Raw genomic sequence first — 57,671 nt, 5'->3', positions numbered from 1 at the left:
CAGGCGCGGTTCACCGGGTTCGAGGCCACCTATGACGAATGGTCGAGGGCCCGATTGACGGATGTGGGTGTGACCGAGGGGTGGAAGTGCCTGGAGGTGGGCGGCGGCAGCGGTTCGATCGCTCGCTGGCTCGCCCAGCGTGTGGGGACGGGCGGGCAGGTGGTGGTCACCGACCTCGACACCCGCTTCCTGAAAGGCGTCGAGAGCCACAATCTGCACGTTCGCCGGCACGACGTCGTCCGCGACGAGCTGGAAACCGATGCCTTCGATCTGGTCCATGCGCGGCTGGTGCTGATGCACCTGCGCGAGAGGGAGCAGGTGATCGCCCGACTGGTACGGGCGCTGCGCCCGGGCGGCTGGCTGGTACTTGAGGACTACGACATGGAGTACACAGCGGTCCTGGACAGCGCCACCCCGGATGCCTTCACGCTGATCGACAAGGTGTTGCGGGCCGGGACCGAGGCACTGCGCAAAGGCGGGTTCGACCCCGACTGGGGCAGACGACAGTACGCGGCGTTCCGTCGCGCCGGACTGGTCGACGTCGCGGCCGCGGGCCACGTGGGCGCCTGCGGCGCCGACTCGCCCGGTACGGAGGTGTTCCGGGCCTCCTACCGGCTCCTCAGGGACCGGATGATCGACACGGGCGTGATCACGGGTGAGGACCTCGACGCCTGGTTCGCCGCGACGGCCGACCCCTCCTACGCGGTGTTCTCCCCGCTGCTGATCACCACCCGAGGCATGCGCCCCTCCGCTCCCACCTGATCGGCCATGGACGTCGGACGAGCCACTCGCCCGCCCATGGTCCGCCTCTGCCGTGCCGCTCTGCGGCACGGAGGGATGACATATGAATGTTCCAGATCATCTCCTGGCGAACAGTCGGGACCGGCCCGCTCTCCCGCGCCTACACCGTCACACGGGCTCTCGACCGGGTCGGCGCGCCGGAAGAACGCCCCATCCGGCCGGAGCGGCCCTGGCCCGTTCCCACACCACCGGACCAGGACAAAACGCTGAGCGCAGGAAGAGGTTGAGCGAGAAGTCGTGCGCCCCATGGTGATGCCGCGGCTGTCGACGCTCGTCGGCTCCGGCGCTGTTCCCGCCGCGGCCGAGTCAGTGTGAGGAGCCCTCTCATGACCACATCGAGAGAAGAGGCAGGCATGTCCGCGACACACCGTGCCGATCTGATCCGCCCCCTGCCCGAACTGCTGCGTAGGCACGCGGAGTCGCGCGGGACCAAGGTCGCGTACTCCGACGAGCGGCGGGCCGTGACCTACACGGAACTGGAACGTCGTACGGCCCGGCTCGGCGGCCACCTGGTCGCACTCGGCCTGCCCCGGGGCGCGCGGGTGGTGCTTCTGCTGGGCAACCGCGTGGAGATGGTGGAGAGTTACCTCGGCGTCAACCGCGCCGGCTGCGTCGGCGTACCGGTCAACCCGCACTCCTCCGACGCGGAGCTGCGGCACATGCTCGAAGACAGCGACGCCCAGGCGGTGATCACCGACACCGCGCACGTCGACCAGGTGCGTGCGGTGCTGCCGCCCGGCCAACGGCACCTCGTCGTGGTCGGCGGCCACCCGGACGCGGTGTCGTACGAGGACCTGGTCACCCGCGAACCGGCCGTCCCGGCCCGCGACGACCTCGGTCTGGACGAACCGGCCTACCTGCTCTACACCTCGGGCACCACAGGCCGCCCCAAAGGCGTACTCGTCAAGCTGCGCGCCGTGTTGTGGAATGCCGCCACCTGCTACGCCCCGATCATCGGGCTGTCCGAGGCGGACACGGTGCTGTGGCCGCTGCCGCTGTTCCACGCCTTCGGCTACAACCTGGGCGTGATGGCCGTGACCGCGGTCGGCGCCACGGCACATCTGATCACGGGCTTCTCCCCGGCCGAAGTGATCCACGAACTGCGCGCCCGGCCCTACACCTTCCTGGTCGGCGTGCCGACCGTGTACCACAACCTGCTCCAGGCCGCCGAGACGGAAGAACTCACCCTGCCCGCGCTGCGCGTGTGCGTCATCGCCGGCGCGGTCACCTCGGCCACGTTCGCCGAGTCGTTCGAGGCCGCCTTCGGTCTCCAACTCACCGACAACTACGGCTGCTCCGAGATGAGCGGGCCGGTCGCCACCATGCGGCCGGGCGGTGAGAAGGTGCCCGGTTCATGCGGTCTGCCGCTGCCCGGACTTGACCTGCGCGTGGTCGACCCCGACACCGGAGAAGACGTGCCGACCGGCGAGGTCGGCGAGATCTGGGTCAACGGCCCCAACGTGATGCTGGGTTACCACAACCAGCCCGAGGCCACCGCGGAGGTGCTCCGCGACGGCTGGTACCGCACCGGCGACCTCGCCCGCCGGAACGACGCCGGCTACCTCTGGATCACCGGCCGGCGCAACGACGTGATCATCCGCGGCGGGGAGAACGTGCACCCCAGCGAGATCGAGGCCGTACTCGCCCGAGTACCCGGTGTACGCGACGCCGCGGTGACGGGACGAGCGGACGAGGAGTTCGGCCAGGTCCCCGTGGCGGTGGTGGTGCCCGGCCGCGACGGTCCGAACGGGCTCGACTGCGCGGAGCTGTTCGCGCGGTGCCGCCGCGAACTCGCCTATTTCAAGGTCCCGGTGGAGGTCCGCACCGTGTCCGCGCTGCCGAGGACGGCCACGGGCAAGGTCGCGCGCGAGCCGCTGGCCCGGCTGCCCGGCCGACTGCTCGCGGTCGCCGGCACCCACGACGGACTGCACCTCATGGGAGCCGATGGTGAGCCGGCCCCGCTCCCGGGCGGCGAACTGCCCGCGGCCAGTCCGCTCACCGGCCGCGACGTGGCCCTGAAGGGAGACACCGGGGACCTCGCGGACCTGATCGCCCACCACCTCGTGGCCGGTCACGAGGCCCGGTGCGTGGAGCGGAACGGCACGGAGCACGGCGTCACGGTCACCGTCACCGGCTCCACCGTGACGATCGCCGTCGACGATTCCGCTCCCACCACCCTGCTGGTGGCGGAAGGACTGACCGACCACCGGATTCGCTACGCCGTGGACGTCGCGCTCAGCCTCCCGGGCGGCACCCTGGTCGCGGACGCGCGAACGGCGCGGCCCGCCGCGTCGGAGCACCTGCCGGACAGGGCGGACCTGTCCGGGCTCACCGGGGCGGACCTCGGCAGAAGGCTCCTCGACCTCGTCTCGGGCCAGGTGGCTGAGGTGATGGGCGACACCGGTGGCATCGAGCCGGACCGGGCCCTGCGCGAGTACGGGCTCACCTCGGTGGGCGCGGTCCTGCTGCGGGACCGGATCGCCGCCGCCACGGGACTGCGCCTGCCCACGACGCTCGCGTTCGACCATCCCTCGGTGCGGGCGATCGCCGGGTATCTGCGAGGCGAACTCACCGGTTCGCCCCAGCCGACCGCTTCACCCGAGGCCACCGGCTCACCCCAGCCCACCCGTTCACCCCAGCCCCACGCCACGACCCCCGCACCGACCGACGACGATCCCGTGGTGCTGGTGGGCATCGGCTGCCGCTACCCCGGCGGGGTCACGTCTCCCGACGAACTGTGGCGGCTGGTGGCCGACGGGGTCGACGCCATGTCCGAGTTCCCCGACGACCGGGGCTGGGACCTCGACCGGTTGTCCGACCCCGACCCCGACCGCAGCGGCACCTCCCACGCCCGGTGGGGCGGGTTCCTCCGCGAGGTGGCCGACTTCGACCCCGAGTTCTTCGGGATCTCGCCGCGCGAGGCGCTGGCGATGGACCCGCAGCACCGGCTGCTCCTGGAGACCTCCTGGGAAGCGCTGGAGCATGCCGGCATCGACCCGACGTCCCTGCGCGAAGCGCGCGTGGGGGTGTACGCGGGGATGACGAACCAGGACTACGTCACCGACATGGACCGGGCGCCCCGCGAACTGGAGGGCTACGTCGGCACGGCCACCGCCGGCAGCGTCGCCTCCGGGCGGATCGCCTATGTGCTGGGGCTGCGCGCTCCGGCGATCACCATCGACACCGGATGCTCCTCGTCACTGGTGGCCATCAATCTCGCGGTGCAGTCGATCCGCCGGGGCGAGTGCGATCTCGCGCTGGCCGGTGGTGTCACCGTCATGGCGACACCGCAGCGGTTCGTGGAGTTCAGCAGGCAGCGCGGGCTGGCCCAGGACGGGCGGTGCAAGGCGTTCGCCGCGGCGGCGGACGGCACCGGCTGGGGAGAGGGCGCCGGGATGGTCGTACTGGAACGACTGTCCAGCGCCCGCCGCGCCGGGCACCCGGTGCTGGCCGTGATCCGGGGTGCCGCGATGAACCAGGACGGCGCGTCCAACGGCATGACGGCGCCGAGCGGGACGGCACAGCAGCAGGTGATCCGGCTCGCCCTGCGGGACGCCGGCCTGACACCGTCCGAGGTCGACGCGGTCGAGGCGCACGGCACCGGAACCCGGCTCGGCGACCCGATCGAGGCCGGTGCGCTGCTCGCCGCCTACGGGCAGGACCGCGACGCCCCGCTCTGGCTGGGCTCGCTGAAGTCCAACATCGGGCACACCCAGGCCGCGGCCGGTGTCGGCGGCGTGATCAAGATCGTGCAGGCCCTGCGGCACCGCACCCTGCCGAAGACCCTGCACGTGGACGAGCCGTCGCCCCACGTCGACTGGGCGTCCGGAGACGTCCGGCTGCTCACCGAGAGCATGCCGTGGCCCGAGCGGCACCGGCCGCCGCGCGCGGCCGTCTCCTCCTTCGGGATCAGCGGCACCAACGCGCACCTGATCCTGGAGGCACCACCGGAGGAACTCGCACCGTCGCCCACCGCCGAGCCGTCCGCCGTCGCGTGCACGCTGTCCGGCAAGAGCCCCGAGCGGCTGCGGGACTGGGCGGCCCGGCTGCTCCCGGTGGCCGGAGACGTCGCACCGGTGGACCTCGCGCACGCGCTCGCGGTGTCCCGCGGCCACTTCACCCATCGCGCCGTCGTAGTCGGCGGCGACCGCGACGAGTTGTTGTCCGGGATGCGGGCCCTCGCCGAGGGGAAGCCGGCGCGGAACATCGTCTCCGGAGTGTCCGATGTGGATGGAAAGGTGGTGTTCGTCTTCCCGGGGCAGGGCACGCAGTGGGCGGGCATGGCGGCCGGACTGATGGGCGAACGGGTATTCGCCGAATCCATCGAGGCCTGTGAGCGCGCGCTCAAGCCCCACGTGGACTGGTCGCTCACCGAGGTGCTGGCCGGCGGCACCGACCGGCTGGAGCGGGTGGACATCGTGCAGCCCGCGCTGTTCGCGGTGATGGTGTCGCTGGCCGCCCTGTGGCGCTCCCGTGGCGTCGAACCGGACGCGGTGCTCGGCCACTCCCAGGGCGAGCTGGCCGCCGCGTGCGTCGCGGGCGCGTTGACGGTGGAGGAGGCCGCCCGCGTCGTCGCGGTGCGCAGCAAGGTCATCGCCGAGCTCGGCATCGGTGCCGGCATGGCGTCGGTGACCGCGTCGCGCGCACAGCTGGACTGGCTGCTGGAACGCTGGCCGGACCAGCTCTGGATCGCCGCGCTCAACGGCCCCTCCACCACCGTGGTCGCCGGTGACGACCTGGCGATCAACGGGCTCCTCGCCGAATGCGCGCTGGACGGCGTGCACGCCCGCCGCATCCGCGTCGGCTACGCCTCCCACTGCCCGAAGGTGGAGGCACTGCGGGACGAACTGCTGGCCCGCCTGGGGGAGGTGCACACCAGCGGGCCGTCGGTGCCGATGTACTCCACCGTGGACCTGGACTGGGTCGGCGACTCCACGCTGACCGGCGCGTACTGGTATCGCAACCTCCGTCGGCCCGTGCGGTTCCAGCCGGCCGTCGAACATCTCGTCGACCAGGGTTTCCGGGTCTTCGTGGAGTCCAGCTCGCACCCGGTGCTGACCTCCTCGGTCGAGCAGACGCTGGAGGACAGCGGCACGACCGGGGTCGTCACCGAAACCCTGCGCCGCGACGACGGTGGCCCCACACGGTTCCTGATGTCCGCCGCGCGGCTGTACACGCGAGGGATGGACGGCGTGAACCTCGCCACCGGCGCCGGGCGGCCGGTACCGCTGCCGACCACCCCGTTCCGGCGCCGGCGGTTCTGGCTCACGACAGCCTCCTCGCCCAGGACGAGCACGGGCCACCCGCTGCTCGGCACATGGGTCGAATCCGCCCGCAGCGGCGCCTTCGTGGCCTCCAGCCGTATCTCGCCGGCCGAACAGCCGTGGCTGGCCGACCACGCGGTGAACGGAACCTGCGTCCTGCCCGGCACCGCGCTGCTGGACCTCGCCCTGCGCGCCGCGCGCGGCTCCGGAGGCACCGGACTCGGCGAACTGGTCATCGAGGCGCCCCTGATGCTGTCCCAGCAGGGCACGGCGGAGCTTCAGGTCGTGGCGGACCCGAAGCGGCGTACGGTCGAGGTGTTCAGCAGGCCGGAACAGCCCGGCAGCCAGTGGCGACGTCATGCGCAGGGCACGATCGACGACACCCGCGACGAGCCGTTCGCCGGGGAACTGCCCCCCGCCGACGCCGAGGAGATCGACTTCGACTACGCCTCGCTGGCCGAGCGCGGCTACGAGTTCGGTCCGGCGTTCAGGGCCGTACGCAGGCTGTGGCGGCGAGGCGAGGACCTGTTCGCCGAGCTGCGGCTGCCCGAGGAGGCACCCGGCGGATTCGCCGGCACCGGACTGCACCCCGTGCTCGGCGACGCCGCCCTGCACGGCCGCGCCCTGACCCAACCGCTACCGGACGGCCACGTCGCACTGCCGTTCGTGTGGCACGACGTATGGGCCGGCGACGCACACACTACCCACGCGTACGCCCATGTGACACCCAGCGGCCGGGACGAGTCCACCGTGACCCTCACCACCGGCGAGCGCGAACCGCTCTTCAGGGCAACCCTCGGCACACGTACGGTGGCCCTGCGCGAGCTGACGGGCGCGTTGCCGACGGATTCGGTGTACCGGACCCGGTGGACCGAACTCGCCCGCCCGGTGGCCGCACCCGCACCGAAATGGGCGCTGCTGGGGACCGACCACCTCGGTGTGACCGCCGACCCGGTCGATCCGGCCGATGCCGAGGCGGTCGTCTGCACTCCGGTGCCCGTGGACGTCAGGGGAGCGACGCTGGACACGCTGTCCCACGTCCAGCACTGGCTGGCGGCCGACCGCCCGGCCGGCGTCCCGCTCGTCGTGCTGACCCGCAGCGACGACCTGGCCCACGCCGCGGCGCGTGGCCTGGTGCGGTCGGCGCAGTCCGAGCACCCCGGACGGTTCCTGCTCGTCGAGACGGACGACGACCCACGCTCCTCGGCACGGCTGGCCGACGCGGTGGCCGCCGGACAGCCGCACATACGGATCAGCTCGGGACAGCTCCAGACGCCGCGACTGGCGCGTGCCACGCCGGCGCGGAACCCCCGACCGGACCTCGGCGACGGCACCGTGCTGATCACCGGCGGCACCGGCACGCTCGGATCGCTGCTGGCGAAGCACCTGGTGACCGCGTACGGGGTCCGCAGCCTCCTGCTCACCAGTCGCAGCGGGGCGCGGAACGCCGACCCGGTCATCACGGCGCTGAAAGAGCTGGGCGCCGAGGTCGCCGTCGCCGCCTGCGACGTCGCCGACCGGGACGGCCTCGCCGCCGCCCTCGACCTCGTGCCCGCCCGGTATCCGCTGGTCGCGGTCGTGCACGCGGCCGGGGTACTCGCGGACGGTGTGGTGACCGGGCTGACCGCCGCCCAGGTGGAGCGGGTGATGCGCCCCAAGGTCGACGGCGTGCTGAACCTCCACGAACTGACCAAGGACAACAAGCTGGCGGCCTTCGTGATGTTCTCCTCGGTCGCCGGGGTGTTCGGCAGCGCGGGGCAGGGCAACTACGCCGCCGCGAACGCGTTCCTGGACGCCTTCGCCGAACGCCGCAGGGCCGACGGGCTGCCCGCGCACTCCCTGGCGTGGAGCATGTGGGAGGAGATCTCCGGTATGACCGAGGTGCTGCGGGAGACCGTCCGGGACGGCAGCTCTCCCGACGGCACCCTGCCCATGCCCACCGACTTCGCGCTGGCCCTGTTCGACGAGGCGCTGCGGCAGGACGACACGGCACTCACCCTCGCCAGGTTCGACCTCGCCGGGCTGCGTACCCGTGGGGCGCCCCCGCTGCTGCGCGGTCTGGTGCCCGCCGCACCGGCCGCCTCCGCACCCGCCGTCCGACTGAGCGACCTGGCCCCGGCCGAGCGGGCCGCGCGCCTCCTGGCCGAGGTGCGTGCCGCCGCCGCCGAACTGCTCGGCCACCAGGACGCCGACGCACTGCCCCCGGACCGCACTCTGAACGAGTTCGGGCTGGACTCCCTGACCGCGGTCGAACTCCGCAACCGGCTGAGCACCCTCACCGGGCTGCGGCTGCCCGCCACGTTCGTGTTCGACCACCCCACACCCCGGGACCTGGCCGACCACCTCCACCGGGCACTGGACACCCCGGCGGAGACGAGCGCCTGACGCGGCCGTGGCCCGACCGCCCGGGCCGCCCCGTCACCGGCGCACCGCCGGCGAACCCCCCGGCAGAACCCGGCAATTCCCTGAAACTCCCGGTAATTCCCTTGAACACGGTGGAGGTTGCGATGTCCCCACACACGACGGGCCTGGCCGGACTACGGGTCATGGTGACCGGCGCGGCCGGCGGCCTCGGCCGGGCCATGGCCAAGGCCCTGCACACGGCGGGCGCGCACCTGGTGCTGACCACCCGGGACGCCGACTCGCTGCCCAGGGCCGCCGCCGGTCTCGACCGGGGCCCCGAGGTCGTCACGGCCGCCGCCGACGTCACCAACGACGCCGAGCTGATCAAAGCCGTCCGGCTGGCCGACGAACGGCTCGGCGGTATCGACGTCCTGGTCAACAACGCCGGGGTGCCCGGACCGGTGGGACCCGCCTGGGAGAACGACTCGGCCGAGTGGTGGCGCGCCGTGGAGGTCAACCTCGGTGGCGCGCTGGCGGCGTGCAGGGCGGTGGTGCCGGGCATGATCGAGCGCGGCCGGGGGAGGGTCGTCACCATCTCCAGCCACGCGGGCCACACCCGCTGGCCCTACGTCAGCGCGTACTCGGTGTCCAAGGCGGCCGCGAACAAGCTGACCGAGAACCTGGCCATCGAACTGCTGCCGCACGGGATCACCGCGTTCAGCTACCACCCGGGGATCGTGGACGTCGGCCTCGGCGCGCTCACGACCGGCGAGCGGGAGACCGAGGACCCGTGGCAGCGCCGTATCGACTCCTGGCTCGACTCACAGCGCCGGGACGGCAAATACACGCCGGTCGACGAGGCGCTCGCCAACCTCCTGCGGCTGATCGGCGGCGAGGCCGACATCCTCACCGGCCGCTACCTCACCTTCGAGGACGACTTCGCGGCCCTCACCGCGGCCACCGGCCGCACCTGACCCACACCCGGACCCACATCGGAAGCGAGCCGCTCCATGTCCGAGACCGTCAGAAACACCGAACTCCTGACTGCCGCCCCGAGTACGGCAGCCCCCGCCCGGAAATCCACCGCGTCGCGGGTCGCCGTGGCGAGCCTCGTCGGCACGGTGATCGAGTACTACGACTTCGCCGTGTACGGTACGGCCGCGGCGCTGGTCCTGGGCCCGGCGTTCTTCCCTTCCGGCAACGCCACGGTGTCCACGCTGGCCGCCTTCCTCACCGTTGCCGCGGCTTTCGTGGCCCGTCCGGTGGGTGTGGTGGTGTTCGGCGGCATCGGCGACCGGCTGGGCCGCAAGCGCGCACTCTTCCTCGCCCTGGTCCTGATGGGTGTCTCGACGGTCGGTGTCGGTCTGCTGCCCACCTACGAGACCGCCGGTCTCGTCGCTCCCGTGCTCCTGGTCGTTCTGCGCCTGCTGCAGGGCGTCAGCATGGGCGGTGAGTGGGGCGGAGCCGTACTGCTGGCCGCCGAACACGCGCCCCCCGGTCGCCGCGCCCTGTACGCGTCGATCCCGCAGGTCGGCGCCCCGCTCGGTTTCCTGCTGTCCAGCGCGGTGATCCTGCCGACGCTCGCGATTGTGGGCAGGGACGGCTTCGCCGAATGGGCCTGGCGTATCCCGTTCCTGCTGAGTACGGGGCTGATCGTCGTAGGGCTCTGGGTCCGTGCGCGGATCGCGGAGTCGCCGATCTTCGAGGAGCGGTCCGAGAGTGACACCGCCGAGGCCGCTCCCCGTTTTCCGTTGGGTGCGCTGGTGAAGGCGTACCCCGGCAGGCTGCTGCTGGGCATGGGCGCGGCGATCGGCGGGGCTTCGGTCTACTACCTGGCGACCGTCTACAGCCTTTCGTACGGGCCTACGGCGCTCGGTATCCCGCAGCCGACGATGCTGACGGCGGCGAGTATCGCCGCGGCGGCGGATGTGCTGGTCACGGTGCCGGTTGCGCTGATGGCCGACCGGATCGGCAGACGGCCGGTGATGATCGCCGGAGCGGTGGGGTGTGCCCTGTGGGCGCTGCCGATGTTCGGCTCCCTGCAGACCCGTGACGCCGTGCTGATCACCGGGGCGTTCACCATCGGGCTCGTGCTGTTCGCCATGGTGTTCGCGCCGATGGCGGCGTTCCTGCCGGAGCTGTTCCCGGCGCGGATGCGCTATACCGGGGCCTCGGCGACCTTCATCCTCGCCCTCACCTTCGGCGGTGGCTTCGCCCCGCTGGTGGCCACCTGGCTGACCTCGCACTGGCAGTCGCCGCTCGTCCTCGGTCTCTACTCCGGGCTGTTGTGCCTGGTCAGCCTGGGCTGTCTGCTGGCCCTGCCCGAGACCCGCGACAAGGACTTCAGCGCCTGACGCCCCTCACCCCGAAAGACTTCGTCACGTGGGCGCCGGCGGTCACCTCGTGGGGCGGTCGCCGGTGTCCGACGGGTCCAGCTGGGAGGCGAGGACCGCGGCCTGGACCCGGCGTTGGACACCGAGCTTGGCCAGCAGCCGGGAGATGTGGTTCTTGACGGTCTTCTCCGACAGATAGAGCTTGTCACCGATCTCGCGGTTGGTCAGCCCGTCGCCGATCAGGGCCAGGATGTCCCGCTCACGGGGCGACAGACTCGCCAGCTCGGGTGCGACACGGGGGGTGTCGGCGGGGTCGGCGCGCAGCGAGCGCATCAGCCGGGCCGTGGTCGCCGGGTCCAGCATCGACTGGCCCGAGGCGACCGTCCGCACCGCCGAGACCAGGTCGGAGCCCCTGATCTGCTTGAGGACATAGCCCGAGGCCCCGGCCATGATGGCGTCCAGCAGCGCGTCCTCGTCGTCGAACGACGTCAGCATCAGACAGGCCAGCTCCGGCATCCGGCTGCGCAGCTCCCGGCAGACCGAGATGCCGTCGCCGTCCGGGAGGCGTACGTCGAGCACCGCCACATGGGGGCGCAGCGCCGGGGCGCGGACGAGGGCGTGCTCCACGCTGTCGGCGTCGCCGACCACCGAGATGTCCGGTTCGGAGTCGAGGAGGTCGGTGATGCCACGCCGTACGACCTCGTGGTCGTCCAGCAGGAACACGCGGATCGGGTCCCGCTCCGTGAAGCTGCGTGTCTCGGTCATGACGACCCCTCGGTCCCGGTGGCGTACGGAGCGCGGACCGCCCCTGGTGACGATCCTCGCTCGCCGCGCCGGGACGCACCAGGGCCGATCGGCCCTACTCGGCCACGCGACGGCGACGCGACAGCCACGCGGCACCACACGATGCCTTCCGGCCCGCTCGGTCTCACGGTCTCGGTCAGTGGCCGCCGGCGCCGTAGGGGGCGTACAGGTCCAGCAGCCGGGTCCGGGCGCAACGCAGACGATGGGCGAGGACGTCACCCACCCACCGGGTGACGGCGTGGCCCAGGGCCGGGTCCTCCTGGCACATCAGGAGGACGGCGGTGGCGTCGAACTCGTACGCCCGCACCGGTGTCGCCGCCTCGGCGCCCAGATGCCAGACGTGCGGGGAGAACAGCCAGGACCAGCCGATGAGTTCATTGGGCCGGAGCGCCTCGATGACGGCGGCGCGACGGCCGGGTACGTGCATGTCCAGCTCGACCGTGCCCGTACGGATGATCCAGAACCGATCGGCCCGGCCGCCCTCCTCGAACAGGCGCGTCCCCTGCGGGAACGCCACCTCGCGGGCGACGCGCATCAGCCGCTGCCGGTGTTCGGCGGGTAGTGCGCGCGGCATGCTGGGAGCGGGCGTGGTGATCATGGCGTGCCTCCCGACGGGTAGAGGGCTTCCACGACCAGCGTCCCCCCACCGCCGACGTACTCCCATGGGCCGACCGGCCCTCGGCAGGGACCGTGCGGCCCCTGTCGGGCGCCCGGCGGGGAGAACACGCTCAAGGTGGGCACCCGATGAGGGCCCCGGACGCCGTCCCCGACCCCGAGGTGGAGATCATGAACCGTACCGTCACGTCGGTCTCGACGGCTCTTCGGAGAGCCTGGCCGCGGCCTGGGGGTACCTCCCACGCCCTTTAGGCAGTGGCGGAGGGGGGCCCGCGAGGCGCGGTTGCTGGGTCTGCCGCTGAAGCTGGCGCAGGTGTGGGAGCCGGTCCCGGAGCCCATCGGGCAGGCACCGCTACTCGGCGCGGAGACCCTTCAGCACTGGACCGAGCGGAGCGAGACGGGGGTACCTCCGGCCGAAGGCTGGGGGAGGATTCCCCGTGAGGCCGCCGAGGGCATCCGTCTGCGCCACCCCGGCCTGGAGGTGAGCACGGAGCAGCTGTCCGGACGCCCCTGCGAGGTGTTGACGGCGGAGGCGATCCGCGCCGAACTGCTGGTACTCGGCTCCCGAGGGCTGAGCGGTATCGGCGGATTCATGGTCGGCTCGGTCGGGCTGGCGGTCGTGGCACACGCCGAGCGGCCGGTCGTCCTGGTGCGCGCCGGCGAGATGGCCGCCGACGAGCACGAGATGGACCCGGCCGGCATCCCCTCCGCCGCCACCCGGTTCCGGCCCGTCCTCCTCGGACTCGACACCGACAGCCCCGACGAGTCGCTGATCGAGTTCGCGTTCGCCGCGGCCACCCGCCGGAACACCTCCCTGCGGGTCGTCCACGGCTGGAACCCGCCCCCGTACTACGCCTACGGCCTCGCCGCCGACCTCGAACTCCACCGCGAGCTGGCCCGTCGCGAGACCGGCGCCCTGACTCAGGTGCTGCGACCATGGCGGGAGAAGCACCTGGACGTCGAGGTCACCGAGGAGTCCCCCTACGGCACGCCCGGCAGCCACCTCGTCGACGCCTTCCGGGCCGCTTCCCTGGTAGTCGTGGGCCGCCGAATCCGCCGCAACCCGTTCGGCACCCACATCGGACCCGTCACCCACACCGTGCTGCACCACTCCACCGCCCCCGTCGCCGTCGTCCCGCACAACTGAGGCGAGAACCCGAGGAGTTGACCCCATGAAGGCAGCGACCGTACGAGCGGGTGCGACGGATCTCCCGATCGTCGTCGGCGTCGACGGTTCCGAGCCGAGTCTGCGGGCCGTGGACTGGGCGGCCGACGAGGCCGCGCTGCGCGGGGCGCCACTGAGGCTGGTGTACGCCTCGCTGTGGGAGCGCTACGAGGGTGCCGCGCTCGCCGAGGACCTGGGGAAGCCGAGCGAGCGCCTGCTGGCCGAGGACATCCTGGAGGACGCGGCCGCACGGGCCCGCCGCCGCAGCGCCGAGGTGAAGGCCACCACCGATGTGCTGGCCGAGGAGCCCGACTACACCCTGCTGCGGGAGAGCCGCCACGCCTCCCTGCTGGTCACCGGCACCCGGGGCCGAGGCGCCGTCACCGAGGCGCTGCTCGGCTCGGTGAGCCTGACGGTGGCCGCGCACGCGCACTGCCCGATGGTCGTCGTGGGCGGCCACGACCAGCAGGCCCCACCCGCCCCGTACGGCCGGATCGTCGTCGGTGCCGGCGGCGGGCCCGGGACCGTCGACGGGGCCGAGGAGAGGCCGACGAGCGCGGCGGCGGTGCGCTTCGCCTTCGAGGAGGCCCGGCGACGCGGGGCCGAGGTCGAGGCCGTACGCGCCTGGCGGTCCCCCGCGCACGAGACCACCGACCACCCTCTGCTGTCCGGGGAACCCGCACGGCTCCACGAGCGACGGGCCGCCGAGGTACTGGAGGCGGCGCTCCGGGACGCCCCCGCCGATGTCGTCCTCCACCGCCGTACCGCCGAGGGCCAGGCCCGGACCGTACTGGCCGACGCCTCCCGCGACGCCGACCTCCTCGTCGTGGGGGCCAGACGGCGGCAGCGGTTCTTCGGGCTTCAGCTCGGCCGGGTGACGCACGGTGTGCTGCACCACTCCGCCTGCCCGGTCGTGATCGTGCCCGAGCAGGGGTGAGCGCGATGCGTGGCCGTTCCATGACCGATGAGTTCCGGAGTCACCCATGACCAAGGTCGAACACCAGAACGTCACCGTACTGTCCGACGACGTACTGTCCGACGATGAACTACGGACCCTGGACGCCCACTGGCGGGCCGCCAACTACCTGGCGGCGGGCCAGATCTACCTGATGGCGAACCCCCTGCTGACCGAGCCCCTGCGCCCGGAGCACATCAAGCCGAGGCTGCTGGGCCACTGGGGCACCTCGCCGGGGCTGAACCTCGTGTACACCCACCTCAACCGGGTGATCAAGGCGCGCGACCTCGACGCCCTGTGCGTCTGGGGTCCGGGGCACGGCGGGCCGTCCGTTCTGGCGGGCTCCTGGCTGGACGGCAGCTACAGCGAGACGTACCCGGACGTGACGCGTGACGCGGAGGGCATGGGGCGGCTGTTCCGGCAGTTCTCGTTCCCCGGCGGCGTGCCCAGCCATGTGGCACCGGAGGTCCCGGGCTCCCTCCACGAGGGCGGCGAGCTGGGCTATTCGCTCGCCCACGCCTACGGCGCCGCCTTCGACAATCCCGACCTGCTGGTCGCCTGTGTCATCGGCGACGGAGAGGCGGAGACCGGCCCGCTGGCCGCCTCCTGGCACTCGAACAAGTTCCTCGACCCCGTCCACGACGGCGCCGTCCTGCCCATCCTCCACCTCAACGGCTACAAGATCGCCAACCCGACCGTCCTCTCCCGCCTCCCGCAGGACGAACTCGACGCCCTGCTGCGCGGCTACGGCCACGCCCCCCTCCATGTCACCGGCGACGACCCGGCCACCGTCCACCGCGCACTGGCCCACGCCCTCGACGAGGCGCTGGACCACATCGCCCGCATCCAGCGCACGGCACGCCAGCGCACGACACAAGAACGCACGGCAGGCGAGGACGGCGGGGCCGAACGCGCGCACTGGCCGATGATCGTGCTGCGCACCCCCAAGGGCTGGACCGGCCCGGCCGAGGTCGACGGTCTGCCCGTCGAGGGCACCTGGCGCTCCCACCAGGTCCCGCTCGCCGGCGTACGCGAGAACCCGGACCACCTGCGGCAGTTGGAGACCTGGCTGCGCTCGTACCGCCCCCGGGAACTCTTCGACACCGACGGCCGACCCACGCCCGACGTCCTCGCCTGTGTCCCCTCAGGGGCCGGGAGGCTCGGCGCCACGCCACACGCCAACGGCGGACTCCTCGTCCGTGACCTGCCCATCCGCCCGCTGGACGGCTTCGCCGTACCGGTCGAGAAACCCGGCACGACCCTCCACGAGCCGACCCGGGTCCTCGGCGGCCTCCTGGAACAGATCATGGAGGACACGGGCCAGCGCCGGGACTTCCGTCTCGTCGGCCCGGACGAGACCGCCTCCAACCGCCTCCAGGCCGTCTTCGACGCCAGCGGCAAGGCATGGCAGGCCGAGCGCCTGCCGGTCGACGAACACCTCGACCGGCACGGCCGGGTGCTGGAGATCCTGTCCGAACACACCTGCCAGGGCTGGCTGGAGGGCTATCTCCTCACCGGCCGGCACGGACTGTTCTCCTGCTACGAGGCCTTCGTCCACATCGTCGATTCCATGGTCAACCAGCACATCAAGTGGCTGAGGACATCGAGGCGGTTGCCCTGGCGGGCTCCGATCGCCTCCCTCAACTACCTGCTGACCTCGCACGTATGGCGCCAGGACCACAACGGCTTCTCCCACCAGGACCCCGGCTTCGTCGACCACGTCCTCAACAAGAGCCCCGAGGTCGTACGCGTCTACCTCCCGCCGGACGCCAACACCCTCCTCTCCGTAGCCGACCACGTCCTGCGCAGCCGCGACTACGTCAATGTGATCGTGGCCGGCAAACAGCCCTGCTTCGACTGGCTGTCCATGGACGCCGCCCGCGCCCACTGCGCACGCGGCGCCGGGATCTGGGAGTGGGCCGGCACGGAGAACGGCGGCGAACCGGACGTCGTCCTCGCCTGCGCCGGCGACGTCCCCACCCAGGAGGTCCTGGCCGCCGCACTGCTGCTGCGCCGCCATCTGCCGCGGCTCGCGGTCCGCGTGGTCAACGTCGTCGACATGACCCGGCTCCTGCCGCGCGAGGAACACCCGCACGGCATGACCGACTTCGAGTACGACGGCCTGTTCACCACCGACAAACCGGTGATCTTCGCCTACCACGGCTACCCATGGCTCATCCACCGCCTCGCCTACCGCCGCACCGGCCACAAGAACCTCCACGTACGCGGCTACAAGGAGTCCGGCACCACCACGACACCCTTCGACATGGTCGTCCGCAACGACCTCGACCGCTACCGCCTGGTCATGGACGTCATCGACCGCGTCCCGGGCCTCGCCGTCGGCGCCGCCGCCGTACGTCAGCGGATGGCCGACGCCCGCACCCGCCACCACAGCTGGATTCGCGAACACGGCACCGACCTGCCGGAGATCGCCGACTGGCACTGGAACGCCTGAACAGCGCCTCTCCGGAAGGTGAGCGCCCCGAGGAGCAGCGGGCCGAGCGGGTACGGGCCGGGGCGATCAGGCCGTCTCGGGCAGCCACAGGTCGGGGCCGAACACCTCGTACCGGATGCGGCGCGGCGGGATACCGCGGCTCAGCAGCTGGGTGCGTACGGCGCGCATGAAGGGCAGCGGGCCGCACAGGTACACCGTGGCGTCGGCCGGTACGTCCACCCCGTCGAGGTCCATCAGCCCGGTGCGCGCGTCGGGTTCGGCGGCGCCGGGGCGCTCGTACCAGAACAGGCCCTCCGCGCCCGGCAGTTGACGCGTCAGGGCGCGGGTCTCGGTGCGCAGGGCGTGGTCGTCGGGGGAGGTGTCGGCGTGCAGCAGGAGGACGCGGCGGGCGGAGCCGGTCGCGGCGAGGCGGGCGAGCATACCGACCATGGGGGTGCAGCCGATGCCCGCCGAGGCGAGGACCAGCGGTGTGTCCGACTCGTCGAGGACCACATCCCCGAAGGGGGCGGAGACGGTCAGCTCGTCGCCGGGCCGCACCGTGCGGTGGAGGAGGTTCGACACCTCGCCCTCGGGGGCGCCGGCCTCGCCCGCGACCCGCTTGACGGTGATACGGCGCAGATCGCCACCGGGGTCGGCGGACAGACTGTACTGGCGCAACTGGCGCACCCCGTCCGGCATGCGCACCCGCACGCTGACGTACTGTCCGGCCCTCGCCGCCGGGGCGGGGCGTCCGTCGGCGGGGCGCAGCAGGAACGAGACCACGTCGGCGGTCTCCTGGCGGCGCTCGACGACGGTCCACGGCCGCCATGTCCCGCCCGGCGCCACCCCCGCCTCGTGGTAGAGGCGGGCCTCCTTGGCGATGAGCGCGCCGGCCATCAGCCAGTAGACCTCGTCCCAGGCGGCGGCCACCTCCGGGGTGACGGCGTCGCCGAGGACCTCGGCTATCGCGCCGAACAGATACTTGTGGACGATCGTGTACTGGTCGTCGGTGACCCCGACCGAGGTGTGCTTGTGGGCGATCCTCACCAGCAGCGCGTCCGGCCGGGTCCCGGGGTCGGAGACGAGGGCGGCGGCGAAGCCGGCGACCGCACCGGCCAGCGCCTGCCGCTGGGCGCCGCTGGCCTGGTTGCCGCGGTTGAACATCCCGTCCAGCAGTTCGGGCCGGTCCCGGAACATCGCGGCGTAGAACCGGGCGGTGATCTCGTCGAGAGCCCCGGCCACGGCGGGCAGTGTGGCCTTCACGGCGGCGACGGACTCTGCGGACAGCATGATGCCTCCCGGTGCGGGGGTGGGAACACGGTGATTCGCGGCCGCTCATCCCATGGCGGCAAGCCCTGTATAGCAACCGGAATTCCGGCATTTGCCATACAAACGGGCGGCCTTCGGCGGTGAGGGACCATCGGCGCCGTGATCAGGGACCAAGGTCCCGGCGCACCGCCCGACACGGGGGGCCGACCGGCCCCTCACCGAGGCCGTTCGACCCAGGCGGACGAGCCGCGGCGCGCGCGTGGCGTTCCGGGGCCCGAACGGGCCCGCTCCGGGCGGTGAGACGGCAATCGGTCAGCCTGTGTAGTCCGCCGGTCGGCCGGTGTGGTCCGCCGGTCGGCCGGTGTGGTCGGCCGGGTCAGCCGGTGTGGAGGACGCGGAAGCGATCGGGCGCCGCCGGGTCACGGTCGACGACCTGGACGGGCGGCCACGTCCACTGCCACACGCCGATGCCCGGCGTCCGCGAGAACCGGATCGGCCCACGCGTGCCCTCGACCGCGACGCGCGCCCAGGACTCGCCGATGTACGACCGGATGTCGCCGACGTCGCCGACGCGTGCCCGGTCCGCGCCATGGGAACGCAGCACATCGGCGAGGACGGTGACCGTGTCGTGGCCCTCGAAGGCGACGAACGAGGGCGCCTCGGCCAGCCGCTCGCGCAGGGCCGTCCCGACGCGTGCGCCGAGGGGGCCGAGGCGCTCGGGCAGATAGCGCAGGAACGGGATCGCGGTGCCGTCGTCGCCCAGCAGCCTCGCCCATTCGGCGAACTCCGGCTGCCCGGCCGGAGCACCGATCAGGACCTCGGCGAGGCGTGGATCGCGGCGGACGGCCTGGACGATCGGCACCGCCGGTTCCGGATGGCCGACCAGCAGGAGGAGGGCCGTCGCGCCGTCGCCGGCGAGTGCGTCGCACAGGGACATGGGCGTGAGCGCGCTCATGTCGAGTTCGACGACGGTGCCGCCGCGTGCGGCGAGATGGTCCCGCAGGACGCGTATCCCGGATGCCCAGTAGACGCTCGGCTGGACTGCCACGGCGATACGTCCGTGGCCCGCGCCGAGGAGGAAGTCCGCGTAGAGCCGCCAGCCGCGCGACTGCGCCGGGCAGAGGCGCGCGACCCATGGCGTCGGCTCCTCGGTGAGCGCGTCGAGCACCGCCGACGAGCAGAGGAACGGCACACCGAGGGCATCGGCCCGGGCGGCGGCGGCACGAGCGACGACACTGTGGTACTCACCCGCCAGGGCGGCCACCCCCAGGCCGGCCAACTCGTCCACGGCAGCGGCGGCCCGCCGTGGATCGGCCGCGGTGTCCCGGACCACCAGCTCCAGTGGTCTGCCCCCGATACCGCCCGCGTCATTGACTTCGCCGACGGCCAGTTCGAGCCCGGCGAGCAGATGGCGGCCCGCCTCCACCCAGCCGGGCCGGGTCAGCGGAGCCAGAGCGCCGATCCGTAGGGATGGTCCTTCGGCCCGCTCTCGCAGCGGCGGGTGCACCTGGTTGATCATGCCGGACATTGCATACACGCCCGTCGCCGACAGGCAACCGATTATGGGACCGCTTGTGGAACTGCTTATGGAACTGCTTATGGGACCGCTTGCGTGTCCGCTTATGCGTCCGGCGGTGTGTCCGCCGATGTGTCCGCCGTGAGGAGGATGCCCGTGATCAGGTCGGGCCGGACGCGGATCGCCTGATCCATGGTCCGGTCCATGATCTGATCCACCCAGGGCCGCACCAGCGCCCGGCAGCGCGCCAGATCATCGGGGTCCGTCACCAGCCGGGCGTACCCGGTCACCACCACACTCCAGCCGAGATGCGTCCGAGGGTCGATGAGGTCGGCCTCGTAGGCGACGACGACACCCGGGTCGCCGGCCCGCGCGGCCCGCGAGGTCAGGGCGGCGCCCTCATGGGTGCGGATGACGACGTCGCCGCCGTCCAGGGCGTGGTTGACCGGGCGTACGGTCGGCAGGGCGTGCCGGGTGAAGACGATCCTTCCCAGGGACACACTGCCCAACAGCCGCAGCGCCTCGGCGGCGTCGAGTTCGATACGACGGCGCGGCCCCGTGAGGACCGGCCGGCTGCTCTCGTGGACCATGGCTGACTTCCGTCGGATTGCGTCGCTCACCGCGTGAGCCGCGCGAGGGGCCGCTCACCATGCGACCTGTACGAGGACCGCTCACCGCGTGGCCCGTAGGGGCGGAGCGGCACCGCGGGGGATCGGTGCCGCTCCTCACTCCACCGTCTCCCGGGCAGCCGCCCCACCGCTAGGGCCGATGGGCCCTGATGAGGGCCCGTACGGCCCTGACCCTACGGACCACCCCGTGCCCTCGACTCCCCGCGCGGGCGCCCTCGTCGGCCTGCCGCGTCCGGCCTCCACACCGGCGCGCTCCCATGGGCCGGTACCGTGAGTTGGACCGGAGCGGTCGGTGTCGGTGCCGCCCACGGGACCGGAGGAGACGCGGGTGGGAAGCGCGGAGGAGCCTCGACAGGCGCGGCTACGGCTGCCCCAGCTGAGGCTGGACGAGCTGCTGGAGGAGCTCCAGGCCCGCCTGGACGCGGCCCGGGGCACCCGCGACCGGGTGCACAGTCTGCTGGAGGCGGTGCTCTCCGTCGGCCGGGAGCTGGACCTCAAGCAGGCGCTGCACAGCATCGTCGAAGCGGCGGCCGTGCTCGTCGACGCCGAGTACGCGGCCCTCGGGGTGATCGGACCGGACGGCAGGCGGCTGTCCGACTTCTACACGGTCGGGGTCACCGAGGAGCAGATCGCCGCGATCGGCCCCTTCCCCGAGGGACACGGCATCCTCGGCGAGCTGATCAGCCGCCCCGAGCCGCTGCGCCTGGCCAGGATCTCCGAGCACCCGGCCTCGTACGGCTTCCCGCCGAACCATCCGCCGATGAACACCTTCCTCGGCGTTCCCATCCGGGTGCGCGAGCAGGTCTTCGGCAATCTGTATCTCACCGAGAAGCGGGGCGGCGCGCGGTTCGACGAGGAGGACGTCTCCGTGACGTCGACCCTCGCGGTGGCGGCGGGCGTCGCCATCGACAACGCCCGTCTGTACGAGGACTCCCGGCTGCGGGAGCGGTGGCTGAGGGCGAACGCGGAGATCACCCACAGTCTGATGTCCGGCAGCGGACGCGGCGAGGTGCTCGGTCTGATCGCCGAACGCGCCCGGGAGATCACCGGCGCGGATGTGGCCCTGGTCGCGATGCCGATGGAGGACACCGACTCGCTGAGCGTGGAACTCGCCCTCGGGCCGGAGGCGGAGGACCTGCGCGGACTGGTGCTGCCCGTCGGGGGGAGCCTGATCGGCGAGGCCTTCTCCAAGGTCGCGCCCGTCACCAGCCCGGACGTCTCCCGCGACGAACGCGCCCCGGGGGTCTCGCCGTTCACCCGCCCCGGCAGCCCGGCGGTCGCCGTTCCCGTCGGCACGGGCGAGGGCGGCGTACGCGGTGTCGTCCTGCTGATCCGGGAGGCGGGGCAGCGGGCGTTCACCGGGAAGGAGACCGAGCCGCTGCTGGGCTTCGCGGCGCAGGCCGCCGTCGCGATGGAGCTCGCGGAGCGGCGCGCGGAGGCCGAGGAGGTCGCCGTGCTCAAGGACCGTGACCGTATCGCCCGTGATCTGCACGATCTGGCGATCCAGCGGTTGTTCGCGACGGGCATGACCCTGCAGAGCGCGGGCCGGTTCATCGAGCACCCCGAGGCCTCGGAGCGTGTGGTGCGCGCGGTGGACGACCTGGACGAGACCATCAAGATCATCAGGTCGACGATCTTCAGCCTGCGCTCCCGTGAGGGCGCCGGAGGCTCCGGGCTGCGGGCCCGGGTGGCGCGGCTCGCGGGCGAGACCGCGCCCGTGCTGGGCTTTCCGCCGAGCGTGCGGATGGAGGGACTGGTCGACACCGAGGTGCCCCGTGAGATCGCCGACCATGTGGTCGCCGTGCTCTCCGAGGCCCTCACCAACATCGCCCGCCACGCCCACGCCGACCGCGCCGACGTCGCCCTCACCGCCGACGCCCACCGGGTCCGCCTCACGGTCACCGACAACGGCGTGGGCATCCCGGCCGAGGGCCGCCGCAGCGGTCTGCGCAATATGGCGGAGCGGGCCCGGCAGTCGGGCGGGGACCTGGAACTGAGCAGTCCGCCCGGCGGGGGCACCACGCTGGTGTGGTGGGCACCGCTGCCGAGGGAGTAGGGACCTGCCCACGGCCCGACCTGCGGCCCCACCCCCTCGTCGTGGCCATGCCCTCGAAGCCGGGCGGACGCCGAAATCACCCGGCGATGGAGTCCAGTTGCTCCGCCGCCGGACGCAGCACCCACAGGTCACCGCCCGGTGGCGCCTCCAGCAGGGGAACCGCCGCGCGCGCCCGCGCACCACCGGCGTCGGCGGCGGCGTGGACCACATCCGTCGCCGCGTACCGCAGGAACCCCAGCTCCGGATGCGGCCAGGCCGAAGCCCCGGTCGCGGCGGGCAGGAGGTGGTCCACGGCCTTGAACAGGCTCTGCCCGGCCGGCCCCCGGTACGCCCACAGGTTCACGCCGACATGCCGGCCGATCGCCGCGAGCCGGGTGTGGGCGACCAGGGCGAACGTCGAGTAGTGCCAACTCCGGGTCCGGGCCAGCTCCTGCGGCTGGCTGCCGTCGGACGCGATCTGGACGGCGATCCGTCCGCACCGTGCGTCGAGGACCGTACGGCGGGCCAGGTCCGTGTCGCCCGTCGTGTAGGCGAGGGCGGCGAGCTGCATGTCGTAGAAGGTGCCGTGGTTGTTGGTCGCGGCGGCCTCCTCCCGGCCGAAGCCGCTGGTCCTGAGTCAGCCCAGGAAGTCGGCGTTCCAGCGCGCCATCCCCTTCCGGTCCTTCCCTCTCCAGCCCGGAGCGCCGGTGTCCAGCAGGGCGATCGCGTCGAGGACGCTGGTGAAGGACTGAGAGAAGTCGATGATGCCGATGGCCCGGCCGTCGTACTCGCAGGGGATGAACTGGGCGTGGTTCAGGTTCGGGTTCATCCGTGTGGCCGGATCGAGGAACCAGGTCCGCAGCACCTGCCCGGCCTTCTCGGCGTACCGCCGCTGCCCCGTGTAGTACCAGGCGAGGGAGAGGTCGTACGCGGAGTCGAAGGTCTTCTCGACGTCCTGGCGGTCGGTCCCGGAGTCGACCTCGGGGTTGCGCTCCCCGTCGCGCTGAACATACGGGCAGCCCCACGGATTGTCGGCGGTCGGGGCCCTCGTGGGCCACCAGTAGGGGGCCTGGCTGAGGTAGTCGTGGACATCGCCGGAAGGCGCCGGCCGGGGCTTGTCGACGACCGTCCAGGGGCCCTGGTCCAGCCACTTGTCGGCCCGTACCGTCAACATCCGCACGGCACGCCGCAGTTGGGGGTCGCCACGATTCAGCCGGAGCTTGGTCTCATATAGCCGGGCGCCATCCAGTACGGCGGTGCGCGGGACCTCGGCCGGCGCGGTGTGCGCCCCCGACCGTGCCGAGACGGAAGGGACGGCCGAGACGGCGAACGCGACCAGCGTCACCAGCAGAACGCCCAGACGTCGCGGAGGTGTGCTCATCGGCCCACTCCCCGCTGCGCCGCGTGGAGGTTCTGCGGCCGTACCGCGTACGGACGGCCGTACAGCTCCAGCCGCGTGCGCAGATCGCCCGCGAAGTCGGGGACATCGATCTGGCCGAACTCCCTGACCTCGTCGATGCCGACCGTGGCGGAGTACGGTGCCAGCCCGTCGATCCTGATCAGACCCGCCCGGGCGTTGGTGACCCGGATGTTCCAGTGCGTGAAGCGGGCGCCGAACAGCGGGCCGGCGGTCGCGTCACCGCCGTGGCGGCCGGTGTTGTTCACGGTGATGTCGGTGCGGACATTGGCGAAGGGCAGTCCGCGGTGACTGTCGAAGGTGCCGATCCGCATGTCGCCGCGCGACCAGACGTTGTACGAGGACAGCCCCTCGACATTGATGCCGTGCACCTGGGTGCCGGAGGGCGCGGGCACGGACGGCTCCTCGATGGCGAAGTCCTCGACGAGGTTGTCGTGCGATCCCTCACGGCAGAAGTAGGGGTGATGGGAGCCCCGGCCGCTGACACGTGTCCGTCGCAGGGTGCACGCGGAGGCGGACACGAGCCCGAAGCCGTTGTCGGCATGGCGGACCGTCACATCGTCCACCCAGCAGTCGTACGCGCACTGCAGGACGACCCCGTTGTACCCCTTGTCCAGCAGATGGGGCTGCTGCGCGGTCTCGACCGCCTCCAGGGTCAGCCCCTCCACGCCCGATCCCGTCAACTCCGGGACATGCGTGGTGAGGTGCGGCTTCCACTCGGGTCGTATGTCGAGCGGCAGCGGACGTTCGAGGGTGACCCTCCGCCCCCGGACGCGGGCGACGCGGACGGGCCACTCGTAGGGGACGTACGACGTCAGCTTGGTCTTGTCGTCCCAGAAGTAGCCCTCCGGGCCCGGCCCGCCACCGCACATGTGCTCAAGGAGCGTGTGGTCCGGGTCGTCGGCGAGCCGGAGCAGCACCAGGGCGCCGGGGCGCAGGGACGACACGTCCGTCACCGTGATCGTCCACGATCCCCGCCGCGCCGGAGCGACGGCCGTGAGCGGACGCCACTCGTCGCGCCGGTTGCCCGTCCAGCCCTCGAAGGGCCAGTCCTTCGCCTTGATCGCGGCGACCAGGGAGGCCCGACGAGCCCTGGGGGCGAGCCATATCAGGCCGCCCGCCCACGACCAGCCCGACTTGTCACCGCCGTAGCGGGAGCCGTACGCGCCGATCAGCTCGGTGAGGTTCTTCGTCGCGTACAGCGTCGTACGACCGCTGCCCGCGCCCTTGAGGATCACGTTCGAGCGGTCCAGCCGGATCACGTCGTCGATCCGGAACGTGCCGGGCGGGACGGTGACGGTGCCGCCGCCCGCCCTCCCCGCCGCGGCGATGGCCCGGTTGATCGCGGGCGCGGAGTCGGTCGTACCGTCCGCCACCGCGCCGAAATCGCGTACGTCCGCGACGACCGGGCGGCGGGGGAGGCGGACCGCGCCGCCGTGGCAACCGGCTCGGCCGATGTACGGGATCTGGGGATGGGTGAAGGGGGTGCGGTTGAACTCCCGCCACAGGAGCGGGGTTTCGGCTGTCGCTGTCGCTGTCGCTGTCGCTGTCGCTGTCGCTGTCGCCGTGTCCGGGCCGGCCGCCAGGGCGACCCCGCCTCCCGCCGCTGTGGCCACGGCGCTGCCCAGCAAGGCTCGTCGGGTCAGTCCGACCGTGGCGTTGTTTGCCATGCTCATGACATTCCAACTGCCTTCGGCAGTCATGTGTGCGTCTCTCATGCCCGTTCGCCCTTCCCATGGTGGTTCATGGATGTGAACGACGTTCAGATGTGCGCTGACCGGTGAGCATGCCACGGGGCTCGTGAAGGGGAAAGGGTCAGTGATGGAGCAGGCGTGAGCGACCATGAGGACTGTTGGGTTGACGCCTGGTCTCCCCGCACCGCGCGTTCCGGTGGTCCGCCGCGCCTCGCTGCCGTGAACTGGCCCACGGTGCAGGCGGGTTGCCGATGTCATGAGGGGGCGTGGGACTGATTATGATCTTGCCCATGACCGTGCAGAACCCGGACAGGACTCTTTCCCGCAAGCAGAGGCTTCAGGAGAAGCAGCGCCGCCAGCTGGCGGTGGTCGACACCGTGGACAAGGCCGAGGCCAAAGTACGCAAGGCGGAGGTCGAACTGGCCCTGGCCGTAGCCGAGGCCGTGCAGATGTTCGGCACCGAGCAGTCCGCCTCCGAGGGGCTCGACATGCCCGTCGAGACGATCCGGCGCTTCCTCGCCCTCGCGCGCGACGCGGCGGCCGACACGGGGGACGCCGCCGGCGCGTCCTGAGCGCCGCATGCGGATGGCCGCCCGCAGTGGTCGCCGTACACGGTGGCGACGGCGGGCGGCCGTGCGTGCGGGGCCGTCGGCGGTGTCGTGGTCAGCGGATGGCGGTGCCGGGCGGGGCGTCCAGGAGGACGAGTTCGTCGCGGTGGGGGAGGCCTTCCCAGTCGCCGCGTGTGGCGACCGCGAACGCGCCGGTGATGGCGGCGCGTCGTAGCCGGTCGGCCGGTGCCAGACCGTCCAGGAGCCCCGAGACGTATCCCGCGCAGAAGGCGTCCCCGGCGCCGACCGTGTCGAGGACCGGCACGGGATGCGCGGGCTGGTGCACGTGCTCGCCCTCGGCGGTGTACAGATCGGCGCCGTCCCCTCCCCGCTTGACGACCACCTCACGCGCCCCGGAGGCCAGCAACCGGCTCACCCGGGCGGCCTCGTCCCCCGTGCCGTCGTCCCCCGCGACGAGGGACAGCTCGTCGTCCGACGCGATGAGCACGTCGACCTCTCCCCGGAACCGGCCCAGACAGCGAGCCGCCTCCTCCCGCGTCCACAGGCGGGAGCGGTGGTTGACGTCGAGAACCACGGTCCAGCCGTGCGCCCGCGCGTACGCGACGGCCGTGGTCGCCGTGGCCAAGGGGCCCGTCCCGAGGGCACAGGTGATGCCGGTGACGTGCAGAATCCGGGCGCCCTCGGCCAGCGCCGGGGCGAGATGCTCGGGCTGTTGACGGGAGGCGGCCGAGCCCGCGCGCCAGTAGTGCACCCGTGCCACGTCGGCCACGAGACACTCACGCAGCAGGGCACCCGTGGGCGCGTCGGCATCCGTGGTGGAGTGCCGTACGTCGACGCCTTCGCCGCGCAGCGTCCGCAGGATCAACCGGGCCGGTTCGTCCGCGCCGAGCCGCCCGGCCCACGCCACCCGGTGCCCGAGACGGGCCAGCCCCATGGCGACATTCGACTCGGCACCGGCCACGGCGGTGCGCGCCGGGGCACCGTTGGCCAGCGAACCCTCCACCTGCAGGGACAGCATCGTCTCGCCGAAGGTCAGGACATCGGCCGCCGCCGAGGGCGAGGCGGGCACCGGGACGACTCCACGCGACGTCGTACGGTCGGGTGTGGGGGAAGCCGTACGGTCGGATGCTTGGGAAGGCGTGCGGTCCGCCGCTCCGGAGGTCACGCGCTCGCTTCCTCTCCTCGGCACACCGACCGGAACCGCCGGGCCCGGACCCGCAGTTCGTGCAGGTCACCGCCATGGGCCGCGTCGCCGACGAGCGGGGAACCCACGCCCACGGCGAGAGCCCCGGCCGCGAAGTACTCGGGTACGGAGTCCGCGTCCACTCCGCCGACCGGCACCAGCGGCATGTCGGGGAAGGGGTCCTTCAGAGCCCGGAGATAGGCGGGACCGCCCAGGGAAGCGGGGAACAGCTTCACCGCCGTGGCGCCCGCCGCCATGGAGGCGGCGGCCTCGGTGGGGGTCAACGCCCCGGCCAGTACGGGAAGTCGGAGCCGTATGGCCTCGTGCACCGCCTCGCCCATGACCGGTGTCACGATCCATGTGGCGCCGGAGTCCCGGGCGCGCAGCAACTCGTCGCGGGTGACGACGGTGCCCGCGCCGATGAGGGCGTCCGTGCCGACGGAACGCGCCGCCTCGGCGATCACACCGCAGGCGTCGTCGGTGTTGAGGGAGACCTCTATGAGGTCGACGCCCTCCTCGACGAGGGTGAGCACCGTACGCAGGGCGGCGTCCGACGACCGTCCGCGCACGATGGCGGCGAGCCTGCCACGGCCCAGCCGGTCGGTGAAGTCCGTGAGGTACAAGAGGGAACTCCGATGAGGTGCGGTTCGGCACCCTGGTCGTGACGGATGCCGCGGCCCTGCTCCTGGGCGGCGACCCGGGCGCACTGAAGGCTATCCGCAGGCCTGTCGAGAGGGAGAACGAGCCCGGTCCGTCCTACCTCGACGGCGGTGCCGTCGACCCCCGTGGGGTGAGCGAGGGGGTGGCGACCTGATGGGACGGGGGTTCCTCGTCGTCGATGACCGCGAACAGGGTCCGGGCCACGTCGGCGCCGAACCCGTGGACGTCATGGCTCATCGCGGACAGCGGCGGATGGGTCAGCCGGCAGAGCTGGGAGTCGTCCCAGGCGAGCAGGGAGAGATCACGGGGCACCGAGAGGCCCAACTCGGCGGCGACGGCGGTCCCGGCGACGGCCATGATGTCGTTGTCGTAGAGGATGGCCGTCGGCCGCTCGGCCATGAGCAGCAGGGAACGCGTGGCGCGTGCCCCCTCCTCGCCCTCGTACCCGGTGGCGATCTGCAGGTCGTCGGCGATACCCAGTTCCCGCGCGGCCTCGGTGAACGCCCGAGCGCGGATGGCACTGTGGCCGAGCCCGGCGGGGCCGCCGACCCGGGCGATCCGGCGGTGGCCGAGAGCGGCCAGATACCGTACGGCCTCCGTGGCGGCGGTGGCGTCGTCCGTCCACACCGAGGTGAGACCGCCCGTCAGCGACGGGTGGCCGACCGCCACCGCGGGGAGCCCGATGGCCTTCAGCGCGGGCACGCGGGGGTCCTTCTCGCGGAAGTCGACCAGGATCGATCCGCCGATCTGCCGCGCCTGCCACCACCGTTGCTGGAGTGCCAGCTCCTCCTCCATGTCCCGCACCAGATGCAGCAGGAGCGAGCACGACCGCTCGACCAGCACGCTCTCCACGCCGGAGATGAACTCCATGTAGAAGGGCTCAAGGCCCAGCAGCCGGGCCGGGCGGCAGATGGCGAGGCCGATGGTGTCCACCTTGGTGCCCGAGGACAGGCCCCGGGCCCGGGCGTTGGGGGTCCAGCCGAGGTCCCGCGCCGCCTGGAAGATACGGTCCCGGGTGGTGTCGGACACCCCGGGCCTGCCGTTGAACGCGAGCGACACCGCGCCCTTCGACACACCGGCCAGGGCAGCGACGTCCTTGATGGTGACGCGTTGGGTGGGTGCGCTCACGTCGGTTCCACACAGAAGATCGCCGAGCGGACCGCCGGGACCTCGGGCTCGGGCCAGCCGCCCACCCGAATCCTGCTCTCCTCGCCGGGGAGCAGAGTGACACGACCTGTGTCGGCCACCGCGTCGGGGGCGAGACGATCGGGTTGCAGAAGGAGGTCTCGTACGAGGGTGTGTGCTGTGACCACGACGTCGACTGTATCGGCCGTGCCGGCGACCGGTTCCAGCCGCACATCGAACTCCGGGGCCGGGTAGGGGAAGTCGCGGTCCGGCACGGGGAAGTGCACGGCGCGCAGCCCGTCCACGTCCGCGACCAGGAACTCTCCGTCCCCGGCGAGACCGAGCGCGTCGCCCGGCAGGGGAGTGCGTACCGCGTCCCGCGCCGCCACCTCCACGGTGAGCGGCACCCGGGCCGTGACCCTCCCTTCGGCGGTCGCCCGGCGTACGGTGACCTCGGCCCGCCAAGGCGTGGCCGACTGGTTGACCAGACCCAGCACGACGCCCTCCGGGCCGGGCTGGAGGGTGAGCAGCCGGTCGGCGTACAGGCGCCGCAGCTCGTGGTAGAGCGGCTTGAGCCGGCCGTCCCCGTCGATGGCCGACCAGGAGCTGACCGGCCAGCAGTCGTTCAACTGCCAGACGACCGTGCCCGCGCAGACCGGCCAGTGGGAACGCCAGTGCTCGATGCCGGCGGCGACCGCCCGGGCCTGGATCAGCTGGGTCAGATAGTGCCAGCGGTCGAAGCCTTCGGTGCCCTCGGGCAGTACGAAGTGGCGTTCGACACCCCGGTCGAGTTTGCCGTCGCCGTCCTCGGCCTTCTGGTGGTGCAGCATGCCCGGCGAGTCGGGGGCCAGGTCCTCGCCGGGCAGGGCGCGGCGCAGGGTGGCCAGTGCGGGCGGTGCCTGCCAGCCGAACTCGGCGACGAACCGGGGCACGCTGTCGCGGTACTCGGCGAAGTCCCGGCGGTTCCACACCTCCCAGGAGTGGTGGGTGCCGTGCGCCGGGTCGTTGGGGTGGTGGTCCCACGAACCGGACCAGGGACTGCCCGCCGTGTACGGCCGCGTGGGGTCCGACTCGGCCACGATCCGCGGCAGCACACCGAGGTAGTAGCCCTCGCCCCAGGAGTCACCGGCGAGTTCGGGCTCCCAGTTCCAGTCCCGGAAGCCCCAGAGGTTCTCGTTGTTGCCGTTCCACAGCACCAGCGACGGGTGCGGCATCAGCCGTACGACGTTCTCCCGCGCCTCGGCCTCCACCTCGCCGCGCAGCGGCTGCTCCTCCGGGTAGGCGGAGCAGGCGAACAGGAAGTCCTGCCAGACCATGAGGCCGAGTTCGTCGCAGGCGTCGTAGAAGGCGTCGTCCTCGTAGATGCCGCCGCCCCAGACGCGCACGAGGTCGATGTTCGCCTCGGCGGCCTGGGTGAGGCGGTGCCGGTAGCGCTCGGGGGTGATCCGGGAGGGAAGGACGTCGTCGGGAATCCAGTTCACGCCGCGTGTGAAGAGGCGGACGCCGTTGACGACGAGGGTGAAGCCGGTGCCGTGTGCGTCGGCGGTGCGGTCCAGTTCGATTCGGCGGAAGCCGACGCGGCGCCGCCAGGAGTCCAGGGTCGAGTCGCCGTCGGCGAGGGTGAGCGTCAGGTCGTACAGGGGCTGTTCGCCGTGTCCGCGCGGCCACCACAGCCGGGGGTCGGGCACGTCCAGTTCGAGGATCGCGTGGCCGTCCTCGACGACGACCTCGGTGTCCACCCCGGCCACCGACGCCCGTGCGGTCAGGGGGCGCCCGGTGCCGTCGGCCGTGCGCTCCACCGTGAGACGGACCTCGACCCGGCCGCGCGTCCCGTCGACCGTGACCAGGGGCCGGACCTGGGAGATCCGGGCGGTCGACCAGTGCTCCAGACGCACGGGCCGCCACATTCCGGCGGTGACGAGGGTGGGGCCCCAGTCCCAGCCGAAGGAGCACGCCATCTTGCGGATGTACTGGAACGGTTCGGGATAGACATTGGGCCGGTCGCCGACCGCCTTCCGTACCGCCTCCGCCTCCTCGCGAGCCGGGGTGAAGCGCACCCGCAGCTCACCGGACCGGCCGGTGACGTCGAAGCGGTGGGCGCGGTGCATATTGCGGGTCCGGCCGAGCACCGCCCCGTCCAGGACGATCTCGGCCGCGGTGTCGAGGCCGTCGAAGACCAGGTCGGTGCGCTCATGACCGGTCGCGGCCGTGAGCGCGGTGGTGTACGTCCAGGACCGGTCGCCGACCCAGGCCACGTCGTGCTCGTTGGTGCCGATGAAGGGGTCCGCGATGACTCCCGCGGCCAGCAGGTCGGTGTGCACACAGCCCGGCACCCGGGCGGGCAGCACCGTGTCCTCGTGGCACAGCCCCCACCCGTCGCTGAGCAGGGTGACGTCCTTCATGTGCGGCTCCCCTCACATGGCGCAAGGTCGGTTCTGGATTGCGGCGCCGCCAACCTAACTGCCCGGGACAACGATGTCCATAAACCGGTCTAGCTGCACTTCATGCGCCCCATTTGATGCGTTTTCTCTTGTCGTGCCTGGTGAATGCCCTGCACTGTGAGCCCCTCTGGTAACGATTGGGTATCGCGATGAAACCGCCAGCTTTACCGGTTCATTTGGCCGGTGCGATAGTGCCGACAGCCCAAAGGCGGGCCTGAGCCGCAATCTCGAAGGAGCTGGTCATATGGGGAGGAAGACGCTCGCCGTCGCCACGCTGATCGCCGTCACGGCCATCACCGCGACGGGATGCACCGGGGCGGCGGCGCCGAAGGGCGAGTCCGCCACCGCGGCGACGGACCCGGCCGACGTGTCCGGCACCATCACGGTCCTCACCCACCGCACGGACCTGGTGCAGAACGGCACGATGGACAAGTACGCGGCCGAGTTCAGAAAGACCTACCCGAAGGTGACGGTGAAGTTCGACGGAATCACCGACTACGAGGGTGAGGTCAAGATCCGCATGAACACCGACAACTACGGTGATGTGCTGATGATCCCGAACGCGATCGCCACGAAGGACTACCCCTCGTTCTTCGCCTCCCTCGGCAGCGCCGACGAACTGAGCGAGAAGTACCGCTTCACCGGCAAGGCGACCGTCGACGGCAAGGTGTACGGGCTCGCCACCGTGGGCAACGCCGACGGCTTCGTCTACAACAAGGCCGTTTGGGAGAAGGCCGGCATCACCTCCTGGCCCACCAGCCCCCAGCAGTTCCTGACCGACCTCAAGGCCATCAAGTCCAAGACCGGCGCGGTGCCGTACTACACCAACTTCAAGGACCTGTGGCCGCTGACCGCCGGCACCGCGAGCATAGGCTCGGTCAGCTGCGACGCGGAGGCCAACGACAAGCTCGCGACCTCCACCGCCCCCTGGGCCGACGGAAGCGACCTCAACGTCATCGACACCCTCCTCTACGACGTCGTCCACGACAAGCTCATCGAGAAGGACCCCACCACCACCAACTGGGAGAACTCCAAGGGCATGCTCGCCCGGGGCGAGATCGCCACCATGCAGCTCGGCTCCTGGGCGATCAGCCAGATGCAGGGCGCGGCGAAGACGGCCGGGACGAACCCTGACGACATCGGTTTCATGCCGTTCCCCGCGCAGACGGACGGCACGTTCTGCGGAATGCTCTCCTCCGACTACCAGCAGGCGGTGAGCATCCACTCCGGGCACAAGGCCGCAGCGCGGGCATGGGTCGACTGGTTCACCGAGAAGTCCGGCTTCGCGCAGAACGAGGGCTCGATCCCGACGCTCAAGTCGGGCGCCCTGCCGGACACGTTGAAGCCGTTCGAGGACAACGGTGTCACCCTGCTCGAACGCTCCGAGGCCAAGAGCGCTGCGGTCAACGCCGTCGACAACGCCGCCGAGATCGGCCTGGCCAAGCCCGACTACCGGCAGAAGCTGGTCGACATTGCCCGTGGCGTGCAGGACGGAAGCCTGCAGGACTACTTCACCGAACTCGACGAGAAGTGGAGCGAAGCGGAGAAGAACGCGGGTTCCTGACGGACCGAAAGGCACCGAGATGACCCCCACCACCCCCACGCCCACCGCACATGTGGCCAAGGAGAGTTCGGGCGCCTGTACGGCCAGGAAGACGGCGGCGAGCGGCGGTTCCCGCCCCCGCCGTCGTGGCCCGCTGAGCCGCGTCACGCCCTGGCTGTTCCTGCTGGCCCCGCTGGTCCTGCTGATCACGTTCACCTACGTCCCCGTGGCGAACATGATCTACTACAGCTTCACCGACTGGGACGGCGTCAGCCCGGAGATCCATGTCACCGGCACCGCCAACTACGCCGAACTGTTCACCCGGCCCGAGCTGTTCCGGGTGTTCTTCGTCAGCCTCTACTACCTGGCCGCGTCCGCCGTACAGATCGTCATCGCCCTGTACTTCGCGACCGTCCTCAGCTTCAACGTGCGCCTGCGCAACCTCTTCAAGGGAATCCTGTTCTTCCCGTACCTGATCAACGGCGTCGCCATCGGGTTCGTCTTCCTGTACTTCTTCCAGGACGGCGGCACCCTCGACTCGGTGCTCTCCTGGTTCGGCGCGACCACCGACCACGCCTGGCTCGGTACGCCGACCTCCGCGAACGTCTCCCTCGCGGGCGTCTCCGTCTGGCGCTTCACCGGCCTGAACTTCGTGCTCTTCCTGGGCGCGATCCAGTCCATCCCCGGTGAGCTGTACGAGGCGGCCCAACTCGACGGCGCCACCCGCTGGCACCAGTTCCGCTATCTCATCCTGCCGAGCATCCGGCCCGTGGTCAGCCTGAGCGTGATCCTCGCCGTCTCCGGCTCCCTGTCGGTGTTCGAGATCCCCTACATCATGACCGGCGGCGCCACCGGCACCACCACCTTCGTCATCCAGACGGTGAAGCTCGCCTTCCAGTTCAACAAGACAGGCCTTGCCTCCGCGGCCGCCGTCGTCCTCCTCCTGATCATCCTGCTGATCACCTGGCTCCAGCGCCGCCTCGTACCCGACGAGAAGGTAGACCTCGTATGACCACCCACGCGGTCGACGGCCGTCGCCCCCGGGGCATCGGCTCCGCCCTCATCTATCTCTCCCTGGTCCTCGCCTCCCTGGTGGTCCTGGTCCCGCTGGCCGTCGTGTTCCTCACCTCGCTGAAGACGGAGAAGGAGGCGACGGACGGCGGCGGTGCCTTTCAACTCCCCGGTGACTGGCTGAACTTCTCCAACTACGTCACGGCCTTCCGCGACGGCCAGATGCTGACGGCGTTCGGGAACACCGCCTTCATCCTGCTGTTCTCCATCACCGGCACCGTGATCATCGGCTCGATGACCGCGTACGCCATCGACCGCTTCGCCTTCCGCGGCAAGAAGTTCGTCATGGGGCTGTTCCTGGTCGCCACCCTGGTGCCGGGCGTGACCACACAGGTGGCCACCTTCCAAGTGGTCAACAGCTTCGGCCTCTTCGACACCCGGTGGGCACCGATCCTGCTCTACATGGGCACCGACATCGTGTCCATCTACATCTTCCTGCAGTTCATCCGATCCATCCCCGTCTCCCTCGACGAGGCCGCCCGCCTCGACGGCGCGGGCGCGCTCACCATCTACTGGCGGATCATCTTCCCGCTGCTCAAACCGGCGATCGCCACCGTCGTCATCATCAAGGGCATCACCGTCTACAACGACTTCTACATCCCCTTCCTCTACATGCCCTCCGAGAACCTCGGCACCATCTCCACGGCCCTGTTCCGCTTCAAGGGCCCCTTCGGCGCCCACTGGGAGGCCATCTCCGCCGGCGCGATCCTCGTCATCGTGCCCACGCTCGTCGTCTTCCTCTTCCTCCAGCGCTACATCTACAACGGGTTCGCCCGAGGAGCCACCAAGTGAACCGTCGCGCGTTCATCGTCATCGGCACCACGGTCGCCCTGGCAGCCGGCACCGCACGGGTATCGGCGGCCGCACCCTCCCCGGCATCCACCGGCGCGCCGACACCGGTCCGGATCGTCGACGACAGGGCGACCCCCGCCACCCGAGCCCTGTTCGCGTACCTGAAGCGGCAGCAGGGCAGGGGCATCCTCTTCGGCCACCAGCACGACCTCACCTACGGCTTCACCTTCACCATCGGCGACGGCAGGAAGTCGGACACCAGGGCGGCGGTCGGCGACCACCCGGCGGTCTTCGGCTGGGACACCCTCATCCTCGACGGCGACGAACGCCCCGGCGCCGACGGCGGCACCGAGGCCGAGAACATCGCCGCGCTCACCCGGTGCATCGAGCAGGCCGACGCACTCGGCGGCATCAACACCCTCAGCGCCCATATGCCGAACTTCGTCACCGGCGAGAACTTCTACGACACCACGGGCCGCGTGGTCGGCCAGATCCTCCCCGGAGGCGCGAAGCACGCCGACTTCAACGACTTCCTCGATCGCGTCGCGAAGGCGGTCAAGGGCGCCCGGCGGCACGACGGCACCCCGATCCCGGTGATCTTCCGCCCCTTCCACGAGAACAACGGAGGCTGGTTCTGGTGGGGCGCCGGCCACACCACCTCCGCCGAGTACATCGAGGTGTTCCGCTACACCGTCGAATACCTGCGCGACACCAGGGGCGTCCACAACCTGCTCTACTCCTACTCGCCCAACTCCGCCTTCGGAGGCGACCCGACCGGCTACCTCAGGACCTACCCGGGCGACGAGTTCGTCGACATCCTCGGCTACGACGCCTACGACAACTCCGCCGGCTCGACCGCCTGGCTGGGCGCCCTGGTCAAGGACCTGGCGATGGTGGTCCGGCTCGCGAACGAGCGCGGCAAGGCGCCCGCCTGCACCGAGTTCGGGGAGAGCGGCACCGAGGGCCGCGACCCCGACTGGTTCACCCGCCTCCTGGCGGCCATCGAGGCGGACCCGCTGGCCCGTCAGACCACCTACATGCTCACTTGGGCCAACTTCGGAGGCACCAACCGCGCCTATGTGCCCTACCCCGGCCACCCCCTGCTGCCGGACTTCGTGAAGTACCACCAGGCCCCGTACACCGTCTTCGCCGCCCAACTGAAGGGCGTGTTCACCGCCCGCACCACCGCCGTCCGCAACGCCCCGCTCACGCATCTCGTGACGCCCACGGACCGGCAGCGCGTGACGACCACCGAGACCACCGTCCGGGTACGGGTCACCCCCGCGAAGGCGAGCCGGGTCACCTACTCCGTGAACGGCGGCCCCGCCCGACCGCTGCGCCTGGACGCCGACGGCTTCCACTCCGCCGACTGGTCGATCGACCCGGCCTGGCTGGACAACCGCGCGGTCACCCTCACCGTGAGCGCACGGGTCGGCGAGAAGACGCTCACCGACTCCGCCAAGGTCCTCCTCGGCGAGGTCGCGCCCCTGCCCGCCGGATGGATCGACGACTTCGAGGGATACGCCGGGGACGACGTCACCCTGAGCGAGGCGTACAGCCACGTCAACGCCAACACCACCACCCTGTCGACCGACCACAAGGCCTCGGGCTCCTACGGACTGGCCTACGCCTACGACTTCACCTCCGCCGAGTACACCGGAATCGGCAGATCGGTCGACGCGGACTGGAACGCGTTCACAACCATGGCGCTGTGGCTGCGGGGCGACGGCTCCGCGAACGGCGCCACCCTCCAGATCGTCGCCGCCGGAGCCTACTTCGAGTACAACATCCCGCTGGGCGACACGGCCGGGCAGGAGATCAGGGCACCCTTCAGCGCGTTCAGGCCCGCCCCCTGGGACACCGCACACGCCGACGCCGTACTCGACACCGCCCATCTCGCCGACGTGACGGCGTTCAACCTGTACCTAGGCCACGGCAGCGGTGCGGCGACCACCGGGGTCGTGTACGTGGACGACATCAGGGCCGCATGACCCCGGCCCCGACCCCGGCCCTGGTCACCCGTCGAACACATGCAGCGTCTCGGCGACCAGCCCGTCGGCGGCATCCAACGCGGCAGTGAGCGTGTCCGGAGTGGTGCCGAGCGCGGAGAACAATCTGTGGGCCCGTCCGGCGAAGTCCGCCGGGGCGCCGGGGAGTTCACCGGCCGCCCGCACCGCGCCCTTCTCGTTGAGCACCCAGCACCCGGCAGAAGCGTGGAGGGCGTGGACGAGGAGTCCCACCGCGCGGAAGAGACAACCGGCGACATGGAAGGCGTCACCACGGGCCGCTCCCTTACGGGCACCGGCCAGGATGAACGGGGCCTCCCAGCGCGCGTTGTCGATGAGCGCCGTACGAAGGGGTTCCGGGTAGTGGCGGGTCTGCTGCCGCAGGGTTCGCAGTTCACCGCGGGGGTCGGCGAGGACGCGTCCCAGGGCCACCTCGCCGGCGTAGGCGTGGGAGTACACCCCGAGGGGGTGGCCGGGCTGGGCGCCGATCTCGAACCGCCCGGCCCGGCACTGCTCCCAGACGCGCCGCACCCGGTCCAGGTCGCGGTAGATCCAGTCGACGTGATGACCGTCGACGGTCAGCCAGCCGCCACCGTCGACCCACGGCCCCCAGCCACCGGGCTCGGTGACCTCCACCGGCCCGCCGGTCAGCTCCGCCGCCAGCAGACGCAGAGCGGCCGTGTCCAGCGGCGGCCGGTAGTACAGGCCGAGGTCGTAGTCGGAATCCGGGCTGTGCGTCCCCCTCGCCCGGCTGCCTCCCAGACACACCCCGACGACGCCGTCGATCTCGGTCAGCCGATTCGCGATCTCCACCAAGCGCTCCACGGACCCCAGTCTGCGGAGCCGGATCACCGGCCGCGACCGATTTACCGCTCGGGGCGGGCCTCGCGGTAGCCCGCGGTAGGAGCCCCCGCAACCCGACCTCTTTGACCGATACGGGTGACTTGCTGGCTGTTTGCGCACTGTGTGGCGTTGTGTGTCACCTACCGTGGGCCCGCAATCGAAACGGCGGGGCCTGTCCCCGCGCAGACCGTCCCGGGAAACGAGGTGTCGCCGCGTGCGCGGGTGCGGATTCCAGCGGAGTTCCGGGAGAACGACGCGTCGCATGCGGACGGCACGGCTGCGAGGGCTTCTCGTACTGCCGCTGCTGGCCTCCCTGCTCTCCGCCTGCGGCGGCGACGAGGGCTCCGGTACACCCACCGTCAACTGGTACAACTTCCCCGACGACTCCGGCGCGCTCCAGAAGGCGGCGGACCGATGCGGCCAGGCGTCCGGCGGACGCTACCGGGTCGCCTACCGCAAGCTCCCACGCGCCGCCGACGGCCAGCGGCAGCAACTGGTGCGCCGCCTCGCCGCCGAGGACGACTCGCTCGACATCCTCGGACTGGACGTCACCTGGGCCGCCGAGTTCGCCGAGGCAGGCTGGATTCGCGAGTGGACGGGCCGTATGAAGCGGCAGGCCACCGAGGGCACGCTGGGCGTCCCGCTGCAGACCGCGACCTGGAAGGGCCGGCTCTACGCCGTCCCGTACAACACCAACACCCAACTCCTCTGGTACCGGAAGGACTTGGTGCCCACCCCGCCCAGAACCTGGGCGGAGATGCTGGACATGTCACGGGCGCTCGCCCGGCAGAACAAGCCCCACTACGTCGAGATCCAGGGCGCCCAGTACGAAGGCCTCACCGTCTGGTTCAACACCCTGGTCAACAGCGCGGGCGGCTCCATCCTCAACAGGAGCGCCACCGAGCCCTCCCTCGGCCCACCCGCCGTGCGGGCCGCCGGCATCATGCGCGCGATGGCGAACTCCCCGGCCGCCGACCCCTCCCTGTCCAACCAGATGGAGGACCAGAACCGGCTGGCCATGGAGTCGGGGGTCGCCGCGTTCGAACTCAACTACCCGTTCGTCTATCCGTCGATGAAGGCGAACAACCCGCAGTTGTTCAAGAACTTCCGCTGGGCCCCGTACCCCCGGGTCGACGCCGACCGTCCGGCACGGCCCACCATCGGCGGTATCGACCTGGCGGTGAGCGCCTACTCCCGCCACCCCGACCTGGCCTTCGAAGCCGCCCTGTGTCTGCGCAACCGCGAGAACCAGCTCACCGCCGCCCTGGAGGGCGGACTCCCACCGACCCTGCGGGCCCTCTACGACGACCCGTCGTTCGTCAAGGAGTACCCGTTCGCCGGGGAGGTGCTCGCCGCCCTGGAGAACGCGAGCGTCCGCCCCCTCACCCCCGCCTACCAGAACGTGTCGATCGTGATCTCCCACACGCTGTCCCCGCCGTCCGCCATCGACCCGAAGGGCTCGGTCGCCACCATCCGGGACCAGATCGACGATGCCCTGCGATCCAAGGGTGTGATCCCGTGAGCGCCCCGACCCGCCCCGCCGAGGGCCCACCACCCACAGAGCAGCAGACCGAGCGGGACCGCAAGGCGCTCTCCGCCGGTGCCCGCCAGGAACGACGGCTCGGCTGGCTGCTGTGCGCACCGGCCGTCATCGTCATGGTCGCCGTGACCGCCTACCCCATCGGCTACGCCGTCTACCTCTCCCTCCAGCGCTACGACCTGCGCTTCCCCGACCAGGCAGAGTTCATCGGCTTCGGCAACTACGGGGCCGTGCTGTCCTCCCCGTACTGGTGGGACGCCTTCTGGGTGACCCTGTTCATCACCGGGGTCTCCGTCACCGTCGAACTGGTCCTCGGCATGGCCCTCGCCCTCGTGATGCACCGCACCCTCTTCTGGCGCGGCTCCGTCCGCACCTCGGTGCTCATCCCGTACGGCATCGTCACCGTCGTCGCCGCGTTCTCCTGGCAGTACGCCTGGACCCCCGAACTCGGCTATCTCGCCGAACTGCTGCCGAGCGGGGAGGCCCCACTGACCGAGCAGTGGCCCGCGCTGTGGCTGATCGTCCTCGCCGAGGTGTGGAAGACCACGCCGTTCATGGCGCTGCTGCTGCTCGCCGGGCTCTCCCTGGTCCCCGAGGAGACCCTGCGGGCGGCCATGGTGGACGGCGCCTCCCCCTGGCAGCGCTTCACCAAGGTCATGCTGCCCCTGATGAAGCCGGCCATCCTCGTGGCACTGCTCTTCCGCACCCTCGACGCGTTCCGGATCTTCGACAACATCTACATCCTCACCGCGGGCGCACACGGCACCGGTTCCGTGTCGATCCTCGGCTACGACAACCTGTTCACCGCGCTGAACCTGGGGATCGGCTCGACGATCTCGGTGCTGATCTTCATCTGCGTCGCGATCATCGCCTTCGCCTTCGTCAGACTGTTCGGCGCGGCCGCTCCGGGCGCGGAGGTGAAGCGCTGATGGCAGCCGTGGGAAAGAAGCACGCCGTTCGCTGGGGTGTGGTGAACGTCGTGGTGGTGCTGTACGCCCTGTTCCCCGTGTGGTGGATCGCCGCGCTGTCGTTCAAGGACCCCGGCACCCTCACCGACGGCGACTACATCCCCAGGGACTGGACCTGGGAGAACTACGAGGGCATCTTCCGGACCAGCGAGTTCACCCGGGCACTGATCAACTCGATCGGCATCGCCCTGATCGCCACGGTCATCGCCGTCGCGCTGGGCACCATGGCCGCCTACGCGGTGGCCCGACTCAGATTCCCCGGCAAACGGCTCCTCATCGGGATGTCCCTGCTGATCGCCATGTTCCCGCCGATCTCCCTGGTGTCACCGCTGTTCAACATCGAGCGGGTGCTCGGGATCTTCGACACCTGGATCGGGCTGATCATCCCGTACATGACCTTCTCGCTGCCGCTGGCCATCTACACCCTGTCGGCGTTCTTCCGGGAGATCCCCTGGGACCTGGAGAAGGCCGCCAAGGTCGACGGGGCCACACCCGCCCAGGCGTTCCGCCTGGTCATCGTGCCGCTGGCGGCGCCGGGCGTGTTCACCACCGCCATCCTCGTGTTCATCTTCTGCTGGAACGACTTCCTCTTCGCGATCTCGCTGACCTCCACCAACGCCGCGCGCACCGTGCCGGCCGCGATCGCGTTCTTCACCGGGAGCTCGCAGTTCGAGCAGCCCACGGGATCGATCGCCGCCGCAGCCGTGGTCATCACCGTCCCGATCATCGTTTTCGTCCTGTTCTTCCAGCGACGGATCGTCGCCGGACTGACGTCCGGAGCGGTCAAGGGCTGACGGCGGCCGGGGTGCCGGACCCCGCACCGATCCGGCACCCCGCCCCCGCATCCCGAACTCGAAGGCATGAAGGCAAGGAGAGGCAGCACCCATGGCCGAGATCGTCCTTGAGGGAATCACCAAGCGTTTTCCCGACGGCTCCCTCGCCGTGCAGGGCGTGGATCTCGACATCGCCGACGGCGAGTTCGTGATCCTGGTCGGCCCGTCCGGCTGCGGCAAGTCCACCACCCTCAACATGATCGCCGGCCTGGAGGACATCACCGCGGGCACCCTGCGCATCGGCGACCGCGTCGTGAACGACCTCGCCCCGAAGGACAGGGACGTCGCGATGGTGTTCCAGAGCTACGCCCTGTACCCGCATCTCACCGTCCGCGAGAACATGGGCTTTCCGCTGCGCCTGGCGAAGGTGGACAAGACCACGGTCAACGCCAAGGTCGACGAGGCCGCCCGGGTCCTCGACCTGACCGACTTCCTGGACCGCAGACCGGCCGCCCTGTCCGGCGGCCAGCGACAGCGCGTGGCCATGGGACGGGCGATCGTCCGCGACCCCAAGGCGTTCCTGATGGACGAGCCGCTGTCCAACCTCGACGCCAAGCTCCGCGTCCAGATGCGCACCCAGATCTCCCGGCTGCAACGACGCCTCGGCACCACCACCGTGTACGTCACCCACGACCAGACCGAGGCGATGACCCTCGGCGACCGCGTCGTCGTCATGAGACTGGGACTGGTCCAACAGGTCGGCACCCCCGCGGAGTTGTACGACTTCCCGCGCAACCTCTTCGTCGCCGGCTTCATCGGCTCCCCGGCGATGAACTTCCTCAACGCCACCGTGGAGGGCACCGTCCTGCACTCCTCCATCGGCGACCTGCCGCTGGACGACCGCACCCGGCGCGCACTGGAGCGGCAGAACGCGCCCCGCGAGGTCATCGTCGGCCTCAGACCCGAGGCGTTCGAGGACGCGGCCCTGGCGCACGGCACGCGCGGGCCCCTCATCACCGCCACGGTCGAGGTACTGGAGTCCCTGGGCTCCGACGTCTACGTCTACTTCACCGAGGAGGGCGGACCGGCGCGGACCGCCGAACTCGACGAACTCGCCACCGACTCGGGGCTGCGCGACACCGGAGCCGAGGCCGTCCAGCAGATCGTGGCCCGCCTCAACGCCGCCACCCGCGCCCGCGAGGGACAACCCCTGGAACTCCAGGTCGACATGACCAAGGCGCATGTCTTCGACCCCGCGACCGGCGTCAACCTCTCCCACCCGGAGAACTCCGACTGACACCCCGCCCGCCCGCGCCCTCACACCCTCAACTCCCGCAAGGCGGCCGGTACTTCCACTGCGGGAGGTACTGCCGCCATTCGGCGGAGGTGATCCTCGGGGAGGCCGTCGCGCAGACGCGTGAGGCGACGCGTTCGATGTCGGGGTCCCACAGCAGGGCCGTCCAGTCCTCACTGCCGGTGGCGAGGGTCCGGCCGTCGGGACTGAAGGCGAGGGTGTCCACCGGTTTGGTGTGGGCGGTCAACAGCACCGGCTCTAGGACCTCTCCACCGGCTGACAGACCGTACAGCCGCACCTTGTTGTCGGAGCTGGCGGTGGCGAGGGTCCGGCCGTCCGGGGCGAAGGCGACGGACATGACGCCGTCGGTGTAGCCGGTGAGGCGCTGCTCGGTGCGCGGACGGCGGGGGTCGGCGAGGCTCCACAGCCGCACGGTGCGGTCCTCGCTGCCGGTGGCCAGCGTGCGGCCGTCGGGTGAGAAGTCGACCGACTTCACCGCGCCGCCGTGGCCCTTGAGGACGGCCAGACGGGCCGGGTCCCGTCGGCTGGTGACATCCCAGAGGGTGGCCGTGCGGTTCCGGCCGGCCACGGCCAGGGTGCGGCCGTCGGGCGCGAACGACACGGAGTCCACGGCGCTCGTTCCCGGCAGCGCGGACAGCGGGCGGGGGAGACGTACGTCAGTCGTGTTCCAGAGCCGTACGGCGCCCTGCTCGCCGCCGGTGGCCAGCGTGCGGCCGTCCGGGCTGAACGCCAGGGAGTTGACGTGGCCGATCCGGGCGGGAACCGTGCGCAGCGGCCGGGCGCGCTGGGCCGCCGCTCCCACGGCCCACAGCCGCAGGGTGCCGTCCGCGCTGGCGCTGGCCAGGGCGCGGCCGTCGGGAGTGAACGCGACCGAGTTGACGGGCCCGGTGTGGCCGGTCAGCGGCGGGAGCGCGCGGGGACGGCGCCGGTCCGCGAGGTTCCACAGGCGTACGGTGCGGTCGTAGCCGGCGGTGGCGAGCAGCCGGCCGTCGGGGCTGAAGGCGACCGAGTAGAGCGAACTGGTGTGGCCGCTCAGGGCGGGGCCGGGCAGGTCCCAGAGGCGGGTGCTCTGGTCCTCGCTTCCGCTGGCCAGCGTGCGGTCCCCGGGGGCGAAGGCCAGCGCGCCGACGCCGCCGGTGTGCCCCGTGAGCACCGCCACCTCGCGGACCGGACCGGAACCGGTCGTCTCCCAGCGGCGGACCGTGCCGTCCGTGCCGCCGGTGGCCAGTTGACGCCCGTCGGAGCTGAAGGCGACCGCGTTGACCGCGTCGGTGTGCGTGGTGAGCGTCCGCGTCTGACGGGGTTGGCGCGGTTGGGTCACGTCCCACAGCCGCACGCTGAAGTCGGCGCCGCCGGTGGCGAGCCTGCGTCCGTCCGGGGTGAACGCCGCCGCGTTCACCCGGCCGTCGTGACCGGACGAGACCGACAGCTGCCGCAGCCGTGTGCCGGACGCGGCCGGCTCCCACAGCCGTACCGTCCCGTCACCGTGACCCGTGGCCACCGTCCGCCCGTCCCGCCGGAAGGCGACCGCGGTGATCTCGGGGCCCGCGTCCAGGGTGGCGAGACCGCGCGGCCGGCGGGGATTCGACAGCCCCCACATCCGGATGCCGTCGCGGGCGGCGGTCATCAGGGTCCGTCCACCGGGCCCGAACGCCATACCGACGATCGGACCGGCGTCGACCGGCAGCCGGGCCGCGAGCCGGGGCCGCCGCAGGTCGCCGATGTCCCACAGTACGGCCGTCCCGTCCTCGCCCCCCGCCGCCAGCAGCCGCCCGTCGGGGCTGACGGCGACCGCGCGTACGGGGCCGCCGAGACGGACCGACGCGACCGGCTCGGTCGGCCGGTGCGGATCGGGCACCCGCCACAGGCGGACCGCGCGTTCGGAGTCGCCGGTGACCAGGACCCGGCCGTCGGCACCGAACGCGAGCGCGGTGACGGCGCCCGGGCCGCCGGTCAGCTGAGTGGCGTACGGCGTGGCGAAGGTGCTCAGCAGTCTGCCGCGCGCCTCGGGGGTGGGCGACAGACGGTAGGCGGCCAGGCTCAGTTGCGCGGCCAGCGCGGGGTTGACCGTGCGCAGCGCCGCCGCGCCTTCGGCGGCCCGCTGGGAACCGGCGACATCGCGCTGCTGGTCCGCCGCCCGCTGCGCCCGAATGGCGAGGGCCGCGGTCGTACTGGTCAGCACCAGCAGCACGCCCAGCAGCGCCACCCCCAGACGCCGGAACCGGGCCCGGCGCCGCACCGCCGTGTGTTCCGCCTCCTCGGCGGCCAGACCGGCGTCGAGGAACTCCCGCTCCGACACCGACATCGCCGTACGGTCGAGCCCGGCGGCCAGCGCGAGACCCGTGCCACGGAACAGCGCGCCGGGCTCCCGCCCCAGCGCCTCCCACGCCTGGGCCGCGTCCGTGAGCCTGCGCCCGGTCCGGGTGGCCTCACGGTCCTCGGTCAGCCAGCCGTGCAGCCTGGGCCAACATCGGATCAGCGCCTCATGCGCCAGCTCCACCCGGTCGCGGTCCAGGGTCAGCAGCCGTGCGCCCGCCGCCAGATCCAGTACGGCACGCAACTCGCCGTCACCGGCCCCGGCCAGCCCCTCCAACTCCGCCAGCGGGGCCGGCCGCCGGGTGTCCTCCGTGCCGTCGCCCAGCGCGGTCAGCCGGACGAACACCTGCCGGGCCAACCGCCGCCGCCCCGCGTCCAGCTCCTGGTAGAACTCCTCGGCGGTACGCGCGAGAGCGCCCTCCAGGGCGCCCGCCGCCTCGAACGCGTCCAGCGTCAGCGCGTTGCCCCGCCGTCGCCGCCATGTCTGCAGCAACGCGTGCGACAGCAGCGGCAGTACACCGGCCTGACCGTGCGCCTGTGCGACGAGCGTCGCCAGCAGCGCGCCCTCGACGGTCAGCCCGGCCCGCTGAGCGGGCTGCACCACGGCACGGCGCAGCTCGTCCAGGCTCATCGGGCCGACCGGCACCTGCGCGTCGCGCATCGCTTCCACCAGCGGCGCGTGGTGGGTGCAGTGCGCGTAGAAGTCGGCCCGTGCGCCGAGCGCGACCCGGCATCGGCCACCGGCGTCCGAGGCGGCGGTGATCAGGGCCTCGATGAAGCGGTCCTTCTCGGCGGCGTCACGGCAGAGCGTGAAGGTCTCCTCGAACTGGTCGACGACCAGCACCAGTTCGCCTTCGCCGGTTCCGTCGGCGTGGACGGACCGGGCCGTGATCTGCCGGATCACCCGGCCCAGGTTCCGCGGGTCCTCCCGCAACTCCCCGTACAGGGCGCCCGGAGTGACCCCGGCGAGCGCCCCCAACCGCACGGCGCACTCCTCCAACGGCCGGGCCCCCGGCGTCAGTACGACCACCGTCGTGGCCGCGGCCCGGCGCAGCCGTGGCACCAACCCGGCCCGCAGCAGCGACGACTTGCCCGACCCCGAGGCCCCCATCACCACCACGAACCGCTGCCGTTCCAGCCGCCCGGCCAACTCCTCCAGCAACTGCTCCCGGCCGAAGAACCACTCGGCGTCCCGCTCCTGGAAGGACCGCAGCCCCGCGTACGGAGGAACGGGCCCGACCCCCGTACCCGGCTCGCGCAGCGGGTCGTCCTCGCCGAGAAGCCCCGCTGCCTCCCGCCAACGCTCCTGCCACTCCTCGGTGTCCCCGTCACAGGCGCGCACATACGCCAGCGTCACCGCCAGTGTCGGCAGCCGCTGCCCGGACGCGGCGGAGGACAGGGTCGAGATCGAATAGTGTGCCTGCTCCGCCAGCCTCCGGTACGGCGGATTGCCCGCCTTCCGCCGTAACTGCCGCAAACCTGCGGCGAATTCTGCTAACGGACCGTCCCCCGCGTCCAGTGGTCGTTCCCTGCGCGGCATCGCCGCGCCTCCCCGATGGTCCCCGTAGCCCCTTGCGGCTCCCCGTTTCCCCGTGCCGCAGGGTGCACTGCTTCTCCGCATTTTTCAGGAGTTGTTTGTTCGGCACCAGTGACCGAACGCGAACAATGCGCGAGCCGCTACACCTGGGGCGGCGGCCCGGCCGGCCGGCGGGAGAACCCGCTGGGCCCGGCCCCGGTCCGTCCATCCGTCAGGAGGAATGAGGAACGATGAGCATGTTCAAGCGCATGGCCGTCATCGGCGCGGCGGCGGCCTCGCTCGCCGCCGCCGGCCTGGCCACGGCTCCCAGCGCCTCGGCCGACACGGCCTACGGCTGCACCTGGCCGAGAGTCTGCTTCTACCTCACCGACGCCGCCTGGAACGCACGGGTGCCCACCGCGGCCTACCAGGACATCACCAGCAGTCCCCAGACCCTCGGCTCCCGCAGCTACAACTCCGAGTGGGTGTTCAACTCCCGCAACGACGACGGTGCGTTGCTGTACTACGCCCACGGCGCGACGCTCTGTCTGAAGCCGAACAACTGGGTCGACAACAACGACTGGGTGGTCACCAGGATTCGGATCATGGACTCTCCGACCTGCTAGCGAGGCGCGGGACGACAGCGTGGGGAGCGGTGCCGCGCCGCTCCCCACCGCATGAAGCGTGCCCTCACCCGGCCGGCGCCCACCCCGCATGTGCCGACAGCAGCCCCGCCAGCAGAGCCGTACGTGGGGGAACGTGGTCCAGTACGACGTGCTCGTGCCGGGCGTGTGCCCCGGCTCCCACCGCGCCCAGTCCGTCGAGTACGGGCCGGCCCAGCGCGGCGACGAAGTTGCCGTCGCTCGCACCGCCGACCGCCGTCCCCACCGCGGTCCAGCCCAGCTCGGCCGCGATCGACTGCGCCTGCTTGAACAGGAGGCGGGAGGCGGGGGTCGGCACCATCGGAGGGCGGTTCCAACCGCCGCTCACGGTGACCCGTACCCGTGGATCGGTCGGTACGAGCGCGGCGAGCCCGGCGTCGACACGGGCCGGCTCGTCGGGGTCGGAGACACGGACGTCGACACCGCAGGTCGCCCGACCGGCGACGACATTGGTGCCCGTACCGCCGCTGATTACGCCCACGTTGACGGTCGTCCCGCGCTCCGGCGCACCCAGCGCGGCGACCTGGGTGACCAGTTCGGCGAGGGCGTGGATCGCGCTCGCGCCCCGCTCCGGTTCGAGCCCGGCGTGCGCCTCCACTCCCTCGACCGTCACCTCGAACAGCCCCACCCCCTTGCGGGACGTCTTGAACGCCCCCTCGGCCCCGGCCGCCGCCTCGCACACCAGCGTGGCCACCGCGTCCTCGCCGAGCCGCTCGATGTACGGCCGGGAGACGGGGCTGCCGATCTCCTCGTCCCCGTTGAACAGCAGCCGTACGGCGGGACGCGGCAGGTCCAGCTCGCGCAGCAGCCGCAGCGCCCACACCGCCTGCACCAGACCGCACTTCATGTCGAACACGCCCGGCCCGCTCGCCCGCCCGTCGTCGGTGACCCGGAAGGGCCACTCGGCGAGGGTCCCGGTCGGCCACACGGTGTCGTAGTGGCACAGCACCAGCACCGTCTCGGCCCGTGGCGCGGCCGCCGTCGGATGCGAGGTGCCCTCGTACAGGAGTTCCAGCATGTCGCCGTGCGGGCCGCCGTCGTGGCGCCGTGAGACGTCCGGCGGGCCGAGCCGCCGATGGACCAGGGCCTCCACGGCGGCGAGGCCCGCGTCCAGCAACTCCTTGTCGTCACTGGGGGTTTCGCACTCCACCAGCGCACGCAGATCGTCGATGATCTCCGGTAGTGCGGCACGGGCCGTGTACTGGATGTCAGGCAGGGACAAGGCGGCTCTCCTCATCGTCGAAATCATCGTTCGGCCGGTACTCGACGTGCCCTCAGCGAACCGGGACGCCCGGCCCCAGGGGAATCCCCAACGCCCACCACACATAGAAGAGCACCGTCCAGGCGACGAGCAGCGTCAGACACAGCGGCATGGTCAGCGACAGCAGCGTGCCGATGCCGGCGGAGCGCCGGTAGCGCTGGATCACGCCCAGGGTCATGACGAAGTAGGCGCTCATCGGGGTCATCGCGTTGGTGCAGGAGTCGGCGATCCGGTACACCGCCTGGGTGACCTCCGGCGGGATGTCCAGCAGCATGAACATCGGCACGAACACCGGCCCGACCAGGGCCCATTGGGCGGAGCCGCTGGTGACCAGCAGATTGACCATCGTGCAGATGACCAGGATGCCGAGGAAGGCGACCGGCCCGCCGATGCCCGCCGACTTGAGCAGATCGGCACCCCGGATGGCCATGACCTCGCCGACGCCGGTCCACCGGAAGTACGCCAGGAACTGGGAGATGGCGAAGAACAGCACCAGGATCGGCGCCATCTCACGCAGCCCCCTCGCCATGTGCTCGGGGATGTCCCGGCCCCTGCGCACGGTGCCGACGGTACGCCCGTACACCACGCCGACCAGCAGGAATGCCACCGCCAGCACCACCGCGACACCGGTGAGCACCGGCGACTGGACGATGCTGCCGCCCTCGCCGCGCAGCGGTGACCCGCTCGGGACCATCGCCGCCACCACGACCGCCGCGTACCCGAGCAGCACCAGTCCCGCGTGGCGCAGCCCGCGCCGTTCCTCGGGCCGCAGACTCAGGGCGTCGACGCCCTCGGCCGACTCACCCGACGTACCCGACTCGCCCGGCTCCTCCGGCTTCCCGAAGGCGGGCCCGCCGGTCCCCGGCTCGGCCGCAGCATCAGCCTCCGGCTCCGGTTCGTCCGGCATCGCCGCCACCCGCCGGGCGATGACCTTCTCCGTGACGACGGTGATGACCAGGGCCAGGATCACCGACGAGCCGATGGAGAAGAAGTAGTTGGACAGCGGGCTGACGACATAGCCGGGGTCGACGGTCCGCGCGGCGGCCGTGGTCAGCCCGGCGAGCACCGCGTCGGTCGGTGTGACCAGCGGGCTCGCGTCATAGCCTGCGGACACCGACACGAAGGCCACCACCGCGCCGAGCATCGGGCTGCGCCCGACCGCCTTGAACGCCATCGCGCCCAGCGGCACCAGCACGACGTACGCCGCGTCCGACGCCACGTGGGCCACCATCGCGCTGAACGCCAGGGTGAAGGTCAGCCACTTGGCGGGGACACGGGCGACGGCGGCCCTCAGCATGGCGGGCAGCAGACCGGAGCGCTCGGCGACGGCCACGCCCAGCATGACCACGAGGATCGTGCCCAGCGGCGGGAACGTGGCGTAGTTCGTCACCGCGTCGTCGATCATCATCCGCAGTCCGGCGCCCGAGACCAGGCTCCGCACGGCCACGGTCTCGCCGCTCGCGGGGTTCAGCGCGGAGGCCCCGGCGGCGGACAGTCCCCAACTGGCGAGGGCGAGAACGACGCTGAGTACACCGAACAGCCAGAAGGGATGGGGGAGTCGATTGCCCACCCGCTCTATGCGCATCAGCAGGTTGAGCAGTCCGGAGAGTGGTTTCGCGGGAGGCTTCGCGGGAGGGGAGGAAGTCGCGGTCACTTCCCTATTGACCACCCTCGTGACGGAATCCTGCAAGTAAAAAGCCTGTTTCGCTTGTATCATTCAGATGAAAGCAGTGGTTGAGGGATTCATTCTGCGAGTTGGGTGTGGGGCATGGAGGACCTGGAGAACCTGGGTGGCGTCCTGGATGACGACGACCTCGATCTGGTCGCCGCGCTCCAACTGGCCCCGCGCGCCCCGCTGAGCCTGCTCGGCGAGGCCCTCGGGCTGTCCGCCAGCACCGCGGGCCGACGGCTGGCCCGGCTGGAGAGCGACCGGCTGCTGCGGGTGATCGGCCAGCTCGACTGGACGCTGACCGGCGAGGGCAACCCCTGGCACGTATGGGTGACGGCGGAGCCCGGCACCGCCCCCGAGGTCGCCCATCGCCTCGCCGAACTCCCCGCGGCCACCCATGTCGCGGTCACCGCCGGACAGGCGGACGTCTACTGCGTAGTACGCCCCGAACGCCGCCGCCACGCCCGGGAGTTGCTGACCCGATCCCTCCCCGCCACCCCCGGAGTGCGCTCCGCCCGCTCCGAACTCGTTCTGAGCGCCACCGCCAAGGCCGACTCCTGGCGACTGCCCCGCCTCGCCGCCGACCAGGAGCGGCTGCTCGCCAAGTACGCCGCCGAGGACGCCGCCGTCGGCACCCCCGCCGCCGGTGTCTCCCTCTCCGACGAGGAGACCCGCACACTCAGGCTGCTCACCACCGACGGCCGGATCACCGCCGCCCAGGTCTCCCGCGAACTCGGCATCGGCCAGTCCACCGCCTACCGCACCACCCAGTCCCTCCTGCGCCGCGGTCTGATCCGCCCCCGCGTCGAGATCGAACCCCGGCTCCTCGGCTACGCCCTGGAGGCGGTCGTCGCCCTGACGGTGACCCCCGGCGCCACCCGGGACACGGCCCACGCCCTCGCCCGGCACCCCTCGGCCCGGTACGTCACCACCACGGCGAGCCGCCACAACGTCGTCCACCACGGTCTCTTCCGCGACGAGGACGAACTCGCCCGCTTCCTCACCGGCGACCTCGCCGCACTGCCCGGCGTGACCTCGTACGACGTCTCGGTCCTCCTCGACGCGCTACGACGCCACGGCGTGGACCGCGAGGGCACCCGGCTGGCCCCGGCGCACACCGACACGGCACCGGACACGACGACCTCCACCACGGGAGCGGACGACACCGCATGACCACACGCGACACCGCCATCGACCGGGCGACCGCCCACTTCGACTCCGGTGCCTTCCTCGCCGATCTGCGCCGCCGGGTCGCCCACCCCACGGTGAGCCAGCCCCCCATGGACCCGGCCCCGCTGTACGCCTATCTGACGGACGAACTCGCCCCGGCGGTACGGCGGTTGGGGGCGAGCGTCGACATCGTCGACAACCCCGTCCCCGGAGCGGGCCCCTTCCTCGTCGCCCACCGTCACGAGGCCGACGACCTGCCCACGGTCCTGGTCTACGGCCACGCCGATGTGGTCCCCGGCCAGGACGACCGCTGGCGCACCGGTCTGTCCCCGTGGGAGCTGACCGTCGAGGGGGACCGCATCTACGGGCGGGGCACGGCCGACAACAAGGGCCAGCACACGGTCAACCTGGCCGCGCTGGAGGCGGTCATGGCGGCCAGGGGCGGCCGGCTCGCCTTCAATCTGAAGATCCTCATCGAGACGGGCGAGGAGTCGGGCTCACCCGGACTGCACGAGCTGTGCCGCCGCAGGCGCGACGAACTCGCGGCCGACCTCCTGATCGCCTCGGACGGCCCCCGGCTGGCCGCCGACCGCCCGACCCTGTTCCTCGGCTCACGCGGCGCGGCCAACCTCCGGATCGGCGTGCCGTTGCGCGACGGCGCCCACCACTCCGGCAACTGGGGCGGCGCACTGCGCAACCCGGCGACGGTACTCGCGGGCGCCCTGGCGACGATGGTGGACGCGGACGGCCGCATCCTCGTCGAGGCCCTGCGCCCACCCGCGATCCCCGCCCCCGTGGCGGCGGCCCTGGCGGACCTGACCGTGGGCGGCGGCGAGGCCGACCCTCCCGTGGACACCGACTGGGGCGAACCCGGCCTCACCCCGGCCGAACGCGTCCTCGCCTGGAACACGTTGGAGATCCTCACCCTCTCCGCCGGAGACCCCGCCCGCCCCGTCGGCGCGATCCCCGGCCGGGCCCACGCCGACATCCAGCTCCGCTTCGTGGTGGGCACCCGCTGGCAGGACCTGGAGCAGGCCATCCGCGCCCACCTGGACGCCCACGGCCTCCCCATGGTCGAGGTCGAACTCCTCCAGGCGGTCCCCGCCACCCGCCTCGACCCCGACTCGCCCTGGGTCCGCTGGGCCGCCGCCTCCCTCCACCGCACCACCGGCACACCCCCCGCCGTCCTCCCCAACCTCGGCGGCACCCTCCCCAACGACGCCTTCGCCGACATCCTGGGCCTGCCGACGGTGTGGATACCCCACTCCCACCCGTCGTGCGCCCAACACGCCCCCGACGAACACCTCCTGGCCCCGGTGGCCCGCGAGTCCCTGCGCATCATGGCGGGTGTCTTCTGGGACCTGGGCGAACCACCGGCCCACTGGACCGCCTGACGCCACCTCCACCGGCCGACGGGCGTACCCCCGGGCCAGGCCGCCTGTGACTTCTCCCACCCGCTCTTGCCCGGGCCGGGAGCGGTTACCTACGTTCGATCGCATGTCCCCCCATGACCGCCCCCGTCCCGGCGAACCGGACGACCCCGCCGCGGAGAGCGACACCGCGGCGGACCGGCCGGACACCCCGCCGACGACCGACCTGGACATCGACCTGAGCGCCCACGAGATGCTCCGCCGCGCTCACGTCCTGGACGCTCTCGGCGAGGACTGGGACCCGGTCGCCGCACTGCGCGGCGAGGAGACGGCGTACGACCTGCTGTACTCCGGCCTCGACGCGGAGCAGCGGCGCGTGTACGACGAACTGGTCTCGGCCGGTGTGCTGCCACGGCGAGGTGACGGCCATGCTGCCCCTTGACCCCCAGGCCGACATCGGCCGCCGCGCCTGGGTGGCCTGCCCCAACTGCGACGACCACCGCGGATGCGACACCTGCGAACAGGGCCGCACCTGCTCCGAGCACTGGCGCTATCTGCTCTCCAACGCCGGCAGCCTGCTCCACCTCCAGTGCCGCTCGTGCACCCACATCTGGACCCACGAGACCCATTTCGGCGCCACCCGCTCCCCATGGGAACGCATCACCAGCGGCCTGCGACGACACTGACCCGAGCCCTCGCGGACGATCGCCGGTGAGCCCGGACGGCGGACCCCGGTGCCCGCATTTCGGATGACCTCGCCGTCTGTCTCCGGGGACGACACCACGCCTCGGCCGAGGATCGCGGTCGGCGGTCAACCCTGCCTGCCGTTCGTCCGCCCGGAGGCAGCCGTGCACATCCTGATCCTGGCCAGCGCGTTCAACAGCCTCACCCAGCGCGCCCACGCCCAACTCCGCGACCACGGCCACACCGTGGCGGTGGAACTCGCCCTCCCCGGCACCTCACTGCCGGACGCCGTACGACGCCACGCCCCGCAACTGATCGTGGCGCCGATGCTGAAGACGGCGATCCCCGAGGAGGTGTGGACCACGCACACCTGCCTGATCGTCCACCCGGGCCCCGTGGGAGACCGAGGCCCCTCCTCCCTGGACTGGGCGATCCACGAGGGCATCGACGACTGGGGCGTCACCGTCCTGCAGGCCGACGCGGAGATGGACGCCGGGGATGTGTGGGCCCACGTACCGTGTCGCATCCCGAGGCGGGTCTCCAAGAGCGAGCTGTACCGGGGAGAGATCGCCGACGCCGCGATCGAGGCGCTCCTGCTCGCGGTGGAGCGCTTCGCCGACGGCGACCACGTACCGCACGAGCAGGACACGACGCGCCCGGCCGACGCCCTCCTGCGTACGCGCCCGTACCTCGACCAGGGCGTCCGGCGCATCGACTGGGCCGAGGACTCCACCGAGGCCGTCCTGCGCAAGCTGAGGGCGGCGGACTCACAGCCCGGTGTGCTGGACGTGCTGTTCGGCGATGAGTGGTATCTGCACGGCGGCCACCCCGAGTCCGTGCTGCGCGGTCGGCCCGGCGACCTGCTGGCCACCCGTGCCGGTGCGATCTGCCGGGCCACCGGGGACGGCGCCGTATGGATTCCCGAGCTGCGGCCCCGACGCGCTCCCGGCCGGCCGCCCACATACAAGCTGCCCGCCGTCCGCGCCCTCGGCGACCGCCTGCCGCCGCTGCCGGAGTGCGCCCTGCCCCGGCTGCCCGAGGTCGGGCACGACACCTGGTCGGACATCCGCTACCGGGAGGACGGCAACGCCGGCTTCCTGACCTTCTCCTTCCCCGGCGGCGCCATGAGCACGGACCAGTGCCGACGCCTGCTGGACGCCTACCGGGAGGCGTGCGCGCGGCCCACGTCGGTGCTGGTGCTGGGCGGCGAGCGCGACTTCTTCTCCAACGGGATTCACCTGGGCGTCATCGAGGCCGCCGCCGACCCCGCCGCCGAGTCCTGGGCGAACATCAACGCCATCGACGACCTCGTCGAAGCGGTCCTGACCACGACGGACCGGCTGGTGGTCTCCGCGGTCGCCGGCAACGCGGCCGCCGGCGGGGTGATGCTGGCCCTGGCCGCCGACGAGGTGTGGTGCCGCTCCGGCGCCGTCCTGAACCCCCACTACCGGCTGATGGGCCTCTACGGTTCGGAGTACTGGACGTACACCCTGCCGCGCAGGGTGGGGCACGCGACCGCGGAACGGCTCATGCGTGAGGCGCTGCCCGTCAGCTCGGCGAGCGCACTGCGGCTCGGGCTCGTCGACCGCGTGGTCGACAGCGGTCCCGAGGCGTTCGCGCGGGAGGTCGGCGGCCTGGCGGCCCGGCTGGCGTCCCTCCCGGCGACGGCCGGGCGGATCACCGCGAAGAAGACGGAGCGGGACCGGCTGGAGAGCACGACCCCACTGTCCGGCTTCCGTGAGCGGGAGCTGGCCCGGATGCGCCGGACCTTCGACGACCCGGACGCCCCGTACCACGCCCTGCGACGCTCCTTCGTCCACAAGACGCGACCCGCACGCACCCCGCCGCACCTCGGCCCGGTCCCCGACGCGCCCACCAGCCCGATTCCGGTTGCGCACCCCGCCGCTTTCCGCTCCGCCGCCGCCGTCACCGGAACGGCTCTCGATGGCGTCCCGTCCGGGCCGAACGGCTGATACGAAGAAGAACGTCGGCCGAAACGCAGGCCTTCATCCCCTTTTCCTCCCCAGGAGGCGGTCCCATGACTCAGGCGACCCCGGACACGGTGGACGCTGCGGACGCCGGCGGCGCGCCCGCCGACGAGACGTCCACGATCCACATCCTCTGGATCAACGCGGGGCTGAGCTGCGACGGTGACTCGGTCGCGTTGACGGCGGCCATGCAGCCCAGCATCGAGGAGATCGCCCTCGGCGCGCTGCCGGGCCTTCCGAAGATCGCCGTCCACTGGCCGCTCATCGACTTCGAATCCGGTCCGGTCGGCGGCTCGGACACGTTCATCGAGTGGTTCTTCAAGGGGGAGCGGGGCGAGATCGATCCGTTCGTGCTGGTCGTCGAGGGTTCCGTCCCCAATGAGGCGATCAAGCGGGAGGGGTACTGGTGCGGCTTCGGCGACAACCCGGAGACCGGCCAGCCGATCACCACCAGCGAGTGGATCGACCGGCTCGCCCCGAAGGCACTGGCGGTCGTCGCCATCGGCACCTGCGCCACCTACGGCGGTATCCACGCCATGGCGGGCAATCCGACCGGCGCGATGGGCGTCCCGGACTACCTCGGCTGGGACTGGAAGTCCCATGCCGGCATCCCCATCGTGTGCGTCCCCGGCTGCCCGATCCAGCCCGACAACTTCGCCGAGACGCTCACCTATCTCCTCTACCAGGCCGCCGGCTCCGCCCCGATGATCCCGCTGGACGACAAACTGCGTCCCACCTGGCTGTTCGGGGCGACCGTGCACGAGGGCTGCGACCGGGCCGGCTACTACGAGCAGGGCCAGTTCGCCCAGTCGTACGACTCGCCGAAGTGCCTGGTCAAGCTGGGCTGTTGGGGTCCGGTCGTCAAGTGCAACGTGCCCAAGCGCGGCTGGATGAACGGCATCGGCGGCTGCCCCAACGTCGGCGGCATCTGTATCGCCTGCACCATGCCCGGCTTCCCCGACAAGTTCATGCCGTTCATGGACGAGCCGCCCGGCGCCAAGGTGTCCAGCGGCACCAGCAGCACCTATGGCGCCGTGATCCGCAGGCTGCGCTCCATCACGGCGAAGACGGTGGACAAGGAACCCAAGTGGCGCCGCACCGGCGACAAGATCACCACCGGCTACCGGCCCCCTTGGTGACGTCCCACCGCAGATGACCCCAAGGACCCGCCTCTGCTTGGCGCACACCCCCGCTTCTGCTTGGCAACCCCACCCCCGAACCCCCCGAGCGACGAAGGGCACGGCAAACGACGATGGCAAGGACGAAGGCGGCCGGCGACGGCAGCGGCCTGGTGGAGATGGCCTGGGACCCGATCACCCGGATCGTGGGCAGCCTGGGCATCCACACGAAGATCGACTTCAAGCAGAAGCGGGTCGCGGAGTGCTACAGCACCTCGTCGGTCTTCCGCGGCTACAGCGTCTTCATGCGCGGCAAGGACCCCCGCGACGCCCACTTCATCACCAGCCGCATCTGCGGCATCTGCGGCGACAACCACGCCACCTGCTCGGTCTACACGCAGAACATGGCGTACGGAGTGAAGCCCCCGCACCTCGGCGAGTGGATCATCAACCTCGGTGAGTCGGCGGAGTACATGTTCGACCACAACATCTTCCAGGAGAACCTGGTGGGGGTCGACTACTGCGAAAAGATGGTCAAGGAGACCAACCCCGGAGTCCTCGAACTCGCCGAACGCACCGAGGCCCCGCACGCCGCCGAGCACGGCTACCGCACCATCGCCGACATCATGCGCTCGCTCAACCCCCTGGAGGGCGAGTTCTACCGCGAGGCCCTCCAGGTCAGCCGCTACACACGGGAGATGTTCTGCCTGATGGAGGGACGCCATGTGCACCCCTCCACGCTCTACCCGGGCGGCGTCGGCACCATCGCCTCCGTCCAGCTCTTCACCGACTACCTGAGCCGCCTGATGCGCTACGTCGAGTTCATGAAGCGCGTCGTCCCCCTCCACGACGACCTGTTCGACTTCTTCTACGAGGCCCTGCCCGGCTACGAGGAGGTCGGCCGCCGCCGCGTCATGCTCGGCTGCTGGGGCGCCCTCAACGACCCCGAGTACTGCGACTTCACCTACGCCAACATGACGGACTGGGGACGGAAGATGTTCGTCACCCCCGGCATCGTCGTCGACGGCGAACTCGTCACCAACGACCTCACCCAGATCAACCTCGGCATCCGCATCCTGCTCGGCAGCTCCTACTACGAGGACTGGGAGGGCCAGGAGCCCTTCGTCACCCACGACCCGCTCGGCAACCCGATCGACCCGCGCCACCCGTGGAACCAGCACACCATCCCCGCCCCGCAGAAGCGGAACTTCGACGACAAGTACAGCTGGGTCATGTCCCCGCGCTGGTACGACGGCAAGGACCATCTCGCCCTGGACACCGGCGGCGGCCCCATCGCCCGCCTCTGGTCCACCGCCCTGTCCGGACTCGTCGACATCGGCTACGTCAAGGCCACCGGCCACAGCGTCCTCATCAACCTGCCCCGCACCCTGACCAAGCCGGAGACCACCTTCGAGTGGAAGATCCCGCAGTGGTCCAACGCCCTGGAACGCAACCGCGCCCGCACCTACTTCCAGGCGTACGCCGCCGCCGTCGCCCTGCACTGCGCCGAACAGGGCCTGGCCGAGGTCCGCGCCGGACGCACCCAGACCTGGGAGAAGTTCGAGGTCCCCGAGGAGAGCATCGGCGTCGGCTTCACCGAGGCCGTACGGGGCGTCCTCTCCCACCACATGGTGATCCGCGACGGCAAGATCGCCAACTACCACCCGTACCCGCCCACCCCGTGGAACGCCAGTGTCCGCGACTCCTACGGCACCCCCGGCCCGTACGAGGACGCCGTGCAGAACACCCCGATCTTCGAGGAGAACACCCCGGAGAACTTCAAGGGCATCGACATCATGCGCGCCGTCCGCAGC

At 71.4% G+C, this 57,671-nt stretch carries 38 protein-coding genes and 2 pseudogenes (2 of these 40 cut by a window edge); 25 read left to right on the top strand and 15 right to left on the bottom strand.

The genetic code is table 11. From position 1 onward, the window contains the following. From ACWD4G_RS34065 to ACWD4G_RS34050, 4 genes are all read left to right on the top strand, one after another. Positions 1–762 carry the 3' portion of a methyltransferase gene (locus tag ACWD4G_RS34065; RefSeq protein ID WP_451300389.1) on the top strand. 42 nt of this gene lie to the left of the window's left edge, so 762 of the gene's 804 nt are visible here — the last part of the coding sequence; its start codon lies off the left edge, out of view; the stop codon is at positions 760–762. A 365-nt stretch (positions 763–1,127) separates the two neighbouring features. Then, positions 1,128–8,450, top strand: coding sequence for an SDR family NAD(P)-dependent oxidoreductase (locus ACWD4G_RS34060; RefSeq protein WP_451300387.1), 7,323 nt, complete (start codon positions 1,128–1,130; stop codon positions 8,448–8,450). Between the two features lie 122 nt (positions 8,451–8,572). After that, entirely contained in the window at positions 8,573–9,382 is an 810-nt protein-coding gene (locus ACWD4G_RS34055) for an SDR family oxidoreductase (RefSeq protein WP_451300385.1), read from the top strand. A gap of 36 nt (positions 9,383–9,418) precedes the next feature. Then, positions 9,419–10,762 carry an MFS transporter gene (locus ACWD4G_RS34050; RefSeq protein WP_451300383.1) on the top strand — a complete coding sequence of 448 codons (1,344 nt, stop codon included), beginning with the start codon at positions 9,419–9,421 and terminating at the stop codon, positions 10,760–10,762. A 42-nt stretch (positions 10,763–10,804) separates the two neighbouring features. On the opposite strand, the gene ACWD4G_RS34045 is transcribed toward ACWD4G_RS34050, so the two are convergent. Together ACWD4G_RS34045 and ACWD4G_RS34040 are read right to left on the bottom strand one after the other, a co-directional pair. Continuing rightward, positions 10,805–11,506: a response regulator gene (locus ACWD4G_RS34045; RefSeq protein WP_451300381.1), complete on the bottom strand. Its 702-nt coding sequence runs from the start codon at positions 11,504–11,506 to the stop codon at positions 10,805–10,807. Between the two features lie 175 nt (positions 11,507–11,681). Beyond that, entirely contained in the window at positions 11,682–12,143 is a 462-nt protein-coding gene (locus ACWD4G_RS34040; RefSeq protein WP_451300379.1) for a Crp/Fnr family transcriptional regulator, read from the bottom strand. 188 nt (positions 12,144–12,331) lie between these two features. Between ACWD4G_RS34040 and ACWD4G_RS34035 the strand changes: the two are divergent. From ACWD4G_RS34035 to ACWD4G_RS34025, 3 genes and pseudogenes are all read left to right on the top strand, one after another. Then, positions 12,332–13,307 (top strand): annotated as a pseudogene (locus ACWD4G_RS34035) (universal stress protein). A gap of 25 nt (positions 13,308–13,332) precedes the next feature. After that, the gene (locus tag ACWD4G_RS34030) at positions 13,333–14,262 is read left to right on the top strand and encodes a universal stress protein (RefSeq protein WP_451300377.1); all 930 of its coding nucleotides are present in this window, start codon (positions 13,333–13,335) and stop codon (positions 14,260–14,262) included. A 46-nt stretch (positions 14,263–14,308) separates the two neighbouring features. Next, complete coding sequence (locus tag ACWD4G_RS34025; RefSeq protein ID WP_451300375.1) at positions 14,309–16,735, top strand: phosphoketolase family protein; 2,427 nt, start codon at positions 14,309–14,311, stop codon at positions 16,733–16,735. A gap of 66 nt (positions 16,736–16,801) precedes the next feature. On the opposite strand, the gene ACWD4G_RS34020 is transcribed toward ACWD4G_RS34025, so the two are convergent. From ACWD4G_RS34020 to ACWD4G_RS34010, 3 genes are all read right to left on the bottom strand, one after another. Next, complete coding sequence (locus ACWD4G_RS34020; RefSeq protein WP_451300373.1) at positions 16,802–18,004, bottom strand: globin domain-containing protein; 1,203 nt, start codon at positions 18,002–18,004, stop codon at positions 16,802–16,804. 355 nt (positions 18,005–18,359) lie between these two features. Beyond that, the gene (locus ACWD4G_RS34015) at positions 18,360–19,502 is read right to left on the bottom strand and encodes an ABC transporter substrate-binding protein (protein ID WP_451300371.1); all 1,143 of its coding nucleotides are present in this window, start codon (positions 19,500–19,502) and stop codon (positions 18,360–18,362) included. A gap of 101 nt (positions 19,503–19,603) precedes the next feature. Next, complete coding sequence (locus ACWD4G_RS34010; protein WP_451300369.1) at positions 19,604–20,089, bottom strand: pyridoxamine 5'-phosphate oxidase family protein; 486 nt, start codon at positions 20,087–20,089, stop codon at positions 19,604–19,606. Between the two features lie 367 nt (positions 20,090–20,456). On the opposite strand from ACWD4G_RS34010, the gene ACWD4G_RS34005 reads away from it, so the two are divergent. After that, positions 20,457–22,184: a GAF domain-containing protein gene (locus tag ACWD4G_RS34005; RefSeq protein ID WP_451300367.1), complete on the top strand. Its 1,728-nt coding sequence runs from the start codon at positions 20,457–20,459 to the stop codon at positions 22,182–22,184. A 76-nt stretch (positions 22,185–22,260) separates the two neighbouring features. On the opposite strand, the pseudogene ACWD4G_RS34000 reads toward ACWD4G_RS34005, so the two are convergent. Beyond that, positions 22,261–23,544, bottom strand: a pseudogene (locus ACWD4G_RS34000) (alginate lyase family protein). Beyond that, positions 23,541–25,256 carry a glycosyl hydrolase family 28-related protein gene (locus ACWD4G_RS33995; RefSeq protein ID WP_451300365.1) on the bottom strand — a complete coding sequence of 572 codons (1,716 nt, stop codon included), beginning with the start codon at positions 25,254–25,256 and terminating at the stop codon, positions 23,541–23,543. Before ACWD4G_RS33995 ends, ACWD4G_RS34000 begins: the two are co-directional and overlap by 4 nt. Before the next feature lie 308 nt (positions 25,257–25,564). Between ACWD4G_RS33995 and ACWD4G_RS33990 the strand changes: the two genes are divergently transcribed. Beyond that, the gene (locus ACWD4G_RS33990; RefSeq protein WP_451300363.1) at positions 25,565–25,846 is read left to right on the top strand and encodes a hypothetical protein; all 282 of its coding nucleotides are present in this window, start codon (positions 25,565–25,567) and stop codon (positions 25,844–25,846) included. Positions 25,847–25,937: 91 nt separating this feature from the next. Here the strand turns inward: ACWD4G_RS33990 and ACWD4G_RS33985 are convergent, their stop codons facing one another. The 4 genes from ACWD4G_RS33985 to ACWD4G_RS33970 form a co-directional block, all read right to left on the bottom strand. Next, a complete protein-coding gene (locus ACWD4G_RS33985) occupies positions 25,938–26,912 on the bottom strand; it encodes a sugar kinase (protein WP_451300413.1) in 975 nt (324 codons plus the stop codon). A gap of 92 nt (positions 26,913–27,004) precedes the next feature. After that, positions 27,005–27,649: a bifunctional 4-hydroxy-2-oxoglutarate aldolase/2-dehydro-3-deoxy-phosphogluconate aldolase gene (locus ACWD4G_RS33980; protein ID WP_451300361.1), complete on the bottom strand. Its 645-nt coding sequence runs from the start codon at positions 27,647–27,649 to the stop codon at positions 27,005–27,007. Between the two features lie 133 nt (positions 27,650–27,782). Next, positions 27,783–28,814 carry a LacI family DNA-binding transcriptional regulator gene (locus ACWD4G_RS33975; RefSeq protein WP_451300359.1) on the bottom strand — a complete coding sequence of 344 codons (1,032 nt, stop codon included), beginning with the start codon at positions 28,812–28,814 and terminating at the stop codon, positions 27,783–27,785. Further along, entirely contained in the window at positions 28,811–31,213 is a 2,403-nt protein-coding gene (locus ACWD4G_RS33970; protein ID WP_451300357.1) for a glycoside hydrolase family 2 protein, read from the bottom strand. The genes ACWD4G_RS33975 and ACWD4G_RS33970 overlap by 4 nt, the downstream gene beginning before the upstream one ends. 283 nt (positions 31,214–31,496) lie before the next feature. On the opposite strand from ACWD4G_RS33970, the gene ACWD4G_RS33965 reads away from it, so the two are divergent. The 4 genes from ACWD4G_RS33965 to ACWD4G_RS33950 are packed head-to-tail and all read left to right on the top strand — an operon-like array spanning position 31,497 to position 36,649. Further along, on the top strand, positions 31,497–32,816 hold the full coding sequence (locus ACWD4G_RS33965; RefSeq protein ID WP_451300355.1) for an ABC transporter substrate-binding protein: 1,320 nt from the start codon (positions 31,497–31,499) through the stop codon (positions 32,814–32,816). A 19-nt stretch (positions 32,817–32,835) separates the two neighbouring features. After that, complete coding sequence (locus ACWD4G_RS33960) at positions 32,836–33,807, top strand: carbohydrate ABC transporter permease (RefSeq protein WP_451300353.1); 972 nt, start codon at positions 32,836–32,838, stop codon at positions 33,805–33,807. Further along, positions 33,804–34,658: a carbohydrate ABC transporter permease gene (locus ACWD4G_RS33955; protein WP_451300351.1), complete on the top strand. Its 855-nt coding sequence runs from the start codon at positions 33,804–33,806 to the stop codon at positions 34,656–34,658. Before ACWD4G_RS33960 ends, ACWD4G_RS33955 begins: the two co-directional genes overlap by 4 nt. Further along, positions 34,655–36,649, top strand: coding sequence for a glycosyl hydrolase (locus ACWD4G_RS33950; RefSeq protein WP_451300349.1), 1,995 nt, complete (start codon positions 34,655–34,657; stop codon positions 36,647–36,649). The genes ACWD4G_RS33955 and ACWD4G_RS33950 overlap by 4 nt, the downstream gene beginning before the upstream one ends. A gap of 24 nt (positions 36,650–36,673) precedes the next feature. Here ACWD4G_RS33950 and ACWD4G_RS33945 read toward each other — a convergent pair whose 3' ends face one another. After that, positions 36,674–37,471 carry a nucleotidyltransferase domain-containing protein gene (locus ACWD4G_RS33945; protein WP_451300411.1) on the bottom strand — a complete coding sequence of 266 codons (798 nt, stop codon included), beginning with the start codon at positions 37,469–37,471 and terminating at the stop codon, positions 36,674–36,676. A gap of 298 nt (positions 37,472–37,769) precedes the next feature. On the opposite strand from ACWD4G_RS33945, the gene ACWD4G_RS33940 reads away from it, so the two are divergent. From ACWD4G_RS33940 to ACWD4G_RS33925, 4 genes are all read left to right on the top strand, one after another. Beyond that, positions 37,770–39,029 carry an ABC transporter substrate-binding protein gene (locus ACWD4G_RS33940; protein WP_451300347.1) on the top strand — a complete coding sequence of 420 codons (1,260 nt, stop codon included), beginning with the start codon at positions 37,770–37,772 and terminating at the stop codon, positions 39,027–39,029. Further along, on the top strand, positions 39,026–39,976 hold the full coding sequence (locus tag ACWD4G_RS33935) for a carbohydrate ABC transporter permease (protein WP_451300345.1): 951 nt from the start codon (positions 39,026–39,028) through the stop codon (positions 39,974–39,976). The genes ACWD4G_RS33940 and ACWD4G_RS33935 overlap by 4 nt, the downstream gene beginning before the upstream one ends. Further along, entirely contained in the window at positions 39,976–40,809 is an 834-nt protein-coding gene (locus tag ACWD4G_RS33930) for a carbohydrate ABC transporter permease (RefSeq protein WP_451300344.1), read from the top strand. The genes ACWD4G_RS33935 and ACWD4G_RS33930 overlap by 1 nt, the downstream gene beginning before the upstream one ends. 91 nt (positions 40,810–40,900) lie before the next feature. Then, on the top strand, positions 40,901–42,085 hold the full coding sequence (locus ACWD4G_RS33925) for an ABC transporter ATP-binding protein (RefSeq protein WP_451300342.1): 1,185 nt from the start codon (positions 40,901–40,903) through the stop codon (positions 42,083–42,085). A gap of 28 nt (positions 42,086–42,113) precedes the next feature. On the opposite strand, the gene ACWD4G_RS33920 is transcribed toward ACWD4G_RS33925, so the two are convergent. Beyond that, the gene (locus ACWD4G_RS33920; RefSeq protein WP_451300340.1) at positions 42,114–45,896 is read right to left on the bottom strand and encodes an nSTAND1 domain-containing NTPase; all 3,783 of its coding nucleotides are present in this window, start codon (positions 45,894–45,896) and stop codon (positions 42,114–42,116) included. 290 nt (positions 45,897–46,186) lie between these two features. On the opposite strand from ACWD4G_RS33920, the gene ACWD4G_RS33915 reads away from it, so the two are divergent. Continuing rightward, positions 46,187–46,561, top strand: coding sequence for a hypothetical protein (locus ACWD4G_RS33915; protein WP_451300338.1), 375 nt, complete (start codon positions 46,187–46,189; stop codon positions 46,559–46,561). Positions 46,562–46,625: 64 nt separating this feature from the next. Here the strand turns inward: ACWD4G_RS33915 and ACWD4G_RS33910 are convergent, their stop codons facing one another. Beyond that, on the bottom strand, positions 46,626–47,819 hold the full coding sequence (locus tag ACWD4G_RS33910) for a M20 family metallopeptidase (protein ID WP_451300336.1): 1,194 nt from the start codon (positions 47,817–47,819) through the stop codon (positions 46,626–46,628). A gap of 52 nt (positions 47,820–47,871) precedes the next feature. Continuing rightward, positions 47,872–49,512 carry an AbgT family transporter gene (locus ACWD4G_RS33905; RefSeq protein ID WP_451300334.1) on the bottom strand — a complete coding sequence of 547 codons (1,641 nt, stop codon included), beginning with the start codon at positions 49,510–49,512 and terminating at the stop codon, positions 47,872–47,874. A 114-nt stretch (positions 49,513–49,626) separates the two neighbouring features. Here ACWD4G_RS33905 and ACWD4G_RS33900 point away from each other — a divergent pair, with 114 nt between their 5' ends. The 7 genes from ACWD4G_RS33900 to ACWD4G_RS33870 all read left to right on the top strand — a co-directional run. Continuing rightward, positions 49,627–50,700 (top strand): Lrp/AsnC family transcriptional regulator, encoded by a 1,074-nt coding sequence (locus ACWD4G_RS33900; RefSeq protein ID WP_451300332.1) that lies wholly within the window; start codon positions 49,627–49,629, stop codon positions 50,698–50,700. Further along, the gene (locus ACWD4G_RS33895; RefSeq protein WP_451300330.1) at positions 50,697–52,091 is read left to right on the top strand and encodes a M20 family metallopeptidase; all 1,395 of its coding nucleotides are present in this window, start codon (positions 50,697–50,699) and stop codon (positions 52,089–52,091) included. Before ACWD4G_RS33900 ends, ACWD4G_RS33895 begins: the two co-directional genes overlap by 4 nt. Positions 52,092–52,194: 103 nt before the next feature. Next, positions 52,195–52,509 (top strand): DUF6400 family protein, encoded by a 315-nt coding sequence (locus tag ACWD4G_RS33890; RefSeq protein ID WP_451300328.1) that lies wholly within the window; start codon positions 52,195–52,197, stop codon positions 52,507–52,509. Next, a complete protein-coding gene (locus ACWD4G_RS33885; RefSeq protein WP_451300326.1) occupies positions 52,496–52,753 on the top strand; it encodes a hypothetical protein in 258 nt (85 codons plus the stop codon). The genes ACWD4G_RS33890 and ACWD4G_RS33885 overlap by 14 nt, the downstream gene beginning before the upstream one ends. 162 nt (positions 52,754–52,915) lie before the next feature. Continuing rightward, positions 52,916–54,724 carry a hydrogenase maturation protein gene (locus ACWD4G_RS33880; RefSeq protein ID WP_451300409.1) on the top strand — a complete coding sequence of 603 codons (1,809 nt, stop codon included), beginning with the start codon at positions 52,916–52,918 and terminating at the stop codon, positions 54,722–54,724. 65 nt (positions 54,725–54,789) lie between these two features. After that, positions 54,790–55,878 (top strand): NADH-quinone oxidoreductase subunit B family protein, encoded by a 1,089-nt coding sequence (locus tag ACWD4G_RS33875; RefSeq protein ID WP_451300324.1) that lies wholly within the window; start codon positions 54,790–54,792, stop codon positions 55,876–55,878. Positions 55,879–55,991: 113 nt separating this feature from the next. Further along, positions 55,992–57,671, top strand: partial view of a nickel-dependent hydrogenase large subunit gene (locus ACWD4G_RS33870; RefSeq protein WP_451300322.1) — the 5' portion only. Its footprint extends 102 nt past the window's final position; the window shows 1,680 of its 1,782 coding nt (coding positions 1–1,680); the start codon lies at positions 55,992–55,994; the stop codon falls past the right edge of the window.

Source organism: Streptomyces sp. NPDC002643 (assembly GCF_053592555.1).
The sequence above is the reverse complement of the archived record's forward strand: the minus strand, read 5'-3'. Positions and strand labels throughout refer to the sequence as shown.

Bases quoted from the DNA above. Each gene is read 5' to 3' on its own strand.
- ACWD4G_RS34060 (WP_451300387.1), top strand. From the start codon at position 1,128: ATGACCACATCGAGAGAAGAGGCAGGCATGTCCGCGACACACCGTGCC.
- ACWD4G_RS34055 (WP_451300385.1), top strand. From the start codon at position 8,573: ATGTCCCCACACACGACGGGCCTGGCCGGACTACGGGTCATGGTGACC.
- ACWD4G_RS34050 (WP_451300383.1), top strand. From the start codon at position 9,419: ATGTCCGAGACCGTCAGAAACACCGAACTCCTGACTGCCGCCCCGAGT.
- ACWD4G_RS34045 (WP_451300381.1), bottom strand. From the start codon at position 11,506: ATGACCGAGACACGCAGCTTCACGGAGCGGGACCCGATCCGCGTGTTC.
- ACWD4G_RS34040 (WP_451300379.1), bottom strand. From the start codon at position 12,143: ATGATCACCACGCCCGCTCCCAGCATGCCGCGCGCACTACCCGCCGAA.
- ACWD4G_RS34030 (WP_451300377.1), top strand. From the start codon at position 13,333: ATGAAGGCAGCGACCGTACGAGCGGGTGCGACGGATCTCCCGATCGTC.
- ACWD4G_RS34025 (WP_451300375.1), top strand. From the start codon at position 14,309: ATGACCAAGGTCGAACACCAGAACGTCACCGTACTGTCCGACGACGTA.
- ACWD4G_RS34020 (WP_451300373.1), bottom strand. From the start codon at position 18,004: ATGCTGTCCGCAGAGTCCGTCGCCGCCGTGAAGGCCACACTGCCCGCC.
- ACWD4G_RS34015 (WP_451300371.1), bottom strand. From the start codon at position 19,502: ATGATCAACCAGGTGCACCCGCCGCTGCGAGAGCGGGCCGAAGGACCA.
- ACWD4G_RS34010 (WP_451300369.1), bottom strand. From the start codon at position 20,089: ATGGTCCACGAGAGCAGCCGGCCGGTCCTCACGGGGCCGCGCCGTCGT.
- ACWD4G_RS33995 (WP_451300365.1), bottom strand. From the start codon at position 25,256: ATGAGCATGGCAAACAACGCCACGGTCGGACTGACCCGACGAGCCTTG.
- ACWD4G_RS33990 (WP_451300363.1), top strand. From the start codon at position 25,565: ATGACCGTGCAGAACCCGGACAGGACTCTTTCCCGCAAGCAGAGGCTT.
- ACWD4G_RS33970 (WP_451300357.1), bottom strand. From the start codon at position 31,213: ATGAAGGACGTCACCCTGCTCAGCGACGGGTGGGGGCTGTGCCACGAG.
- ACWD4G_RS33965 (WP_451300355.1), top strand. From the start codon at position 31,497: ATGGGGAGGAAGACGCTCGCCGTCGCCACGCTGATCGCCGTCACGGCC.
- ACWD4G_RS33960 (WP_451300353.1), top strand. From the start codon at position 32,836: ATGACCCCCACCACCCCCACGCCCACCGCACATGTGGCCAAGGAGAGT.
- ACWD4G_RS33955 (WP_451300351.1), top strand. From the start codon at position 33,804: ATGACCACCCACGCGGTCGACGGCCGTCGCCCCCGGGGCATCGGCTCC.
- ACWD4G_RS33940 (WP_451300347.1), top strand. From the start codon at position 37,770: ATGCGGACGGCACGGCTGCGAGGGCTTCTCGTACTGCCGCTGCTGGCC.
- ACWD4G_RS33930 (WP_451300344.1), top strand. From the start codon at position 39,976: ATGGCAGCCGTGGGAAAGAAGCACGCCGTTCGCTGGGGTGTGGTGAAC.
- ACWD4G_RS33925 (WP_451300342.1), top strand. From the start codon at position 40,901: ATGGCCGAGATCGTCCTTGAGGGAATCACCAAGCGTTTTCCCGACGGC.
- ACWD4G_RS33915 (WP_451300338.1), top strand. From the start codon at position 46,187: ATGAGCATGTTCAAGCGCATGGCCGTCATCGGCGCGGCGGCGGCCTCG.
- ACWD4G_RS33900 (WP_451300332.1), top strand. From the start codon at position 49,627: ATGGAGGACCTGGAGAACCTGGGTGGCGTCCTGGATGACGACGACCTC.
- ACWD4G_RS33895 (WP_451300330.1), top strand. From the start codon at position 50,697: ATGACCACACGCGACACCGCCATCGACCGGGCGACCGCCCACTTCGAC.
- ACWD4G_RS33890 (WP_451300328.1), top strand. From the start codon at position 52,195: ATGTCCCCCCATGACCGCCCCCGTCCCGGCGAACCGGACGACCCCGCC.
- ACWD4G_RS33885 (WP_451300326.1), top strand. From the start codon at position 52,496: ATGCTGCCCCTTGACCCCCAGGCCGACATCGGCCGCCGCGCCTGGGTG.
- ACWD4G_RS33875 (WP_451300324.1), top strand. From the start codon at position 54,790: ATGACTCAGGCGACCCCGGACACGGTGGACGCTGCGGACGCCGGCGGC.